Here is a 57,057-nt window from a genome sequence, read left to right on the forward strand (position 1 = left end):
GATGTACTGCCACACGTCCAGTTCGGTCCAGTTCGAGATCGGGAACACGCGCAGGTGCTCGCCGTTGTGCAAACGCGCGTTATACAGACTCCACAATTCCGGACGCTGCGCCTTGGGGTCCCACTGACCGAATTCGTCGCGGAACGAGAAGATGCGCTCCTTGGCGCGCGCCTTCTCTTCGTCGCGGCGCGCCCCGCCGATCATCGCCGTGAAGCCGTGCTGCTCGATCGTCTCGAGCAGCGTCACCGCTTGCGCGGCGTTGCGCGAATCGGTTTCGCGTGAAGCCGTGCTGCTCGATCGTCTCGAGCAGCGTCACCGCTTGCGCGGCGTTGCGCGAATCGGTTTCGCGGCGCAGCCGCACCGTGCCGCGCTTGATCGAATCCTCCACGTGACCGACGACGAGTTCGGCGCCGATCTCGGCCGCGCGGCGATCGCGGAAATCGATCACTTCCGGATAGTTGTGCCCCGTGTCGATGTGCACGAGCGGGAACGGCAGCGTCGTCTTGCGTTGAGCGCCCAGGCCGAACGCCTTGAGCGCCAGATGCAGCACGACGACCGAATCCTTGCCGCCCGAAAACAGCAGCGCCGGCTTGCTGCATTCGGCCACGAGCTCGCGCAGGATGTGAATCGATTCCGCCTCGAGCCAGTCGAGATGGTCCATGCGGGTTGCGCTGACCTTGAGCGGGGTCGTCGCGGAAGGTTCGAGAATCGTGCTCATGTTTGACGGTTTCCTATCGTTTGCCCGTGTGCCGCCTGGCGCCGCTTAGCGCCGGGCCGCCGTCACATCGTTGGGATACTTCACGTAACGCCGGTGTCGCCGGGGCGTCAAGCCGAAGCCTGCTTCGATGCCCCGCCCGGCGCGAATTGGATGGCCGAGGTGGTGACGTGCAGACCGCATTCTTTCGAATCGCGCGACTCCCACCACCAGCGGCCGGCGCGGCTGTCCTCGCCGGGCCGCACGGCGCGCGTACAAGGCTCGCAGCCGATACTCGGATAGCCGCGCGCATGCAGCGGGTTGACGGGCACGTCGAATCGCTTCAGATAAGCCCATACCTCGCCTTCGGTCCAATCCGCCAGCGGGTTGTATTTTGCGATGTCGCGGGCCGCATCGTGCTCTTGCTCGTGCAGCTCGGTGCGCGTCACGGATTGCTCACGGCGCTGGCCCGTGACCCAGGCGTCCACGCCCGCGAGCGCGCGATTCAACGGCTCGACCTTGCGGATCTCGCAGCACCGCTTGCGCAGCTCGACGCTTTCATAGAATGCGTTGAGACCATGCGTCTTCGCGTAGTCCTCGGCGGCCTCGGCTTGCGGGTGAAACTGCTCGATCTCGTAGTCGTACCGTTCGCGAACGCGATCGATCATGCCGACCGTTTCCGCATGCAGGCGCCCCGTGTTGAGCGAAAAAATGCCGATCGGCGCTTTGCGCGACAAAATGGCATGCGTCAGCACCATGTCTTCCGCCGCCAAGCTGCTGGCCAGCTTGATGCGCGCGTGGCGCTGCGCGATTTCGTCGATGAAGGCGTGCAAACGCTCGAACTTCGCTTCGAGCGCCGCATCGACGACGGCGGCGGCAGGCGTACGGTCTTGGCTCATGCGCGCTCCGCCTCGGCCTCGCCGCGCCGACGGAACAAGGGCTGCGGCGTGTCGAACGCACCCTGGTACTTGACCGTGAATTCCTCGAACGCGCGCAGCGCATCGTGGATGTCCTTGTCGGCTCGCACGGCGAACGCGTCGAAACCGCAGCGCGCCATGAAATTCAGGTGATCGCGCAGCACGTCGCCGATCGCGCGCAACTCGCCCGTCCAACCGTAGCGCTCGCGCAGCAGGCGCGCCGTGCTGTAGCCGCGGCCGTCGCGGAACACAGGAAAATCGACGCCGATCAGCGAAATCTTGTCGAAATCGGCGGCCAAATCGGCTGGTTCGTCGTCGGGCGCGAGCCACACGCCGAGCGCATCGCGCTGGCGGGCGGCGACGAGCGCCTCGCGCGCCTGCTTCCACAGCGCGAACGGAATGAGAATGCGGCCCGCGGGCAACGCATCGACGGCCGGCAGCGTGCCGTCTTCGAGCGCGCGCACCACCGTCCAGTCGTCTTGTACCACCGAGCGATTCTTGATAATCGAAGTCATCTGCAAATATCCCTGAGTCGCCCGAAATTATGCGTGAGCCGGCTGGCGCGACGCGTAGACGCGTTCCTTGAACGGCGCGACGCCGATTCGATTGTAGGTGTCGATGAAGCGTTCGCCGTCGATACGATGCTCGATGAACGTGTCGATCACCTTCGTCATGACATCTGGCATTTCCTCCGCCGCGAACGACGGCCCGATCACACGGCCCAGACGCGCACCGGTCGCACCCGTGCCCTGCTCGCCGCCGAGCGTTACCTGGTACCACTCCGAGCCGTCCTTATCCACGCCGAGAATGCCGATGTTGCCGACGTGATGGTGACCGCACGAGTTGATGCAGCCCGAGATATTCAACGACAGGTCGCCCAGGTCGTAGACGTAGTCGAGATCGTCGAAACGGTCCTGGATCGACTGCGCGATCGGCAGCGACTTGGCATTGGCCAGCGAGCAGAAATCGCCGCCCGGGCAAGCAATGATATCGGTCAGCAAACCGATGTTGGGCGTGGCGAAACCTTGGCTCTTCGCCAGCTCCCATAATGCGAACAAGTCGCGCTTGCGCACGTCCGCGAGAATGAGATTTTGCTCGTGCGACACGCGAATCTCGCCGAACGAATATTGATCGGCCCAGTCGGCCACCGCTTCCATCTGCTCGGCCGTCGCGTCGCCGGGCGCGCCCTTGGGCGGTTTCAGCGAGAGCGTGACCGCCGCGTAACCGGGGACCCGGTGCGGGCGCAAATTGCGCTCGATCCAGCGTGCGAACGCGCGGTTCTCGAGCAGGTGCTTTTCGAACGTTGCATCCGTATCGGAGAGCTTTTCGTAGGCGGGAGGCGTGAAATGACGGGCGACGCGCTCGTATTCGGCTTGCGTGAGCGTCGAGGGGCCGTCCTTCAAATGCTGCCACTCCTCCTCGACTTGCTGCGCGAACTTCTCGGGGCCGAGCGCCTTCACCAGAATCTTGATACGCGCCTTGTACATGTTGTCGCGGCGGCCGAAGCGGTTGTACACGCGCAACACGGCCTCGCAGTACGTCAACAGATGCTGCCAGGGAAGATTCTCGCGAATCACGGAGCCGATGATCGGCGTGCGGCCGAGCCCGCCGCCGGCCAGAATCGCGCAAACGACTTCGCCCGCTTCGTTCTTCGAGAGATACACCCCGAGATCGTGGATCTGTACCGCGACGCGGTCTTCCTTCGATCCCGATACGGCGATCTTGAACTTACGCGGCAGCCAGCTAAATTCGGGATGGAACGTCGACCATTGGCGCAGGATTTCGGCCCAAGGACGCGGATCGACGATCTCGTCGGGCGCCACGCCCGCGAACTGATCGGCCGTGATGTTACGAATGTCGTTGCCCGACGTTTGGATGCCGTGCATCTGCACCGACGCCAGATCGGCCAGCAGGTCGGGCGTGTCCTCGAGCTTGATCCAGTTGTACTGGATGTTCGTGCGCGTCGAGAAGTGACCGTAGCCGCGATCGTACTTGCGCGCGATATGGGCCAGCATGCGCAATTGATCGCTGCGCAAGTTGCCGTAAGGGATCGCGATGCGGTGCATGTAGGCGTGACGCTGCATGTACAGGCCGTTCTGCAGCCGCAACGGACGGAACTCGTCCTCGCTCAATTCGCCCGACAAGCGGCGGCGGACTTGGTCGCGGTACTGCGCGACACGCTCGTCGACGATGGTCTGGTCGTACTGATCGTATTGGTACATGCGGGACCTCTGGTTAGTGTCGCGCGGCATCGCGCGGCGTCCAAATCGCTATCGATGCATACGGCGAGCCTTGGTTCAGACCGGCTCGTCATGCGCTAATGACGAAAACAGCTATGCATATTGAAAAACGTGGGTCGATCGTAATAAACTGCCCTTATATTTCAAACGACTAAAAAATTCTTTCCTTATGTCGATAGGGTTATAAATGAACCTGCACCAATTTAGGTTCGTCCGCGAGGCCGTCCGCCAGAAGTTCAATCTGACCGAAGCCGCGAAGGCGCTGTATACGTCCCAGCCGGGTGTCTCGAAAGCGATCATCGAGCTCGAGGACGAATTGGGGGTCGAGATCTTCACTCGGCACGGCAAGCGCGTGCGCTCGCTGACCGAGCCCGGGCGGATCATCCTCGCCTCCGTCGAGCGGATCTTGCAGGAGGTGGAGAGCCTAAAGCGCGTCGGCAAGGACTTCGCGGCGCAGGATCAGGGCAACCTCGTTATCGCCGCCACGCATACGCAGGCGCGCTACTCGCTGCCCGGCGCGATCGCCGAGTTCAAGAAGCGGTTCCCCAAGGTGCACCTCTCGATCCTGCAAGGCAGCCCCACCCAGGTGGCGGAAATGGTCATGCACGATCAGGCCGACCTTGCCGTCGCGACCGAGGCAATTTCGTCATACAAGGAATTGGTCTCGTTGCCGTGCTTTCAGTGGCACCACGTGGCGATCATGCCGCCCGAGCATCCGCTGCTGCAGCGCAAGCAACTGTCGCTCGAAGATCTCGCGCAGTACCCGCTGATCACGTACGACAATGCGTTCGCCGGGCGCTCCAAGATCGACCAGGCGTTTTCCCTGCGCGCGCTCGCGCCCGATATCGTGCTCGAGGCGATCGACGCCGACGTCATCAAGACGTATGTCGAACTGGGGCTCGGGGTGGGCATCATGGCCGACATCGCGTTCAATGCCGAGCGCGACCGGAATTTACGCGCGATGCCCGTGGGTCATTTGTTCGGTAGCAACTTGACGCGCGTCGCGCTCAAGCAAGGCGCCTATCTGCGCAGCTACGTCTATACGCTCGTGGAGCTGCTCTCGCCGACGCTGAACAGAAAGCTGATCGAGCAGGCGCTCAAGGGCGAGCACGACAGCTACGAGCTATAAACGGGCCGGGCCGACGGCAATCGAGCCATCGCCTCCTTCATACTTTTCTTTACGCAGCCCAGACCTTCAGGAGACCTTTGCATGGCGTTGTCCGCACACTTGCGCCGCGCGTTCGCGCTGGCCGCTTTCGCGCTCGTTAGCGCGGCACAGACCGCCCCGGCGCGGGCCGACATCAAAGTCGGCATCGATTTGTCCTCAACCGGGCCGGCCGCCGTCATCGGCATCACGAGCAAGAACGCGATGACGATGTGGCCGAAGACGATCGCCGGGCAACCGGCTCAATACATCTTCCTCGACGACGGCTCCGACCCGGGCGCGGCCGTGCGCAACATCAACAAGCTGATCCACGAAGATCATGTGGACGTCATCGTCGGTCCGAACATCACGCCGGCCGCACTGGCCGCGCTCGATCCCGTGGCCGAGTCGCATACGCCGATGATCACGTTGATCGGCTCGGGCAGCGTCGTCGAACCGCAAACGGGTCCGCGCGTGTGGGCGTTCAAGATGGCGCAGACCGATAGCGCGATGGCCGATGTCATGACGCGCTATATGTCGAACCACGGCGTGAAGACGGTCGGCTTCATCGGTTTTGCCGACAGCTACGGCGACAGTTGGCTCAAAGAGTTCTCGACGTTCGCCAAGCTGCGTCGCATCTCGATCGTCGCAACCGAGCGGTATAACCGCACCGATTCGAGCGTGACGGGACAGGTTCTCAAGTTGATTGAAGCCAGACCCGACGCCATGCTCGTCGCGGGCGCCGGCACGCCGGCCGTGCTGCCGCAGCGCGAACTCGTGCAGCGAGGGTTCAAAGGCCCGATCTACCAGACTCACGGCATCGCCACGCCGGCCTTCATCAAGCTCGGCGGCAAGGACGTGGAGGGCACGCTGTTCCCGACGCAGCCCGTCGTGGTCGCACGCACGCTGCCGGGCGATCACCCTTCGAAGAAGGCGGCGCTCGCCTTCGTGGATGCCTACGAGGCGACGTTCGGCGCGGGCAGCGTCACGCAGTTCGCCGGCGACGCGGCGGGCGTCTATCCGCGTTTGAACGACGCGGTCGCACGCGCGCTGAAGACGGCGCAGCCGGGCACCGAAGCGTTCCGCTCGGCGTTGCGCACCGCACTCGAGCAAACGCACGAACTCGTCGTCCCGAACGGCGTCGTCAACACGAGCGCGGGCGATCACGTCGGGCTCGACCAGCGCGCTAGCGTGATGGGGGCGATCAAAGGTGGGAAGTTCGTCTACGTGAGTCAGTAAGCGAGCGGCGGGTTCAGCAATCGGTTTGCGAACCGCTTGTCAGGCGAGACGAATTCCGCCATAATCGCTCTCTTCTGTCCGGTGCGCGCTCGTGCCGGCGAAAGCCCAGGTGGTGAAACAGGTAGACGCAGGGGACTCAAAATCCCCCGCCGCAAGGCGTGCCGGTTCGAGTCCGGCCCTGGGCACCAAGGATTCAGGAAACCCCGCTAGATTCCAGTCTAGCGGGGCTTTTTTTGGTCCAATGCTTGTGCTATCGCTTGTGCATCTTTCGGGGAGGCGTTCCGCGAGATTCGATCAGTCGGCGCGTGTTCTCCAGTTCCTTTTGCAGCAGATCCGCATCCGGCAAGACCATCCGGTAATTTGCCGCCATCCTTGATGGCATCGCCGGGTGCGGCAACGTCGATCGATTTCGGCACGGCGCCCTTGACTAGCATCGTCGCCTTGTTCTTCGACAGCGCCGTACGCTCGTAAAACTGACTGTTGATCTGCCGGTCAAGCTGGCGCACGCTCCATCCTCCGCGCAAGGCTTCGGCCTCGTAGAACCGGAGAGCGTGGTCGTCCTTGACCGACAGTAGCCGCGCATAGGTCGACCACGGTAGAGCGAACACCTGTGCCAACTCATCAAGCCTCCAGGGGCGCACCTGCTCCTCGAGGGCGCTGCCCTCCAATGAGGCTGAGGCCAATTCGCCAGACACCGTCTGGCGAATTGGCCAGGTCAGGAAAAACGACCGCATCTGCTGCAAGTTCTGGCGACTGAACCCTCGACCGAATCGCTGGGTCAGGTCGCTCGCCAGCCGCTCTATCAGTTGCTCTTCAAACCCGCGTACGCGGCAGCCGCCATCAGCGTCTATCCCGGCTACAGCAACCCGAGCGCGCCCACCGGAAACGGCTGCCCGGCGGCGCAGGCCTTTTTCCCGCTGCCGTTCGTGACCAGCAACGACGCATCGTGGGACATCGCCGTGCTTCGATTGCAACAACCGTTGACCAACGCCCCCACGATGAAACTCAAGGGCATCGCACAGGAGTCCGATCTGCCGACGGAATCGACGGTGGCGGGATACCCAGGGGGTTATGTCATGTGCAGCGACACCTACCCCCACGCCGGCGTCAACATCCGCGATCACGTCCTTGCGTATGTGCACGACACGGCGCCCGGCGTAAGCGGCGCACCGGTATTCAATCCGAAAACGGGAGAGGTCTATGCCATCCATCGCGGTAGATCGCTGAACGAGGCGCAAACCGAAGTCACCGAAGTCAAGGTCGCGCCGTTGATCACGAGAGCCACCGCGACATTCATTCAGGCCGCGGGCACGTATGGCGGCCCATCGAGGGACTTCCTCGTCCCGTTGAACGGGCAGAACTGACGGTTCATACGCGCGCAAGGAAGCGCGACAGACGATCGACTCCATCGAGCAACTTGCTATCGACGCTGACGGCGTGACACCACCGCAGCCAGCCGTCGCCTTCGGGGCCGAAGGCCGAGCCGGGCGCGAGGCCGAGCCCGGCCTCGCTCACGAGCCTCTTGGCGAGGCCAAGCGAATCGTCCAAGCCGGCGATGCGAAAAAAGACGTACATCGCACCGCCCGCTTCGGGAACTTGTACACCGGGCAAGGATTGCAACGCCTGCGAGAGCAGTGCCCGGGTGTGCGACAAGCGTGACCTGAGACGTGCCACTTCCGGCTCGCCGTGCTCCAACGCGATCGCAGCCGCGCGTTGCACGGGCTCGAACACGCACGAGAAGTTGTACTCGACGAGCTTGCCCAAATCCGCCGTGAGTTCGTCGGGCACGACCATCCATCCGGCGCGCCAGCCCGTCATCGACCAGGCCTTCGAAAAGCTGTTGACCGAAATAATCCGGTCCCCTTGCTCGTAGTGCGCGAGAAACGATGGGGCCGAGCGCTGCCGCTCGTCGTACACCAATCGCTCGTAGACATCGTCGCAGATGATCCAAATGCCATGCTTGCGGCAATGAGCCACGATCGCTTGCACGCTGTGCTCGTCGATCGTCCACCCCGTCGGGTTGTTCGGCGAATTGACGATCAACGCACGCGTGCCCGGCGTCAGCGCGCTCAATAGCCGCTCGAGATCGAGCGTCCATCGGCCATCGCTCACGCGCAACGAAACGCGCTCGACCCGCGCGCTCAAAATCTTGGGGATTTCACAAATGTTGGGCCATAGCGGCGTGACGGCGACGACGCGATCTTGCGGCGATAACAAGAGTTCCGACGCAATCAGGAGACCGGTCACGCCCGAACTCACTACGGCAATGCGCTCCGAACCGACCGCCCGCCCGTGCAAACCGGAGAGATAGGCCGCGATCCGCTCCCGCAGGTACGGCCGCCCGAGGTTCTGCGAGTAGAACGTCTCGCCCTGCGCCAGCGAGCGCGCTGCCTCATCGCGGATGAATTCGGCCGTCGCCGTATCGGATTCGCCGAACCAGAACGGCAAAACGTCCGGCCGGCCCATGCCGCTATTGGCCACTTCTCGAATGAAAGACCCGGCAAGATGTTGAATCGCGGCTCGGGCTTGAACAGGGTAAGGGGTGCTGTCGGTCATGGGCGTCTTGGTCTGTCTCGATCGAGCGATTGCGCAAGTGCTCGATCCCGGGTTTGGATGGCATATATTCGCATGCCATTCCGAATCGGAGGCGAAAGCCGCGGGAGACGCTGCGCGGCAGTTCGCCGGCCACTTACACGACCAACGACGACATGATGAACAAGCTCCTCACGATTTCGATGCTGCTGGCCTGCATCTCGGCGCATGCTAAAGATAGCGGCGCCGAGCCTCGACCCTATTCCCCTCAGTATTACGCGTGCCTCGACAAGGCCGGACCCACGACGTTCTACGACCAAACGGCCGATTCGAACTGCGACGCTGAGGAAGTCAAGGTTCAGAAGAAGCGGATCAACGCGGCATACGGCAAGCTCGTGAAACTATGGAAGAGCAATCCTCAGGAGATCGCAAAGCTAAACGCCGCACAAAAAGCTTGGGTGCAGTGGCGGGATAGCACCTACGAGCTACTGCAAGAGGCAGGCGGAACAAACGGCCAGGTCGTCTATCTCGTCAGCTCGAACTTCCTGCTCAGGTCGCTCGTCGATCAAGCCAATCTTCTGGAAACGATCGTCGCCTCGAACGGAGGATGATGAGCGTCCATGAGGAGCCGGCTCGCGGCAAGTCAGTGCGCGCTCATGCAGCGATTCCGGCCCAAACGCCGCTTGCGCTGCCGCGAGTTGCGCGCAAATGCGTGACGCGCGCACCATACGAGAACAGCACCGCCGCGCCCAATGCGACGGCATCGATCCCTAGCAGTGCCCAATCATGCTGCTTGATCGAGATCATCATGCCATCGGCGTCCATCACGACATCCGCCAATACAATGCCCACGCATGCAACGGCTGCGAAGCCCAGCAAATCGCGCGCGGCGAGAATCGGCGCGCGCCACGCGCAATGAACGAGACTAAGCGCGAACGCCACGCCGAAGACGCAATCCGCTTTGAGGCTCGACACGAGCCGCGCTCCGACGAACGCGACGGCAATCCCGACGCAGGTCCCCACGCAAACGCCCACCGTCGCGCGCGCCATGTTGCGCATGGCAAGCGGCTGCATTGCCGCCTGACGCCTGCGCCGTGCCTCGAGCCACATCAGGTTGCCCGTGAACACCATCGCCGCGCCGCCAAGACCCACCGCAAAGTAGATCCATCGCAACGCAAGCCCACCATAAGTGCCGAAGTGAAGCCCATACATCGCACTGCCGATCGCATGGTTCGCATCCCGCATACCCGCGTACTGACGCCCTGTTACGACGCCGCTCGTCAACCGCAACTCGACGGCGCCGCGCGTACCGAGGGCTTTCGGGACGTTGCCCCACACCTCGGCCGTACCCGTCGGCTTCCCATAATCGACGAACGTGACCCACTCCGGTTCGAGACCGGGTACTTCGTGCCGCGCGGCCGCGAGAAGGCCGGCCGCATCTACCGGCGCCAGGTTGGCTCGCGCCTGCGAAGCAGGGGCGAAGACGGCGCTGGGAGACCACATGTCAGGCAACGCCGCCGCGAGTTGATGCCCGAACGCCACGTTAAAGATGAAAGCGATCACCGTGGTTAAACACATGAACGCGCCGGTGACGGCAATCATCGCGTAGAACGGCAACGCAAAAAGGCCGAGCGCATTGTGCGCGTCCTGCCAAAATCGCTTGCGATTCGGGCCGGGCCGCAGCGCGAAAATATCCTTCGCCAATCGCGGCCAGTGCAAGAACAAGCCGCTCAGCATTGCAAAGCCGAAGGCAATCGACACCGCACCCATCAGGTACATGCCGAAAGGCGGCACCGCAAGCGCGTAGTGAAGTCTGTTGAGGAATACGGAGAGTCTTGGCGTGTCGAGCAACACCAGCCCGGAAGCAGAGGCGCGAGCCGGCCCCGACCGCCGGTCCAGCGCCGCGAAACGCCAGCGGCCCTGTTCGAACCAAAACGCCGTCGGATCGGGCATGGCGGCGCTCGGCCACATCACGCCGAGCCGGGCGGCAGCGGATGGATGCGCGGCCAGCACCGACGCAACCAAGCGGTCGACATCCTTATCCGATGGTTGCAGATGGCGCGCCTCGGGACGCTCCCAACAAGCGATATTGTCTTGAAACATCGTCAGCGCGCCGGCGAGAAACGCGACGAAGAGTGCAAGACCGGCGACGATGCCCGTCCACGTATGCACCCATTGATAGGCCCGCAGCGTTTGCGCTTTCATCGTCAAATCGCCGAGCCGATCAATTTCGCGCAACATAGAAGCGCGAACGCGGCGAGGTTGCCGCCGGCCAGATAGATGGCGAGGCGGCGTCGCGCAGCAACGGCGAGCCACCACGACGCCATGCCGATCCACACCGGTATCGACAGCGCCATCGCGCCGATCGCCCAGTGCCGCCAGCCGCCCGGCAGCAGCAGGGCGAATGCGGCGCATAGCGCGACCGAGAACGGCAGCGCCGCCATCGATACGATCAAGAAGCGCAGCGGCACGCGCGCCCTCCTCGCACTCGCGCACGCATGCGCCGAGCGGCCTCGACGGCGAACGGCATTACGCTGCAACTCGCACCGATCGAGACGCATGCCACGCACAAACCCGGGACCCAACCATACGTCCCGACCCACTGCTCGGCCGCGGCGAAGGCGAACCCAACAGCGGCGCCGGCGCTCCGACGGCGGTGTAGGGTCCCATTGGACGGACCCGACGGCGACGCGCGCCACGCGAGCGCGGCCGCGCCGACGCTAGCGGCGAACGCAATGCAATCGCTCATGTTCGATGCTTCCCGGTATAGCTCGCCATAAACGTTCGAAGTCCCGACGCAACGCTCAGAAATCGGTCGAGAGCGAGAACATCGCCGTGCGCGGCGCCCCTTGCGTCAGATAGCCGCCGAGCGTCGAACTCCAATAAGCGTGATTGCCGACGTTGAGCACCATCGCGCGAAGCTCCGTCTCATGACCGAACACCTTGCGGCGATAACGCGCGCCCACGTCGAAACGCGTCCACGGCGCGATCGACAGCCGGTTGGCCACGTCGAGGTATTGCGTGCTGGTATAGGTGGCGCGGCCCATCAGCGTGAAGCCTGTCAGCCCCGGAACATCCCACTCGCCGTTGAACGTGAACATATAGCGCGGCACGCCGATCGGCCGATTGCCATCATTGATTCCACCCGCCGTGCCGCGCAACGTCGCGTCGATCAGCGTTCCCCCGGCAATGAGCCGTACGCCCTTGACCGGCTCGCCGAACATCGACACTTCGATGCCGCGATGGCGTTGATCGCCGTTCGTCCCGTAAATTTGCGTCGCCGGATCGACATAGGCCGAAGGCTGGTTGATCTGATAGACGGCGAAGGACGCGCCGTAGCGCTCGGCGTCGTACTTCACGCCCGCCTCGACTTGGCGCGCATGGTACGGCGCGAGCATTTGATTCGCATTAAGCGCCGTCGAAGGCGCCTGCCCGCCTTGCGACAACGCTTCCGTACGATTCAAGTAGAACGAGAGATGCCGCCACGGTTTGACCACGAGTCCGAACACGGGCGTCGTGGCGGAGCGATCGTAGACGGAGGTCGACGCCCCCGTGTAGTCGTAATCGGTCACGTGCAGCTTTTGATAGCGGGCGCCTAGCGTGAACAACACGCGATCGTTCAACAGCCCGAGCGTGTCCGCGACGGCAGCGCTGCGCATCAACGTCGTGCTGACCAATCCCGGATCGGCCAAATTGCCGCCCGAGAATATGCCGGCCGGCTGCGGTACTTGCACGGTGTCGTACAGGCTCGTCGGGAAGGTCCCCGACATGTCGTAGGCGCTATACGTATCCAAATGCGACACCGAAACGCCCGCGCTGAGCCTGTGCGTCACCGCGCCGGTGGCAAACGCGCCGCGCACGCCCGCCTCGCCGGCTAGGCCGTCCGCTTTGTAAGGCACGCCGAGCCGATAGCCCGAGGTTGAGGTGGGCGAAACGAAGGTGGGCGATTCGTATTGTCCGCTTTCGTTGTCGTGATGCAACCCGGCGCTCAGGTACGCCGTCCAGCCCGGCAGGAAGTCGTATTCGGCTCGGGCCATCGCAAGCGTGTCCTCGAGCGTGCTGTTGTTCCATGCCTGCGTGTAGTTGTAGCTCGCGGAAGGCACGGCGGGAATCGTGTCGCCCCGCACGTAGACGACCGAGCGTCCGTCCGTGATGCGCTCGCGCTGATAGACGAAATCGCCGTACAGCCGCAGCTTCTCGCCGCGGTAATCGAGCGACACCGATGTCATCGCATCCCGCCGATGTTCGCCGTCGATCGAGGTCTCGCCGCCGTGGGCGGCCGAATTGACTCGAATGCCGAATTGATCGCGATCGCCGAAGCGCCGGCCGACATCGACGTGCGCGCCCACTTCGCCGGAGGCGGTCCCTTCCAGCGTCAGCCTCGTAAGCGGTTTGTCGTCGGCCCGCTTCAGTTGAAGATCGATGCCGCCTCCCACGCCGGAACTCGCGGGCGGCACCCCGCCGACGAACGAATTCGCTCCTCGGAAGACATCCACCCGTTCGAGGGCTTCGGTCATCACGAGCTGACGCGGCACGATGCCGTACAAGCCGTTCATCGAAATATCGTCGCCTTGCAGCGGAAACCCGCGCACGACGAACGTTTGCGAGAAATTGCCGAAGCCGAACGCGCTGCGCACGGCCGGATCGTTCGCGATCACATCGGCGAGCGTGCGCGCCTGTTGCTGCTCGATCAGCCGCGACGTATAGCTCGTAACGGTGAACGGCATATCGAGGTTCGCCTGCCGGCCGAGTACGCCGTACTCGGCACCTCGCGCGACCTGTCCGCCGGCAAAGGCCGGTGCGTAGTCGCCAGGCAATGCCTGTGCTTTGTCTTTGATCGTAATGGTCGGCAACGCGGCCGAGGCATCGGCTTGCGCCGCGACCTGGCCGGTCACTGTCGCGAGCACGGCTCCGGCGACAGAGATAGGAAGAAGCCGGCGCCTGCGCACGACACCGCGAACCACACCCCGAGAACGAATCGACATAGTTATTTAACGGACAACGAAACTTGTTGAGGCCACCGCCCGCGTTGGGACGTCGCGAATTTTGAGATAGAGCGAATGATAAATACAAATGCGAACCATTGCTATTCTCATTTGTGAAACGACACAATCCGTTCACGCCGGCGCGCCGGTGCCGCGATTTTGCCTCTCCGGCGCACGCATGATTGACAATATCCATGTTGTATAACAACAATTGCACGAAATTGAATCGAGGCGATCGATGCAGCGCGCGCTAATATCGCCTCGCACGCAACGGACTAGCCATGACCGACGACACGAGCCCGGCGCAACCCTATCGCCTGGAGCAACGGCACCCGCGGCGTTGCGCCGTCGGGGAAAGTCCCGTTTGGCGGGCCTCGGAACGCGCGCTGTACTGGGTGGACATACCGGCGCAAACGATCATCCGCTACGAGCTCGCCCGCGCTCGCCGCACGCAGTGGACATTGCCCGAGCGCGTGGGCTGCATCGCGTTCGACCGCGCCGGCACCGTACTGGCCGCGCTCGAGACGGGGTTATTCGCCGTTGAACTGCACGAGTGCGAAGCCCCTGCGCACGATGAAGAAAGCTCGGACGGACACGTCGGCGCTGCGACGCTGCGGCGCCTCGCATCCGTTACGCACGAGGCCGAGCGCATGCGCTTCAACGACGGGCGTTGCGATCGTCAGGGCCGGTTCTGGGCCGGCACGATGGTGCAAGACACCGCCGAGCCTCATCCCGCCGGCAAGCTCTATCGGTACAGTCAGTCATCGGGGCTTTCCGCGCCGGTCGTCACGGGTCTTTGCACGCAAAACGGCCTGGCTTGGTCGCCCGACGGGCGCACGATGTACTTATCCGATTCACATGCCTCGAGCCGGCTCATTTGGGCGTTTGACTACGACGTCGATGACGGCTTGCCGACGAACCGGCGCGTGTTCGCCGATTTGCACGACTACGCGGGCCGCCCGGACGGCGCGGCCATCGACGCGGACGGCTGCTATTGGACCTGCGCGAACGACGCCGGCCTGCTTCTTCGCTTCACGCCCGGTGGACGGCTCGACCGCGAAATCGCTTTGCCGGCCGCGAAGCCGGCAATGTGCGCTTTCGGCGGCGACCGTCTCGATACGCTATTCGTGACGACCATTTGCCCGCCTTCCGTAGGCGAACACGACGGTTACGTCTTGGCGCTGCATCCCGGCGTGCGCGGCTTGCCGGAGCCCGAATTCGCGGGGACGCTATAACGAACGGCTCCCACGCCAGCGGCTGCGATGCGGCTCGGAACGCACATTCATTCGCGCACGAATACGGCCCCATCGAGCGGCACGCTATGATTTACGACTTGCCGTGACTTACAATCGGCCATACACATGACAACTCATCCCACCACGCCCCACATGGCCGAGCAAAAAGCGCCGCGTATGCCGGCGCGCATTTACAGCGACATCCTCAACCGAATCATCGACGGCGAATACAAGGAAGGGGAGCGGTTGCCGACCGAGCACGCGCTGGCCGAACGTTTCGCGACCTCGCGTCCGACCGTGCGCGAGGCGCTCGCGCAACTGCGCGCGGATGGGATCATCGAGACGCGCCATGGCTCGGGCACGACCGTCGTGCGCCGCCCCGATCCGGACGTGCGCCGGTTCGCACCGCTCGAAACGCTGTCGGACATTCGGCGCTGCTATGAGTATCGCGTCGTCATCGAATCGGGCGCCGCCGCGCTCGCCGCCGAAAAAGCCGACGAAGACGATATTGCCGCGATCCGCCGCGAATGGGACAACTTGCAGACGATCGTTGAAACGTCGGGCATCGGCGCCAAAGACGACTTCGCGTTTCACCTTGCCGTCGCCCGAGCCTCCAAAAACCAATTTTTCGTGGCCGGGTTGTCGGCGATTCAAGAGCAGATGGTCTTCAGCATGAACCTATCGCGCAATCTCTCGCTCGTGAAATCGATCGAACGGCAGCGCGTCGTGCAGCAAGAGCATCTCGAGGTACTGCAAGCCATCGAGGAACGCGATCCCCAACGCGCGACGCGCGCCATGCGCGATCACCTGGAACACGCGTTGAGCCGCATGTTCGGCTCGTAAGCCGAACCTCCGCGCGCAGCGGACCCCGCCGTGCGAAAAAAAGTAGGGGCGCCCCTGGCGGTTCGGCGAGCCGCCTCTGTCTTCCTCGCCTCACCCCCCCCTGACCCCTGCGGCCACCTAGGGAAATTACCGAGCTCACCGTGATTTGCTTGACAACTTGCGGCAACATGCCGCACGATGTCTTACATGATCGGGAGGTCGGCCCGCTCCGCTCAAGATCGATGCGCGCTTTTGATACGCCGCACTCCACGCTTTGCGCCGCAAGCGACCGGAATCTCCCGCCCGCCCCACGAGACACACGATGACGAAACTCTGCGCGAACCTCACGATGCTGTTCGGCGAGGTGGATTTTATGGACCGCTTCGCCCTCGCGGCCAATGCCGGTTTCAAAGGCGTCGAATTTTTGTTTCCTTACGCCTACGATAAACATCGGCTCGCCGAGGCGCTCCATGCGCACGGTCTCACCCAAGTGCTGCACAACTTGCCGGCAGGCGATTGGGCCGGCGGCGAACGCGGCATCGCCTGCCTACCCGATCGTATCGGAGAGTTTCAAGACGGCGTGGGTACGGCGATCGAATACGCGCACGCGTTGGGCTGCAAGCAGTTGAACGTATTGGCCGGCATCGCGCCTGCCGGCGCGGCGCCCGAGACGATTCGCGAAACGTTTGTCGCCAACGTGAAGTTCGCCGCCCAAGCATTGGCCGATGCCGGCATCCGCCTTTTGATCGAACCGATCAATACCTACGATATCCCGGGCTTTTACGTCAGTCGTTCGCAACAAGCGCTCGAGTTGATCGAAGCAAGCGGGAGCGAAAACCTGTTTCTGCAATACGACGTCTATCACATGCAGCGGATGGAGGGCGAGCTTGCCGCCACCATCGAACGGCACTTGCCGAAGATCGCGCACATGCAGCTCGCGGACAACCCCGGCCGCCATGAACCGGGCACCGGCGAGATCAACTACCCGTTCCTGTTCGCCCATATCGAGAAGCTCGGCTACGAGGGATGGATCGGCTGCGAATACAAGCCCGCCACGACGACGGCCGCGGGCCTGCACTGGGCCGCGGATTATCTCTGACCGAGCGCACGAGCGCTCACGCGAGGACACACAGATGAGCAAGGTCGGCTTTATCGGCTTGGGCATCATGGGCGCACCCATGGCCCGCAACCTCTTGAAAGGCGGGCACGAACTCTTCGCGCATACGCGCAGCCAAGTGCCGATCGAATTGACCGCGGATGGCGCACGCGCGTGCGAGCACGCGCAAGCCGTGGCCGAAGCAGCCGACATCGTCATCATGATGCTCCCCGATACGCCCGACGTGGAGAAGGTGCTCTTCGGCGAACGCGGTGTGGCCGCCGGGCTTGCACCGGGCAAGCTCGTTATCGATATGAGTTCGATCTCGCCGCTTGCCACGCGCGAATTCGCGCGCCGCATCGAGGCGCTCGGCTGCGATTACCTCGATGCGCCCGTCTCGGGCGGCGAGGTCGGCGCGAAAGCGGCGACGCTGACGATCATGGTGGGCGGTACGCAACAGGCGTTCGCGCGCGCTAAGCCGCTGTTCGATCTCATGGGGCGCAACGTAACGCTCGTCGGCGGCAACGGCGACGGTCAAACCGCGAAGGTGGCCAATCAAATCATCGTCGCGCTGACGATCGAAGCCGTCGCTGAAGCGTTGACGTTCGCGGCGAAAGCGGGCGCCGATCCGGCCAAAGTGCGCGAGGCGCTGATGGGCGGCTTCGCCTCCTCCCGCGTGCTCGAAGTGCACGGCGAGCGAATGATCAAGCGCACGTTCGAGCCAGGCTTTCGGATCGAGTTGCATCAGAAGGATTTGAATCTCGCGCTCGACAGCGCGCGTAGCCTTGCCTTGGCGCTGCCCAACACCGCCGGCACGCAGCAGTTGTTCAGCGCATGCGCCGCCCAGGGCGGCGGCGGTTGGGACCACAGCGCGATCGTACGTGCGCTCGAACAGTTGGCGCACTTCTCGCCCGAGCAGCCGGCGCGAACGAGCGACGCGACGGCGTAGCCGCCACCGAGCCCAAACGCGGAGCAGCGCCGATCGCCCGCGCACGGCAAGACGCATAAGGCGCAATCAGGAGACAAACATGCAACATCGTCCGATCAAAGGATTGCGGTGGTGGATCGTCGCGCTGCTCGTGCTCGGCACGATCTTCAACTATCTTGCCCGCAGCTCGCTCGCCGTCGCCGCGCCGACGCTCATTGAAAAGCTCCATCTGTCCACGCAGCAGTATTCGTATATCGTCACAGCGTTCCAAGCCGCCTATGCGCTCGCTCAGCCCGTCGCCGGGTTCGTCATCGATCTCGTCGGTCTGAAAATCGGTTTTGCGATTTTCGCGTTCGCCTGGGCGATCTCGAACATGCTGCACGGACTCGCGATGAGTTGGCCCGCGCTCGCAACGTTTCGCGCGATGCTCGGTGTGAGCGAGGCGGCAATCTTCCCGGCGGGTATGAAGACGATCAGTCAATGGTTCCCGGCCAACGAACGCTCCATCGCCGCCGGCTGGCTCAACACGGGCACCTCGATGGGCGCCATGCTCGCGCCGCCGCTCGTCGTCTATTGCATCGTCAAATACGACTGGCGGATGGCTTTCGTCGTCACGGGCGGCACGGCGTTGATCTGGGTCGCATTGTGGCTCGTCTTCTTCCGTTCGCCGCAGGATCACCCGAAGCTTGGCGCCGCCGAATTGGACTACATTCGCCAAGGTCAAATGCAAAATCGGCGAACCGATGCGAGCGGACGTCCGTCGTGGCGCGCCATCGTCGGCACGCGGCGCTTCTGGGGCATCGGCCTCGCCCGCATGCTGGCGGAACCGGCCTGGCAAACATTCGGCGCTTGGATCCCGCTGTACATGGTCACCGTGCGCCACATGGACCTGAAAGAGATCGCCCTATTCGCATGGATGCCGTTTCTCGCGGCCGATCTCGGCAGTCTCGCCGGCGGCTATTTGGCGCCTTTTTTCATGCGCCGTTTCAGGGTATCGCTCGTCACCTCGCGCAAGCTCGTGATCGTGACGGGCGCCGTGCTCATGGCAGGTCCCGCTTGCGTCGGTCTTGCCGCGAGCCCGTACGCCGCCATCGCCCTGTTCTGTGTCGGCACCCTCGCCCATCAGGCACTCTCGGGCGCGCTTTTCACGCTGGCCTCGGATGTCTTCGGTCAGCACGAAGTGGCGAGCGCAACGGGACTGTCCGGCATGCTCGGCTATTTCGGCGCGACGGTGTTCTCGCTCGTGGTCGGCGCGCTTGCCGGCACGGTCGGCTACAACCCGCTGTTCGTCTGTCTGATGCTGTTCGACGTGATTGGCGCCGTGCTTGCGTGGAAGCTGATCGTGCCGAGCGAGCCGCCGGGACCGCGTCCCGAGCCTCTCGATGTCCGCGGCGCGCTAAGCGCGTGAGCCGCGAGCGAACCCCTCATTGAAGCCCCTTCGACAAGGACTTGTATCGTGAAGAAAGTTGCATTGACCGGCGCCGCTGGGCAATTGGGCCGCGTGTTGCGCAAAGCGCTGTTGGAACGCGGCGTGAATCTGAGATCGGCGGCGGGCTCCAAGCCGCTTGAACCGATCGTAGAGGGCGAGGACGTCATGCACGGCGACTTGCGCGATGCCGCCGTGGTCGACCGTTTGCTCGAAGGCGTCGACGTGCTGATTCACATGGCGGGCACGAGCGTGGAGCGTCCGCTGCCCGAGATCATCGAGAACAACCTGCGCGCGCTCGTCGAAGTCTATGAAGGCGCGCGCCGGCATGGGACGAAACGCATCGTCTTCGCCAGTTCGAATCATGCCATCGGCATGCATCCCGTCGAATCGAAGCTTGAACTCGATTGCGATTTCCGCCCCGACGGCTTTTACGGCCTCAGCAAGATGTGGGGAGAAGGTCTCGCTCGCCTATACTGGGACAAGCACGGCATCGAAAGCGTCTGCATCCGCATCGGCAGTTGCGTCGAAAAGCCCATGGAGTTTCGGCATCTGAGCACGTGGCTCGGTTTCGACGATCTCTTGCAGTTGATCGAGCGTTCGATCGAGGTCCCCGATCTCGGCTTCGAGGTGGTATGGGGCGTATCGGCCAATACGCGCAGCTACTGGGACAATTCGGGCGCCGAGCGGCTCGGTTATCGCCCCGTGCAAAACGCCGAAGACTACGCGGCCGAAATCCTCGCGAAGCCCAATAAGATGGACGCGGTCGGTCAGCGCTACCAAGGCGGCAGCTTCGCGAGCTTCGACTTCTCGCGGCCCGCGTCCGCCGCCGAGCCGCGCTGAACGCATCCCACTCGACGTCACCGGAAACCAGCGATGAAACTGCCTGAGAATCGTTTCAAACGCGCGCTCGCCGCGGGTGAACAGCAAATCGGCTTATGGTCGAGCCTGGCGAGTCACATGTCGGTCGAGTTGCTGGCTGGTGCAGGCTTCGATTGGCTCGTGCTCGACATGGAGCACGCACCCAATGAGTTGCCGATGGTGTTGAGCCAGTTGCAGGCGATGGCCGCTTACGCAACGCATCCGGTCGTTCGCCCGCCGTGGAACGACATGGTGACGATCAAACGTCTGCTCGATATCGGCGTGCAAACGCTCCTGATTCCTTACGTCGAAACCGAAGCGCAGGCACGCGATGCCGTCGCGTACACGCGTTACCCGCCCGATGGCGTGCGGGGCTATGCCTCCGGGGCACGCGGCTCCGGCTTTGGCCGTATCGCCGACTACGCCAAGCACTGCGCGCGCGAGTTGTGCGTGCTCGTGCAGGTGGAAAGCCGGCTTGGCCTCGAGAACCTCGAACGGATCGCGGCCGTCGAGGGCATCGACGGCGTCTTCGTCGGCCCTGGCGACCTTGCGGCGGCGCTCGGCCATCCGGGCGAGATCGCGCATCCCGAGGTTCAGGCGACGATCGAGGATACGATCGGGCGCATCGTCGCGGCCGGCAAGCCGGCGGGGATCCTGACGCCGAACGAGACATTCGCGCGACGCTACATCGAACTAGGCTGCCGATTCACCGCCGTGGGCTCGGACATCGGCATTCTCGGGCGCGGCGCCGAGCAGCTCGCCGCACGCTTCAAGCCCGATCGCTAAGCAGTCACGAGGGCGAGCCCCTCCTCGGTCGCCGCCCATGACGTCTAACGCGCCCCCTCGCGCGATCAGAACACGGGATGCGCGTTGATAAGGCTCGGCAGCCAAGTCGAGAAGTACGGGAAGTACGTCACGATATTGATCGCGCTGAAGATGGCGAGGTAATACGGCCACGCGATCTTCGTCGTCTCGCCGATCGATACGTCACCGATCGCGCAGCCGATGAATTGCACGGAGCCGATCGGCGGATGCACGAGCCCAAGCGAGCAGTTGAGCAAGATCATGATCCCGAATTGCACGGGGCCGACGCCGTAGTGCATCGCCATCGGCAAGAACAGCGGCGTCGTGATCAGAATGTGCGCGGCCATATCGACGAACGTGCCGAGGAACACCTGAATGATGTTGATATAGAGCAGCATGAGCCAGGGCACCGTCGTGGCGTGCTCGAGCAGATGCTCGATCGCATCGGGAATCTCCAAGTACGCCATTTGGAAGCGCAGCATGTTCGAGACGCCGATCAGGAGCAGCACGACGCCGGTCGTGCGCGTGGCACGGGCGAGCGAGAAGGCAAGCTTCTTGAGCGTCATCGTCCGGTAGACGATAAAGGTCAACAGGAGCGAATAGGCCACCGCGATCGCCGCGGCCTCGGTCGCAGTCGCGATGCCTTTGGCGACGCACAGCAAGATGATGACGATGACGAGCAGCCCCGGCACCGCGCCGACGAACGACTTGCCCACCGCGAACCAGCCGGGAAAAATCGGCAGATCGGAGCCGCCGTCGGCGCGGCGCGGGAAGCGATAGCGCACGGCCTGCCAATAGGCGGCGAGCAGCACGAAGCCCATGACCCATAGCACCGGAAGCAAGCCCGAAAACAGCAAGTCGCCGATCGAGACGCCGTTGACCGAATGACCTTCGACGATACCGGTGATCCCTTGGGCGGCAAGCGCGTAGATGATCATGTTGGTCGAGGTGGGCATCAGCGCGCCCGCGAGCGAGGCGTGCGTCGTGACGTTGACCGCATAGGCCGCGCTATAGCCCTCGCGCTTCATGAGCGGAATCACGACGCCGCCCATCGCCGACGTATCCGCGGTGGGCGAGCCCGAGACGCCGCCGAACAGCGTGCAGGCGACGACGTTGGCCATCCCCAAGCCGCCGCGGAAGTGGCCCACCGTCGCTTGCGCGAAGCGCAGGATGCGATCGGCGATGCCGCCGTGCAGCATCAATTCGCCGGACAGGATGAAAAACGGCACGGCGAGAAACGAAAATGCGTTGATACCGGACACCATCGCCTGCATCGCGGTGGCGAGCGGCAATCCCTCGTGCAGATAGGTCAATACGCACGACAGGCCCAATGCGAACGAAACCGGTACGCCCAATACGAGAAAAACGAGAAAACTGCCGACCAGAATCAAGAGTTCCATTTGAGTCACGTCCGCTTTGGCGCAAAGAGCGCCAGCAAGCGCTCGATTGAGAAAAGAATGGTGCAGGCGCTGGCGACGAACGGAATCGCGTAGCGAACGGCTTCGGGCAAGCCGAGAATCGGGATTTGGTCGCCGAAGGTCGTTATCGCCATTTCCTTCGTGCCGAAGCAAACCGCCAGCGAAAACGCAACAAGGCAAAGCTGCTGCAGCGCCTCGAGTGCGACGCGTGCGCGCGGCGGCAAGGCCTTGGCGAGCGAATCGAGGCCGATATGGCCGCCGTCGCGCACTTTGAGCGCCGCGCCCATGAACGCCACCATGAGCACCATGAGCAAGCCGATCGGTTCGACGTAGTCGGGGGCGCTATCGAAGACGTAGCGCATGACGACGCTGTACATGACGAGCGCGCACAGCACAGCCAGACAAATCGAGGCGAGCACCGTGATTAGAAGAGCGACGATGCCGCTCGGTCGCTTGATGAAGTTCATCGGTCGATCTCTCATACAAGAGAAGGCGGCCCCTTAGGTTCGTCTCGCGAGCAAGCCTGTTGGGGCGGCGATGCGCCTGCCGGCGCTGAAGCATTTGAGCGTGCGCGGGCGGCGCTTACTTCGTCGAGACGATCTCGTCGACGATCTGCTTCATCGCCGGCGTCTTCTCGTACTTGGCCCACACGGGCTGCATCGCTTTGACGAACGCAGCGCGATCGATTTGCGCAGCCGGCACGATCGTCACGCCGGCCTTTTTGACCGTTTGCACGCCGTCGGCCTCTTTCGCCACCCAAAGCTTCTCGTAATAGGGCACCGAATCGGCCGCGGCCTTGCGGATCGCCTGCTGCTCTTGGGGCGTCAACGTGTCCCAAATCTTCTTGGAAAACACCACGACTTCGGGCGTCATCGAATGCTGCGTCTCCGAGAAGACTGGCGCGACTTCGTAATGCTTCGTTTCGACGTACGAAGGAATGTTGTTCTCGGCCGCATCGACGAGACCCGTCTTCAGCCCCGTGTAGACCTCGGAGAACGGCATCGGCGTGGGCGTACCGCCCATCGCCTTGATCTCGTCGACCATCAGATCGGACGGCTGCACGCGCACCTTCACGCCCTTCATGTCGGCCGGCGAATGGATCGCCTTCTTGCCGTAGACCGATCGCGCGCCGCTCTCGTAGAACGTGAGCGCCACCATGCCCTTGGCTGCGAACGCGTCGAGAATCTTCTGGCCTACCGGGCCGTACATGACCTTGCGGAAATGATCGACGTCGCGGAACAGGAACGGCAACGACGGGATCATCGATTCGGGCACGATCTCGTTGAACGCCGCGGCGTTCGCGCGAACCATATCGATGGCGCCGATACGAACCTGATCGATCGTGTCGTTTTCGGAACCGAGCGCGCTGTTGCTGAATACCTTGACGCTGTCCTTACCGCCCGTGTCCTTCGAAATCTCCTCGCCCATGAACTTGAGCGCCATCGTGGTCGGGAACGTATCGCTATGCACGTCCGCAGTGCGGAACACGCGAGCCTGCGCCGTCCCGGCCACGAGTGCGAGACACGAGGCGGCTATCGCCGTCGCAACCGTGGAAAGGGCGAATTTGCGTTTCATCTTGTCATCTCCTCGAATATATGGATCGTCGCGCAGGTGCCCGCACCGTCCGCCTTCTTTACCGGGGCGAGGGCGGGGCCGCGACTGACATCTTTATTTCAATAGCCTATGTTGTCTTACAATGTACTAATTGTATTTACATGTTATGCGCTTGCGGCCTAGGACATACCCGGGGGGCGGATTCGCTTCGCCCACCGGGTCACCGGCCGGATCAGAACTGGTGGCTGATGCCGAGCGTCGCGCCGAACTGGCTACGCGTGGCCGCCGCCGATTGCTCGCCGATGCTCGCCGTCGCCGTTACCGCCTTGCCGCTCGTGCTCAGCGTCTGGCCGTTGGCGCGTTGATATGCCTCGAGCAGATAGATGCGCGTGCGCTTGGACAAGCTGTAGAGCTGCGTCAGGTTGACCTGTTGGTAGCTCGCCGCGTTTTGGATGCCGTTGGCCGTCGTGGCTCGCGTGTAGCTGTATCCGGCCGCGAGATCCCAGGCCGAGGCGGGACGGTAATGCAGCACGAGGCCGCCCGTGTTGAAGATCGCTTTGTCGGTAAAGCCGGAGCTGATGCCGGGCAGGTATTGGACGTTCGAATACGACGCAGACACATCCCATTGCGGGCTGAACTTGTAGCCGCCCGTGACCGCGAAGCGCTGCTGCGCCGCCGCGTTTTGATAGCCGTTCGTGACGCTGGAGGCGCCCTGCTCGCCCGTGCCGGAGTAGGCGGTCGAGCTCGCGTTCCACGCGCCGCCGTTGTTCGTCGCATTATTGAAGCGCACGAAGCCCACCGCGATACCGGCGGGTCCCATCAAATATTGCGCCGCCACGCTCCAGGTCGAGCCCGCATTGAAGCTTCCGGCGATGCCGCCGAGCGCGTACATACCGCTCACCTTGAGCCCGCCGAACGACGGCGACGTGTATACGAGTGCGTTGTTTACGCGATAGTCGGTGTCGAGCGCATCGAGGTCGCCCGGATGCGTGCCGAAGGCACCCGTCAGCCACGTCGTGGGGCTGTACGGAGAGAGCATCGTGTAATACGAAGTGTACTGACGGCCGGCCGTCAGCGTACCGAACTTCGCGTTATCGAGCCCCACCCACGAAGCTCGATTGAACGCAAGGCCGTTTTTGGCCATGGTGCCGTTGGTCGCGTTGAAGCCCTCTTCGAGCTTGAAGATCGCCTTCGTGCCGCCGCCCAAGTCCTCGCTGCCGGTCAGGCCGAAGCGCTCGCCGCCCCACACCCCTTCCAGCATTTTCACGACGGACTTGCCCCCCGAGGTCGCGCCGGTCGAGGGCGCTTGATTGCTCAGGTAGCCGATGCCCGTGTCGACGATACCGTACAGGGTGACGCTCGATTGCGCGAATGCGCCGCCGCTCGCGAGCACCGCCGCCGCGCCGGCGAGCGTGATCGTGACTTGTTTATAGTGCTTCATTATGTCTCCTGGTCTACGTAGGATTTATCGCGGCGCGCTTGCAATGCCGCTCGATTTCTCCTGGTCGCCGCACGGCGCCAGTCGCTGCTTTACCCGCCACGCATCGCTTGAAGCGGCCGGTACCATCTTGTCATTTAGGAATCCTAACGACATCATCCGGTACATCGCGTCGCCGGAACGCGCACGCCTGCCTCCCGCAGACGCACCCGCCCGTACCGCTTCGATGCGACGGACCCGTTCGACGCGTGCGCCGAACGGGCACATCTTCTAGTTAGTGAATCTCCGGCTCGCCGCCGCTGCCGCCGCCCGCACTTGCACCTTGCGCGCCTTCGCGTTGCAGGAAGTCGAAGTCGCAGCCTTTATCGGCTTGCATGACGTGGATCTGATGCATGGCGCCATAGCCGCGCGTGAACCGCGGCGCGGGCGGCACCCACGCCGCCTTGCGCCGCGCGAGCTCTTCGTCGCTAATGAGCACGTTCAGCTTGCGCGCCGGCACGTCGAGTTCGATCAGGTCGCCGTCGCGCACGAGCGCGAGCGGACCGCCGATGAACGACTCGGGCGCCACGTGCAGCACACATGCCCCGTAGCTCGTGCCGCTCATGCGCGCATCGGAAATGCGGACCATGTCGCGCACGCCCTTTTGCAACAGCTTCTTCGGAATCGGCAGTTGCCCCCATTCGGGCATGCCGGGCGCACCGACGGGCCCCGCATGCTGCAGCACGATGACCGACTGCTCGTCGATATCGAGGGCGTCGTCGTCGATCCGCGCCGCCATGTCGTTGTAGTCCTTGAAGACGACCGCGCGTCCCGTATGTACGTGCAGCTTCGGATCGGCGGCGCCCGGCTTGATCACGGCGCCGTCCGGCGCCAAGTTGCCGCGCAGCACAGCAAGCCCCGTATCGGGCATCACGGGCGCGTTCAAGCGGCGGATAACCTCGTCGTTGAAAATTTCGGCGTCGGCGATGTTCTCGCCGAGCGTCTTGCCGTTGACCGTGCGCTGCGTACCGTCGATGAGATCGCCCAGCTCCTTGAGCATCGCCCGCAAGCCGCCCGCGTAGTAGAAATCTTCCATCAGGTACTGACCGGTCGGACGGATGTTCGCGAGCACGGGCGTGCGGCGCGACAGATCGTCGTAGTGGCCGAGCGTCAGGGGAATCCCCGCGCGCCGAGCGAGCGCGATCATGTGCACGATGGCATTCGTCGAACCCGAGAGCGCGAGACAGGTCGTCACGGCGTTGTCTACCGACTTCCCGGTGATGATGTCCGAGGGCTTGAGGTCCTCCCACACCATGTCGACGATACGCATACCCGTTTTCGCGGCCATTTGGGCGTGGCGCGAATCGGCCGCGGGAATCGATGCGAAGCCGGGCAACGTGAAGCCGAGCGTTTCAGCCGCGCTAGTCATCGTCGAAGCCGTGCCCATCGTCATGCAGTGCCCCGGCGAGCGTGCGATGCCGCCCTCCACGCCCTTCCAATCGTCTTCGGTGATGTTCCCCGCGCGTAGGTCGGCCCAATACTTCCACGTATCGGAGCCCGAACCGAGCGTGCGGCCATTCCAATTGCCGTTGAGCATGGGACCCGCGGGCAGGAAGATCGCGGGTAAATCCATCGAGATCGCGCCCATCAAAAGCGCGGGCGTGGTCTTGTCGCATCCGCCCATCAGCACGACGCCGTCAGCCGGATACGAACGCAACGTCTCCTCGACTTCCATCGCGAGGAAGTTGCGATACAGCATCGTGGTCGGCTTTTGGAACGGCTCCGAAAGGGTCTGCACCGGCAACTCGATCGGAAATCCGCCCGCCTGCCAAATGCCGCGCTTGACTTCCTCCACGCGCACCTTGAAGTGCGTATGGCACGGGTTGATCTCGCTCCACGTGTTTAGGATCGCGATGACGGGTTTGCCGGCGTATTCCTCGCGGCTATAGCCCATTTGCGCGCTGCGCGAGCGGTGACCGAACGAACGCAGGTCGTTCACGCCGTACCAGCGATGGCTGCGCAGTTCCTCGGGTTTCTTTCTGTTCGTGCTCACTTCGTGCGACTCCGCAATACTCAATCAGTGAAAACGCCGGCCACCGCGCGCCGCCTCAACGGCGCGCAAGCTCGCCGTCGCGCAAGCGCCAAAGACCCAGCGGGTTCTCGTCGCGCAACGCCGCCGGCATCAGGGCCTGCGGCAGATCTTGATAGCAAACCGGGCGCAGGAAACGCTCGATCGCCATCGCGCCGACCGACGTCGTGCGCGCATCGGACGTCGCCGGAAACGGGCCGCCGTGCACCATCGCATGCGTTACCTCGACGCCGGTCGGAAAACCGTTCGCGAGAATGCGCCCCGCCTTGCGCTCGAGCGTCGGCAAGAGCCGCGCCGCGAGCGCATAGTCGGCCTCGTCGATGTGCAGCGTGGCCGTCAATTGACCTTCCAGATGCTCGGCCACGCGCAGCAGTTCCTCGGTGTCGCGGCATTGGACCACGAGCGACGCCGGCCCGAAAATTTCGTCTTGTAGCTGCGCATTGGCCAGAAACTCGGCCGCGGTGGTTCTGAAGAGCGCGCCGCGCCCGGCGCACTGCGCGTCGCTCGCGGCGCCCTCGGCCACGCGCGTCACGCCGGCCGTGTTCGCGCGGGCGTCGATGCCGCTGCGATAAGCCGTTGCTATCCCGGCCGTCAGCATCGTCTGCGCGCTCTTTTCCTGCAGCGCGCGGGCGGCCGTCGCGACGAATTCCTCCAACGCCGCGCCTTCGATCGCGACGACGAGGCCCGGATTCGTGCAGAACTGACCGACGCCGAGCGTGAGGGAGTCGGCGAAGCCGCGAGCCAGCGCATCGGTGCGCGCGGCGAGCGCCGCGGGTAGCACGAACATCGGGTTCACGCTGCTCATCTCGGCATAGACCGGAATGGGCTCGCGCCGCGACGCGGCCACGCGCATCAACGCAAGACCGCCCTGCCGCGAGCCCGTGAAGCCCACCGCCTTGATCGCCGGGTGTGCGACGAGCGCTTCACCAATCGCATTGCCAGCGCCGATCACGAGCGAGAACACGCCTTCGGGCAAGCCGAGATCCGCCACTGCCTTTTGAATGGCGCGGCCGACCAGTTCGGAGGTGCCCAAATGGGCGGGGTGTGCCTTCACGACCACGGGAGAACCGGCCGCCAAGGCCGACGCCGTGTCGCCGCCCGCGACCGAAAACGCGAGCGGAAAGTTACTGGCGCCGAATACAGCCACGGGGCCTAGCGCGATGCGTTGCGCGCGCAGATCGGGCCGCGGCGCCGGGACACGCTCGGGCATCGCCGAATCGAGCACCGCGCCGCACCAGCGCCCGTCGCGCACGAGCTGCGCGAACAACTTTAGCTGCCCCATCGTACGCGCACGCTCGCCTTCGAGCCGCGCCTTGGGCAGCGCCGATTCGGCATGCGCGCGCTCGATCAGCATCTCGCCGAGCGCGGCGATGTTCTCGGCGATGGCCTCGAGCAAGCGGGCGCGCGTCTCGATGGGCGCCGCCCGATAGGCGTCGGCCGCCGCAGCCGCCAAATCGCAGGCGCGCGCCACGTCGGCCACGCCGCCCATCCCGAAGGACGGCTCGATCTCGGCGTTGCGCGCCGGATCGAAGGCGCGCATCGAGCCTTGCATCCCTCTTACCGAGGACGCACCCAATAACATTTCGCCGGCAATACGCATCGTCGTTCGTCCTCAGGCTCCGTGTTCGGCACGCAAGGCCTGCTCGAATCGAAGCAACGCCTGCGCCGCCGCACGCACCGCATCGTGGTGCTGCTTCGGCGTCTCACTGAGCAGCGGCAGGATCGCGCCCATATCGGCCACGCCCGAGAACGTCACCGCGTCATGCAGCACGCGGATCAGCGAGATGTCGTCGCGCAACGTTTCGAGCGGCATGAACGCATCGTAGAGCCGCTGCGTATCAGCGGCGCGCGATTCGCGCACGGCACGCATGAGTTCGCATACGGCACGCGATGCGATACATCCCGAACCGGTGGTCCACGCGGCCAAACCGAAGTCGCGCAAATGAATGACCGCCGGACGTTCGCCCATGCCCGAGACGACGCGCGCGGGATTCACGCTCTGCAGCAATCGGCGCAGATACGGATCGTTCGAAGGATCGTCGCGTTCGATCGCGTACTTCACGGCGGCCAGCGTGCCGCGATCGACGAGCCGCGCGAGCGTGTCGACATCGACATACTGCTCGCTCTTCACATACAGCGTGAGCGGAATACCTGCCGTATCGGCGATTCGCGTCAAGCCCGCCTCCACGCCCTCAGGCGTCGCGAAATTCGCGAACGGCAGCACCATCGCCGTCCGGTAAGAGGTCTGCGCAAGGATGCGAGCTTGATCGAGCATCTTGCCGTAGTCCGCTCCGATGGACGGAATGACGCGCGTGCCGGGCGCCGCGCTCTCGGCGAGCATGTCGAGCAGCTCGCGATATTCGCTCACGGCGACGTGATAGAAGTTCGCGTTGCCGCCGTAGAGCAGCGTCGTAATACCGCCGGCTTCGATGTGACGAATCAGCTTTTGATTTTCGGCGACATCGATCGACAAATCGGCGCGGCGCGCTAGCGGCGGCACCGCCATCACGGACGAGGCGAATTCGCTCTCGACAAGTGGGGACACGTTCATGGGGCCTCGAAACGGGTGTTTTGATGACTGATAGGCCGGACGGTATCACCAGCAAAACCATCTTGTCAAACAACATAGAGACATCAGTGACGACTTCGATTGCCCTGGTCGTCGCGCGGTTTGCGTTGTCATGCCCGTCTACAGGACCTCCCAGGCCGCGCCGGCCGACACAATCGACCAACCTATCGTTTACGAGGTTTGACAACTTAAAATTTGCATAACGAAAATGCCATCCCTGGCTTATCGCCAGGCCGGTTCGGGCGCGCCGAGCGGCGCCCGAGTCGAGTTCAACTCATGGAGACTGAGATGGCAGAACAGAAACTGAGCTTGCGTGCATTCGCCGCCGCGGCCTGGGAGGTCCGCTCCCCCGGGCGTCGCGCCTTCCTGGCCCTTGCCGGCGCGACGGCGGGCGCCACGGTCCTAGCCGGCTTGCCCGGCTGCGGCGGCGGCTCGAACAGCGGCGGCGCCGCGTCAGGCTCGACGACGAGTTCCACGCCATCCGATCCGATCTGGGGACCGAGCGGCGCAGCCACGCAAATCGTCAATTCGTTGCAAGGCGTCGCGCAGTCGATGTTTCCCGCCGTCGATTTCAATGTCACGAGCTTCGGGGCGCAGCCAATTACGTCGCAGGTCACGACGGCCTCCGCATGGAGTACGGCCATCCCATGGCTCAATCAAAGCACGTCGCCGCAAAGTCCCGGCTCGGAATTGATGGTGTCGTCGAGCTTGACCGGGACGGCCTTCGACTCGTGCACGGCATTCAATAACGCGATCGTCGCAGCCAATGCGGCCGGCGGCGGCCGCGTGGTCGTGCCGGCCGGCAATTGGTATTGCGGCGGCCCGATCGTCTTGCTCAGCAACGTCAACTTCCATCTGAGCGAGGCGTGCACGATCTACTTCAGTCCCAACCCGGCCGATTACGCCAAGAACGGCCCCTATGCGACGGCCAACGGCAACCTGTATTGGACCCGCTGGCAAGGTAACGACTGCCTGAACTTCGGCTCGCCGGTCTACGCGTACAAGCAGAGCAATATCGCCCTGACCGGCGAAGGCAGCAGTTCGATCCTGAACGGGCAAGCGATGACGCCGATCGAGCCGAACGGGACGACGCCCGCATCGTGCTGGTGGACGTTCAAGGGCACGGCGGGGGCGTACGGCTGCGCGGGATCGTCCACCCCCTCGCAGAGCTATGCCAATCCGAACAACACGGCCCTGACGAGTCTGACGACGATCACCGCGTCCAACGCTGCGACGATCCTCCCGCTGCTCACGGCCTCGTCATGGTCGCAGGACCAAAACTACCTGCCCGCGCTTTCGGAATTGGGTGTTCCGGTGACCGCTCGCATCTTTGGCAACGGCCATTACCTTCGGCCATGCATGGTCGAATTCATCGGCTGCACGAACGTGTTGATGCAGGGCTATCACACGCAAAACACGCCGTTTTGGCAGCATCATCCGACCGATTGCACGAACGTCGTCATCCAAAACGTCTTCGCCGACAGCATCGGCCCGAACAACGACGGCTTCGATCCCGATGCGTGCAACAACGTACTCGCCGACTCCGTCACCTTCAATACGGGCGACGATTGCATCGCGATCAAATCGGGCAAAGCGCTCGATACCGAGTACGGTCCCGCGCAGAACCACGTGATTCAAAACTGCACGATGAACAGCGGTCACGGCGGCCTCACGCTCGGCAGCGAGATGAGCGCCGGGATCGAGAACATCTACGCGCGCAACCTCACCATGCTCAATCAGAACTGGGCGACCAATCCGCTGCAAATGGCGATCCGGATCAAGAGCAACATGAATCGCGGCGGCGTCGTGCGGAACGTCTACATCGACGGAGTCACGTTGCCGAACGGCATCGCCTTGACGGGCAAGGGCTACGGCTCGAGCAATATGATTCCCGGCAGCCCGATCAATACCTCGGTACCGGTGGGCGTGGCGACCGCGAGCGCGGGTAACCCGTCGGCGTCGCAAGGCGGACTCATTGCGTTCGATTGCGATTATTCGCCGAACGGCGATGCCGTTCGCTTGAGCCCGCCGGTGATACGCAACGTCAACATCAGCAACGTTACGGCGGGCAATGTCACGCTAGCGGGCAAGACCGGATCGTGCTTCCAGGCGATCGTCGCACAAGGCCCCGTCGCGGCGGACTACAACGGCCCTTCCCCCGCGCCCGCCGTCTCGCCGATCACCGGCATCACGATTTCGAACTGCAATCTCGGTACGCCGGTGTCGAACGGCACCGCGAGCGCGACGAACCCGGGGCCGATCTATATCTGGAACGTCAATGCGATCACATTGAGTAACGTCGTGATCGGTACGACGACCTATAACACGTCGCTCACGGGCTGAACGGACGCTCGCGGAGCGCGGGCGTCACTTCACGGTGAACGTGTAATGTCCTTGCGTTCGGTGGCCGTCGGCCGCCACGGCCACCCAAGAGACCGTGTAAAGACCGGGCGTCAGCGCGCGAAGCGCCACGCTCATGTGCTTCTTGTCGTTCGCATCGACGCTGGATGCGCCGTTCGTCGCATCCTTGCCGGCCGCATCGGTCACTTTCAACGAACTGAACGCGGGCTCCAGCGCGTCGTCGAATTCGATCGACACTTGGGCCGTGCCGGCCCCGACCGTGGCGCCGGCACCCGGCGTTTGCTGCTTCGGATGTGCGTGAGCGTAAGCCCACTGTGCGAATGCGACGAGCAGTGTGCAGACGCCGATGCGCGCGAACGGGAAAATCGAAGATGGCTTCATGAGAATGGGTCCCGAATTAGAACAGCGGTTTGCCCAGCGAACCGGGGAATATATCGTCGAAATAGAGATGCGCCTGTACGAGCACACCTGTGTGCGAACCGCTCGCGCGATTCACGGGTATCTGCGCTTCGATAGCGAACTGCCCATACCGATTCATCCAGATCAAGCCCGGGTTGATCGTACCGGTCGTCTGACCGGCGCAAACACCGGCCGTGCAGGTATTCATCGGAAACTCGACGATCGGTATCAAGTTCGAAATCGGTTCGGGCAAGTGCAAGTCTCTGACCTGCGACTGCAAGTACGGGATGCTGTACTGCAAGGAGACGCCCCAGCCCAATGAATTCGGCCCCGTGTCGGAGTTGGCCGTCGTAAGGTGCGGCCCCAGTTGCCCCGTGATCGCGAACGGACGCAGATAACCGAGCGATGCGGGCAAATCGCCAAACCCCTTCCCGAAATAGAGGTTGGGCGTGAACGTCGAATACCCGCTCGCAATCGATTTGGCGCCCGTGCCGCCCAGCTCCGCGACAAGGCCGACCGATGCCATGAACTCGTGTTTCGGGTTGACGTAGGCGAGGTACTTCAGACCGACCGCGGTGTTGTCGAACCCGCGCGCGGAACTGCCGTCGGGAGCGTTTTGATTGACGTACTGCCCGCCCACGCTGAAGGCCAGGTTCGATGTGATCAATTTGTCCCACTCGTAGGAGGCGGTATTGATATTGATCGGATCGCCGTCGTCGGTCGTGTTCTTGATATGGCCGAACTGAAAGTCGAATTCATCGCCGACGCCCGGGTCGTCGATCGTTAGGGTGACGGGAAAAGTGCGATCGCCCGCGACGGCGTGCGCCATCGCGGTCGAACTGCACGCGGCGAAGCCGGCGGCCGCGCATAGCGCGGCGTGCCGCTTCGCGAAACTGCAAAAGCGTTTCATGTCGGAGTCCCAATGGTGGCTCGATGCCGCGCGTCCATCACGCGCGCGCAGTCACACCGCGGTATTCGCGCACCGCGGGTTGGTCTTTGCTCGGAGGGGGCTCAAGAAACGAACGGAGGCGCGCGCGGCTGCGCGGCAAGGAAACGCTCGCAAACCTCAGGCTCGGCGAGGGCGACGGCAAGCGGCGCGGCGGCGGCGAGCGGTACGGGCAGAAACACCGGCATGAGGGCCGGCACCATCGGAAGATGGGAGAAGAACGCGCAATACCCGCAGGCCTGCCCATGACCCGATGCATCGTGCCCATGACTAGGCCGGTCCGAATCGCCGCCCACCGGCATCTGGGCGGCCGCGTGGTCCGGACACTGCGAGCCGGCAATGGTCTCGTGCTGAGCATGCTCGGCATGCTCGGCATGCTCGCGCGCCGCGAGCGTCTGCGAAATCGCGGGGGCGAGCACGGTCATCCAGATTGCAAGCAATCCGAGCAGGGCACCGAACCGGCGGAGGCGGCGATTGAGCATCAGAGGGCGCGAGGCGCGCGACGGGAAAGTTGGACCAAGGGCATCTCGACCGCCCGATTATCGGCGAGGCCCGCCGGCATGCGCAAGGCCGCCGCGGCAATCCGCTCGCGGCGAGTCAGCCGTAAGACAAGCCGCGACAGGGCGTACAATCGCGCCACTCCGATTCGACGCAACCATGGACCTCGAAAGCATCCTCTTCAAGCAAGGCTTCGGCTCGCGCCGCCAATGCCGCGCGTTGATCGCCGAAGGACGCGTCGCGCTCGGCGGCACTGTGTGCACCGACGCCGATGCCGACTTTTCCGTGGACGATCTCGCGTTCGAGGTGGACGGTACGTCGTGGCGCTACCGCGAGCGTGCCTATTTAATGCTGAACAAGCCGGCCGGTTATGAATGCTCGCGCGAACCGCAGCATCATTTGAGCGTGTTCAGCTTGCTGCCGGCGCAGTTGCCGACGCGCGGGGTGCAATGCGTCGGCCGGCTCGACGAAGACACGACAGGACTATTGCTGCTGTCCGACGACGGTCAATTCGTGCACGCCTATACATCGCCTAAGCGCAAAGTGCCGAAGACCTACCTGGCCACGACGCGGCACGAGCTAGACGATCGCCAGTTGCAAGCGCTGCGCGACGGCGTTCTGCTGCATGGAGAAAATGCGCCGATCGCTGCGGCGGCGGTAAGCATGCGCGGCGAGCGCCTGCTCGAAATCACCGTCAACGAGGGGAAGTACCACCAGGTCAAACGCATGATCGCAGCGGCGGGCAATCGCTGCGAAGCGCTGCATCGAGAACGGATCGGCTCGCTCGCGCTGCCGCCGGCGCTGGCGCCCGGCGCATGGCAATGGCTCGACGAAGCGGCGTTGCAAGCGCTGCGCGCCTGAGCTCGATGCTTGATTTCAGGGCGCGCGACGGCCGCGCAAAAAATCGTCGACGGTCGGATAGCGCAGCGCCACGCCCAACTCGCGCTTGAGCCGCGCATTCGATAAGCGCCGCGATTCGCGCATGAAGGAAAGCGTGGCCGGATCGAGCATCATTTGCGCCGCCTCGCGTGTCACGCGCGGCACGCGCGGTAAACCGAATGCGTCGGCCACGCGATCGAAATATTCACCCATCTTCATGACCGTATCGTCCGATGCGTGCACGACGCGCCCCGCGCGTCCGCGCATCGCCACGCGCAGCACGATCGCGGCGAGATCGTCGGCATGGATGTGATTCGTGTAGACGTCATCAGCGTCGACGAGTGCGGGCTTGCCTTGCACGATCCGTGCGAGCGGCAAGCGCTCGCGTGCGTAAATGCCGGGAATGCGCACGATGCTCGCCGCCATCACCCCGCGCGCGCTGGCTTGCCGAAAGCGCCGCTCTGCCGCCACACGCCGCTTCGCGCGCGCGTTCGCGGGCCGCACGGGACGCGTTTCGTCGATCAACGCGCCGGCGCAGTCGCCATACACTCCGGTGGTGCTGGCATAGACGACGCGTAAGCGCGCGCGGGGCCAAGCGGCCGAAAATGCCTCGGGTACAATACCGCCGTTAGTAAGCGTGCCGCCGCCGCGAGGTGCGAATTGGCCCGGGCCGGACGCCGGACACACCGCTCGGCGGTGCGTCCGTAAGCGCCCCACCGCCGCGCCGGCAGGCTGCTGAGCCGGACGGTGGCGCGTGCGCGAGCCGAGCGCCGCGATGAGGGCCCGCGTCCGCGGGTCGTCGTCGCCGTGCGCAGGCGGCGGTGCGAGGTGCAGTACGGTAGGTGCAAGCCCTACGAGTCGTCGCAGCGTTCGCGGCGCATCGAGGTTGCCGACGATGGGCGTCACGCCTTCGGCGCGCAATTGGTCGGCGCGCGCGGCACGCGTCGTGAGCGCGATGACGCGCGGGGGCGCCGGGCGAGCGAGCAGGCGGCGCGCGCAGCGCAGCCCGACATCGCCGCATCCGACGATGAGCACGCGGGGCCGGCGCAAGATTCGTGTAGCGTTCATGTGCGCGCATTGTAGCGGTCGGCCGTCGTGCGTGCTTCGAGCCCATTTTTTCGCCCTTTTTGTTTCCATCGAGCTATGGCATACAACGTGACCCTCCGGCAAAGCGGCCGGCAGTTTCAAGTAGAACCCGACGAACCCGTGCTGGTCGCCGCGCTGCGCCAAGGCGTGGGCGTCCCCTACGGCTGTAAGAACGGCGCATGCGGCTCGTGCAAGGGCGAGGTCGTCTCCGGCCAGATCGAACAGCGCTCGCATTCCTCCTCGGCATTGTCGAACGACGAGAAAACGCGCGGCTTGGCCCTCTTTTGCTGCGCGACGGCGCAATCGGACCTCGTCATCGACGTGCGCGAGATCGCGGGTGTCGGCGACGTCCAAGTCAAGAAGCTGCCGTGCCGCGTGAACGCGCTCGAACGGCGTGCCGACGACGTCATCGTGCTCAAGCTCCAATTGCCCGCGAACGAGCGGCTGCAATATCTTGCCGGCCAGTACATCGAGTTCATTCTGAAAGACGGCAAACGCCGTAGCTACTCGATGGCGAGCGCGCCGAACAACGAAGGCCCGATCGAGCTGCACATCCGCCACATGCCCGGCGGCATGTTCACCGATCACGTCTTCAATACGATGAAAGAGCGCGAAATCCTGCGCTTCGAGGGCCCGCTCGGCACGTTCTTCCTGCGCGAGGATTCCGACAAACCCATCGTTTTGTTGGCCTCGGGCACCGGCTTCGCGCCGATCAAGGCCATCGCCGAGCATGCGTTCTTCAAGAACATCGACCGCCCCATCACGCTTTATTGGGGCGCTCGCCGCAAGAAAGATCTGTACATGCTCGAACTCGCCGAAGGCTGGGCGAAAGATCACCCCAACTTCAAGTTCGTGCCGGTGCTCTCCGAGCCCGACGCGACCGACGGTTGGACGGGCCGTACCGGCTTCGTGCATCGGGCCGTGGTCGAAGACTTGCCCGACCTGTCGGGCTACCAGGTGTATGCCTGCGGCGCGCCCGTCATGGTGGAATCGGCCTTGCGCGACTTCACGGCGCATCATGGTCTGCCGGCCGAGGAGTTTTACGCCGATTCGTTCACGAGCGAAGCCGACCTCGTCAACGCGGTCTGACGAGACGAAAATGCGACAGCGGATGCGGCGCCGTCATTGCATCGTCACGCACGCTGTCGTATTCTTGCGCCCATGAACCGCAATCTGTCCGCCCTCCGACGTCGCCGCTCGCTCCCCGCCAGGGAAGCCGTCGGCTCGTAGCGGACGCGCGCCTCGCAAGCAATCGGCAGGCGCGCAATCGGTCAAAACCGCAAAGCCACGGACTACCGTGGCTTTTTTCATTTCCCGATCACTTTCCTTCACTTATCGCGGAGCCGTGCCATGCAATCGACGCAGAACCCGACGCAGTCGCTGATGTACATCACCAACCGGCCGGACATCGTCTATACGCGCGGCGCGGGCTCATGGCTCTTCGACAGCGAAGGCAAGCGCTACCTCGACTTCATTCAAGGTTGGGCCGTCAACTGTTTGGGGCACTGCCATCCCGCGATGATCGAAGCGTTGGAGACGCAGGCGCGCCAGCTCATCAACCCTTCGCCGGCCTTCTACAACGAGCCGATGGTCAATCTCGCCGCGCTGCTGACCGAGCACAGCGTCTTCGACAAGGTCTTCTTCGCCAACAGCGGCGCCGAAGCGAACGAAGGCGCGATCAAGCTCGCCCGCAAATGGGGCAAGAAGTTCAAGAACGGCGCCTACGAAATCATCACTTTCGATCACAGCTTCCACGGTCGCACGCTGGCGACGATGTCCGCGAGCGGCAAACCGGGCTGGGATACCCTCTACGCCCCGCAAGTGCCGGGCTTTCCCAAGGCGGATCTGAACGACATCGCGTCGGTCGAAAAGCTCATCGGCGACAAGACGGTAGCCGTCATGCTCGAGCCGATTCAAGGGGAAGGCGGCGTGATTCCGGCCACGCCTCAGTTCATGCGCGAGTTGCGCGAGCTGACGAAGCGCCATGGCTTGCTGCTGATCGTCGATGAAGTGCAAAGCGGCTGTGGCCGAGCGGGCACCCTGTTCGCCTACGAACTCTCCGGCATCGAGCCCGACATCATGACGCTCGGCAAAGGCATCGGCGGCGGCGTGCCGCTCGCGGCGCTGCTCTCCAAAGCAGACGTGGCCGTATTCGAGGCCGGCGATCAGGGCGGCACCTACAACGGCAATCCGTTGATGACGGCAGTCGGTTATGCGGTCATCAAAACGCTCACGGCACCGGGTTTTCTGGAAGGCGTGCGCGCGCGCGGCGAATACCTGCGCGCGAAGCTGCTCGAACTCTCGGCCGAGCGCGGCTTCGAGGGCGAGCGCGGCGAGGGGCTGCTGCGCGCATTGTTGCTCGGCAAGGACATCGGCCCGCAGATCGTCGAGAAGGCTCGCGACATGCAGCCCGTGGGCCTGCTGCTGAACGCCGCGCGGCCGAACTTGCTGCGCTTCATGCCGGCACTGAACGTGACCAACGAAGAAATCGATCAGATGATGGCGATGCTGCGCACCGTGCTCGATTCGCTTTGATCGGCGTCGCACATGGGCGCGGTGAGTCCAAACTCGCCGCGCTTGCGAAACCCCGATAAAAAAGCCGCATGCGTGCACCACGCATGCGGCTTTTTGCTACGACTTAACCCGGATTACATCGAGACCTTGTTGATGAAGGTCCGCTTGCCGTCCTTGTAGCCGTAGATCGAAATGACGCCGTGCTTCAGGTCGCCCTTCGCATCGAACGTCGTCTCGCCGATCACGCCCTTGTAATCGGTCGCGGGCAACGCGGCGAGGATCTTCGCCGGATCGACCGAGTTCGCGCGCTTCATCGCGTCCACGATGATGTAGACGGCATCGTACGTATACGGCGAGTACAGCACGACGTCTTGATCGTAGCGCTTCTTGTACTTCGCCGCGAACGCGGCACCGCCGGCCATTTGGTCGAGACCGACACCGGCTTGCGAGCAGACGATGTTGTCCGCCGCGTTGCCGGCCAGATCGGCGATGTTGGCCGTGCACACGCCGTCGCCCGCGAGGATCTTCGCGCGCAGACCCAGTTGCTTCGCTTGCTTCGCGAACGGACCGCCCGTCGCGTCCATTGCACCGACCATGATCGCGTCGGGGTTTTCGCCCTTGATCTTCGTCAGAATGGCGCGGAAGTCGACCGCCTTGTCGTTCGTGGCGTCATGCGACACGACGTTCATCCCAGCGGCCTTCGCAGCCGTTTCGAATTGCTGCGCCAAGCCCTGACCGTAAGCGGTCGAGTCGTCGACGATCGCAATCTTCTTCACGTGCATTTCCTTGGCCGCGTAGTTCGCGAGCGCCGGACCTTGCTGAGCGTCGGTCGCGACGACCCGGTAGGTCGTCTTGAAGCCTTGCTCCGTGTACTTCGGATTCGTCGCGGACGGCGAGATCTGCACGACGCCGGCGTCGCTATAGATCTTGGAGGCGGGAATCGACGTGCCCGACGTTTCGTGTCCGACGACGGCGACGACCTTATCGTCGACGAGCTTTTGCGCGACCTGCGTCGCTTGGCGCGGATCGCCCGCGTCGTCTTGCGGATCGAGTTGGAGCGTCACCTTTTGGCCGCCGATCACGAGGCCCTTCGCGTTGATCTCTTCGATCGCGAGACGCGCGCCGTTTTCGTTGTCCTTACCTTGGTGAGCCGAGCCGCCCGTGAGCGGTGCGACGTGGCCGATCTTCACGACCGTGTCGGCATAAGCGGCGTTTGAAAGTGCAAAAGAAAGCGCGGCGGCTGCCGCGCAGCCGGTGAGAAGCGACTTAATCACTGTAGTTATCCCCTTGTTGGATCGGGTTTGAGTGAGACTACTGCATGCGGGCCGTGGGCCCATTGACGGCGCCCGTGCTTCTCGCACGGGCGCGCGAGAGATAGCGTTACTCGCCGAGATAGGCTGCCCGCACCTTCGGATCGTCGAGCATCTGCTTGGCGTCGCCCGACATCGTGACCATACCAGAATCCATCACGTAGCCGCGGTTAGCCGCCTGCAGCGCGAGGCGCGCGTTCTGCTCCACGAGCAGCACAGTCAGGCCTTCCTTGGAGATGTCGCGCACGACTTCGAAGATCTTTTCGACCATGATCGGCGACAGACCCATCGACGGCTCGTCCAGCAGCAACAGCTTGGGACGGCTGATGATCGCGCGCGCCATCGCCAGCATCTGCTGCTCGCCGCCCGAGAGCGTACCGGCCAACTGCTTGGCGCGTTCCTTCAAGCGCGGAAAGTAGCCGAACATACGCTCGACGTCGCTTTGAATGCCGTCGTTGTCGCTACGCAGATACGCGCCCATCTGCATGTTTTCGAGAATCGACATGCGCGCGAAAATGCCGCGGCCTTCCGGCACCATCGCCAGACCGCGCTTGAGCAGCTCGTGCGCCGGCACGCCCTTGATCGACTGGCCGAGGTATTCGATGTCGCCGGCCGAGTACGGCTTCAGGCCCGTAATGGCCTTCATCGTCGTCGTCTTGCCCGCGCCGTTCGCGCCGATCAGCGTGACCAGCTCGCCCTGCGCGACTTCCATGTCGACGCCCTTGACTGCCTGGATGCCGCCGTAATTGACCTGCAGGCCCTTGATTTTCAACATTGCCGTAGCCATCAGTGGACCCCCGCGCCCAGATATGCCTCAATCACCTTCGGGTTCTTCTGCACGTCTTGCGGCAGACCTTCAGCGATCACCTTGCCGTAATCGAGCACCGTCATGCGATTGCACAGGTGCATCACGAGCTTCACGTCGTGTTCGATCAACAGAATCGTCTTGCCGTCGTCGCGAATCTTCTCCAGAAGACGCGTGAGTTCGACCTTCTCCGTGGCGTTCATCCCCGCCGCCGGCTCATCGAGCGCGAGCAGCTTCGGATCGGTGGCCAATGCGCGCGCGATCTCGAGACGGCGCTGGTGGCCGTACGAGAGGTTACGCGCCGTGTAGTCGGCGTATTGCAGCACGCCCACGTAGTCGAGCAGTTCGAGCGCGCGCTCTTTGATTTCGCGCTCTTCCTGACGCTCGGCCGGCGTTTGGAACACCGCGCCGAGCAAGCCGTGCTTGGTGCGCACATGGCGGCCCACCATCACGTTCTCGAGCGCCGTCATGCCGCCGAACAAACGAATGTTCTGGAACGTACGCGCGATACCGGCCTGGGCCACTTGGTGCACGGCCGTCGGCGTGTAGTCTTTCCCGTCGAGCTTGAAGTCGCCCGAATCGGGCGTGTACAACCCCGTGATCACGTTGAAGAACGTGGTCTTGCCTGCGCCGTTCGGGCCGATCAAACCGTAGATCGTCCCTTCCTCGATTTGCAGGCCCACGTCCGACAGCGCTTGCAGGCCGCCGAACCGCTTGTTCACGCCCTTGACGGACAAACGAATGCTTTTATTGCTCATGTCTTGTTTCCTCCGCTCTCAAGCGCGCACGGGCTTCTTGGCGTTGCGCTTGGCCAGTTTCGCGATCTTGTCCTCATGCTTCGGCGCGGGCCACAGGCCTTCCGAGCGGTAGAGCATGATCAGAACCATCGCCAGACCGTACAGCAACTGACGGATCACTTCCGTATCCAGGATCTGATGGCCGAACAGCCAGTGCTGCAGCGGGCCCATCGTCGAGCGCAGGAATTCCGGGAAGATGGCGAGCAGCACCGCGCCCAGGATCACGCCGGGGATATGCCCCATGCCGCCGAGCACCACGCAGGCGAGCACCACGACCGATTCCCAGAACGTGAACGACTCGGGCGAAACGAACCCTTGGAAGCCGCCGAACATGGCGCCCGACAGGCCGCCGAACGACGCGCCCATCGCGAATGCGAGCAGCTTGACGTTACGCGTGTTGATGCCCATTGCCTTGGCGGCGATTTCGTCTTCGCGAATCGCGGCCCAAGCGCGGCCGATACGCGAGTGCTGCAGACGCGTACACACCCAGATCACGAACAGCGAGCACAGCACGAACAGGTAGTAGTACAGGTACACCGACGGCAGTTGCACGCCGAAAATCGTATGCGTTTGCGAGAGGCTGAAGCCGGCCACGTGCACCGGATCGACGCCGGTAATACCCTGCGGCCCGTTCGTGATGTTCAGCGGGCGGTCAAGGTTGTTCATGAAGATCCGCACGATTTCACCGAAACCGAGCGTCACGATCGCCAGGTAGTCGCCGCGCAGACGCAGCGTCGGCGCACCGAGCAGCACCCCGAACAGCGCCGCCAAGCCCGCGGCGATCGGCACGATCAGGAAATACGACAGATGCAGACCGTTCGGCCAAATGCGGCCGATCCATTCGAACTGGTTGGCCAGATGCGGCGAGGTCAGCAGCGCGGCGGTGTACGCGCCCACCGCGTAGAACGCGATATAGCCCAAATCCAGCAGGCCGGCGAAGCCCACCACGACGTTCAGGCCCAGCGCCAGCATCACGTAGAGCATCGCGAAGTCGAGCACGCGAACCCAGTAGTTGCCGCCGGCCGCGCCGATGATCATCGGCGCGGCAATAACGAAGATAGCCGTGAGAACACCCACGACGAGCGTCTTCGTGGCATTTTTCTCGGGGATGAGCGTAGTGGACGGCTCGATCGGTTGAATTGAAGTCATTTTGCTTTGCTCCTTGCCCTTACGCGCGGTCCGCGACACGTTCGCCGAGCAGACCCGACGGACGGAAGACCAAGACGATGATCAGCACGACGAATGCGAACACGTCTTGATAGTTACTGCCGAATACGCCGCCCGTGAGGTTGCCGATGTAGCCGGCGCCGAGCTGTTCGATCAGGCCCAGCACCACGCCGCCGACCATGGCGCCGCCGAGGTTGCCGATGCCGCCGAGCACCGCGGCGGTGAACGCCTTCATGCCCGGGATGAAACCCATATAGAAGTGCACGTTGCCGTATTCAGACGCGATCATCACGCCGGCCAAGGCCGCAAGAGCCGAGCCGATCATGAACGTTGCCGAAATCACGAAGTTCGGGTTCACGCCCATCAGGCTGGCGACGTTCGGGTTCTCGGCGATAGCGCGCATCGCACGGCCGAGCTTCGTCTTGTGCACGAGCAGCAGCAAGCCCGCCATCACGAGGAAGGCGACGACGATGATCGTGATTTCGGTCATCGAGATCACCGCGCCGACCGACGTGTCGGTCGGCTTCAGGACGTTGATCGGATCGGTCGAGATGAGCTGCGGGAACGGCAGCGGGTTGCGCGACCAGATCATCATGGCGAGCGTTTCGAGCAGGATCGACACGCCGATGGCGGTGATCAGCGGCGCCAGGCGCGGCGCGCGGCGCAGCGGCCGGTACGCGGTGCGCTCGATCAGGTAACCGACGACGGCGCAAACCGCGGCGGCGACGAGGAGCCCGATGATGAGCGTCGGGATGTTGCCGAGCCCGGGGAAGTGGTTATGCAGCACGTTGATGGTGGACAGCGCGACCATCGCACCGACCATCAGCACGTCGCCGTGAGCGAAGTTGATGATGCCCAAGATGCCGTACACCATCGTATAGCCCAGTGCAATGATGGCGTAGACGCTACCAAGCACCAGACCGTTGAGGATCTGCTGGATGAAGATATCCATTTAAAGCTCCTTAGCCCGTGCGACTGGATCTTCGCTTCGCGCCGGTTGTAACGCGGACGGTCGGCGAAAACCGCAACGGCACTGCGGGTACTGATAAAAAAACCGGTAAGGGTCGGCCGCCTCACGGATACCGCTCGAAGCCGTGATTCGGCGGCAGACCCGGTGAGGCGGATGCAAAAACGGCACCGTCGGGTATCCGGTGCCGTCGCGTTGCCATGCTCCGTCACTACACCTTCACGACGTCGAGAACCGCGCATGCGCTGTCCTTGAAGTCGTGAAGCGTAATGGCGCCGTCTCGCGAACCGCCGTGCCCGCCGAGGGTGATGAGGGCCATCCACGCACGTTCATGCGCGGGGGTCATCGCCTTCAGCGTCTTGGGCGTCTCGATCGAGGCGGCACACTTCTTTGCGCCGGACGCCGCACAAGCGGCATGCAGCGCCAGCGTGCGGATGCCGTCTTCGCCGTACCGCGCAAAGCCTGCATCCTGATGTCGGCACGCGGGCATTGAGCCTGCCTGCAAACCGACGCGATACCGCCGCGCATCGAGCGCGGACGGCATCCCCTTGCCGGCACGCACGCCGCCCGCAAGGATTGTTGCTCCGATTTCGAGTGCGGCCTGCGCTGCAGGCAACACACTCAGCGAAAATGTTCCGCCATACCCACGCGTGCTCGGTCGAGCGCGCCCGGTGCGGTTGGGGATAATCGCCGGCGCCGGCATAAGCCGATGCGAGCGAGCTGGCCGCGCGTGGTCGCTCAACCGCGACGCCGCCTGCTTTTTATTTTGTTTGTCCTGATCCAAACGCACGGAGCGTACCGCCGGCCACCCGGCCTGCCCCACGGAGACGTTAGCCGCCGTCTCGTTCACCGGCGCCCCGGCCCTCGCCGCGATACCGATGCTCGCCTCGCCGCCTCTCGTGATGCCCGATGCGGCGTAAGCAAACTTGACTTGCATTAACTAGGTCTCCTGCGCCTTGCTCAATACCGATGCCAGAAGGCCCGGGGACCTTGAGGACGCGCGCATTGTAACTCTAATTGCCGAATGGCCAATATGCTGAATCGCCAGGGTTTTCCTGCATTGCAACCTTTTTTTGGGACCCTTATTTGGTGCATATCGCAACCAAGTTGCAACTTTTCAGCATTTATTGGGAGCAACCTCCCCGCACGGCGTCTCGCGGCAAATAAAAAAGCGCGCCGGAAAAGGCGCGCTTTTTTAGGCCGACTGGAATCCAAGGGAAAACCCCGAGGCGGTATATCGATCGAATCGAGGCGCGCGGCGGGCACCTCGTCCATCCTTACGCGGGCAGGGTCAGGCCGCGCGGCAACGGGAACGCGATGTTCTCCTCGATGCCGTCCAGTGCGCGGACATTGCGCACGCCGAGCTCGCGCAGCCGGGCGATCACGGCTTGCGCGAGCACCTCAGGGGCGGAGGCGCCGGCCGTCACGCCGATGCGCCGCTTACCCTCGACCCACGCGGGATCGATCTGGTCGGGAGAGTCCACCATATAGGCGGGCACGCCCCGCTTTTCCGCCACTTCGCGCAAGCGGTTCGAATTCGAACTGTTCGGGCTGCCGACGACGATCACGACGTCGCACTGCGGCGCCATGAACTTCACGGCGTCCTGGCGATTTTGCGTCGCATAACAAATGTCTTGTTTCTTCGGCTCGCGAATCAGTGGGAACCGCGCCTTGAGCGCGGCGATGATATCGGCCGCATCGTCCACCGACAGCGTCGTTTGGGTGACGAATGCGATTTGCGCGGGATCGTCCACCTCGAGCGCGTTGACGTCCTCGATGCTTTCGACGAGATACATGCCCGCGCCGCATTGCCCCATCGTGCCTTCCACCTCGGGGTGGCCTTTGTGTCCGATCATGACGATGTCGAGGCCTTCCTGCCGCATCTTCGCCACTTCGATATGCACCTTCGTGACGAGCGGACACGTCGCGTCGTAAATGCGCAGCCCGCGCGTCTCGGCTTCCTCGCGCACCGCCTTGGAGACGCCGTGCGCGCTGAAAATCACCGTGCTGCCGGAAGGCACTTCATCGAGCAGTTCGACAAAGATCGCGCCCTTCTTGCGCAGATCCTCGACGACGTAGGCGTTATGGACGATCTCGTGGCGCACGTAGATCGGCGCGCCGAACAGCTTGATCGCGCGCTCGACGATCTCGATGGCGCGATCGACGCCGGCACAAAAGCCGCGCGGCTGGGCGAGCAGGATTTCCGCCTCGGCAGCGGCGAGAGAGGTGTCCGTGAGGCTCATGTCTACAAAATTCCGATGATGTGCACTTCGAACGTCAGCGCTTGGCCCGCGAGCGGGTGATTGAAATCGAATAGGGCCGACGTTTCGCCGATCTCCTTGAGCACGCCCGCGTACCGGCCGCCGCTCGGCGCATTGAATTCGATCAGATCGCCCGGAGCAAAGTCCTCGCCCACCATGCCGTTTTCGCGCAAGGTGGTGAGCGAAACGCGCTGAATCAATTCAGGATTGCGTGGACCGAACGCTTGCCCTTCATCTAGCCGGAAGGTCGAATGGTCGCCCGTCTTCATCCCCACGAGAATATCTTCCAACGGTTCGGCCAACTGCCCGGCGCCGAGCAACAGCGTCGCCGGCTTGTCGCCGAACGTGTTGACGATGTCGGCCCCATCGGCAAGCGCAAGCCGGTAGTGAAGCGTGACATGCGAACCGGCCTTCACTTCTGAAATATCGATGATGCTCATGCTTAGCTCGTTGGACAAACGTCAGGTCGCGCGGCGCGCGAGGGGCGCGAGGGACGGATGGCCGCCCCACACAAAGCTTCTATTGTAAGCCACCTCGTCGCGGGGAGTTCGCGCCCTATGAACGCGCCCCCGACAGGCGTGGGGTACCGCCTGCAAAACCGCTAATCGGAGATGCGAAGATGAAAGATAGTTCCACCGTCGTACCGTTTCGCGCGCCGCCCGGCCGCGTACGCGCCGCCAAATACCGTCCGCGGGCAGGCGCGGCGCGCGATATGCCGCGCGAGCGGCTCATCGGCGCGGGTCCCGCCGCCCTCTCCAACACCGAGCTGATCGCCATCTTTCTGTGTTCGGGCTTGCCGGGCCACGACGTCTTCGACGTCGCGCGCTCCCTGCTCGAGCGTTTCGGCTCGCTGCGCGCGATGCTCGACGCGACGCCGGCCGATTTTCACGGCTTGCGCGGCATCGGCCCCGCCAAGACGGCCGTGCTGTTGGCCGTCATCGAAATGGCGCGCCGCGCGTTGGCGGAGCAAGCTCGCGAGCGCCCGCTCGTCGATTCGACCGCCGCCGTGCAAGATTACGTCCGGCTCCTGATCGGCGCCCGCCCGCACGAAGTTTTCGTCTGTCTCTATTTAGACGCGCGCCACCGGCTGATCGACACCGAGGAAACCTCGCGCGGCTCCCTGACCCGCCTCGCCGTCTATCCGCGCGAAATCGTGCGCCGCGCGCTGGAGGCGAACGCAGCGAGCTTGATCGTGGCGCACAATCACCCGTCGGGGGCCGTCAAACCGAGTGCGAGCGACCGCCAACTCACGCAGGTTCTGCGCGACGCCCTCGCGCTGATCGACGTGCGGCTCGTCGATCACCTCGTGGTCGGTCGGCACGACATCTTTTCGTTCGCGCACGCCGGCTGGCTTTGAAGCGCGCGGCCTTCGGCATGCCCGCCACAGGTCGATGCAAATTCGGTTTGATTTTTCGGCGCTTTTTCTGCTAGAATCGCCGTCTGCCTGTTTCCAACCCCGTTCAGAAGCTTGGGGGGAGGTCGCCGCGACCGGTTGCTGATCGGCTTCCCGTGCCCGAATGGGCCGCCCGGACCGCCCGCCTTTCCTGTTAGGCCCGACCCAGGCTTGAACCCCGAATTTAAGCGTTTTAGGAGTGCTCTCATATGGCACGCGTATGCCAAGTAACTGGGAAAGCGCCGATGAGCGGCAACAACGTTTCCCACGCGAACAACAAGACGAAGCGGCGCTTCCTGCCGAATCTGCAATACCGCCGTTTCTGGGTGGAAAGCGAAAACCGTTTCGTGCGCCTGCGCGTCTCGAACGCCGGTCTGCGCCTCATCGATAAGAACGGCATCGATACCGTGCTCGCCGATCTGCGCGCACGCGGCGAAATCTAAGGAGTAAGTCATGGCCAAAGGCGCACGCGACAAGATCAAGCTGGAATCGACCGCAGGCACGGGTCATTTCTACACGACCACGAAGAACAAGCGCAACATGCCGGAAAAGATGGAGATCATGAAGTTCGATCCCGTCGCCCGCAAGCATGTGGCGTACAAGGAAACGAAGATCAAGTAATCGGTTTCCTGCGAGCCCGAAGACACGAAAAGCCCCGCCTTGTGCGGGGCTTTTTGCTGCATGCGCTACCCGTTCCGCCTCGCGGCGCGGTATGCTCCCTCGTTTCCCCGTGCGAAATCGATAGGCGGCGGGTGCAAGCCGGACCGGGGACAAAGGATTTGCAGATATGAACTTCGACGTCGTAATCGTTGGCAGCGGGCTCGCGGGGCTGACCGTCGCATTGAACCTGGCTGAAAAGCGGCGCGTCGCCGTGATCGCCAAGCGGTCGATGATGGAAGGCGCGAGCGATTGGGCGCAAGGCGGCATCGCTGCCGTGCTCGACTCGGCGGACAGCGTCGAAAATCACGTCAACGACACGCTGATCGCCGGTGGCGGCCTATGCGACGAGGGCGCCACGCGCTTCATCGTCGAACATGGCCGAGCCGCCATCGAATGGCTGATCGCCCAAGGCGTACCGTTCACGCGCGACGACGCGGCGGAACTCGGTTTCCATCTGACGCGAGAAGGCGGCCATAGCCATCGCCGGATCATTCACGCAGCCGACGCGACAGGCCACGCCGTCGTCGCGACGCTTTCCGAGCGTGTCCGCGCCCATCCGAACATCACGCTGCTCGAAGACCATTACGCGATCGACCTCATCACGTCCGACCGCCTCGGTTTGCCGGGCCGGCGCTGCCACGGTCTTTATGCACTCGACCTGGCGAGCGGCCGCACCGTCACGCTGCAAGCGCCGCATACGATTCTCGCGACGGGCGGCGCCGGTAAGGTCTATCTCTATACGACGAATCCCGACACGGCGACCGGCGACGGTATCGCGATGGCCTGGCGCGCGGGCTGCCGGGTGTCGAACATGGAGTTCATCCAGTTCCATCCGACTTGCCTGTTCCACCCCTACGCGAAATCCTTCCTGATCACCGAAGCCGTACGCGGCGAAGGCGGCAAGCTCGTGCTGCCCGACGGCACGCGCTTCATGCCGGCCCATGACGAGCGGGCCGAACTCGCGCCGCGCGACATCGTGGCACGCGCGATCGACTTCGAGATCAAGAAGCGCGGCATCGATTGCGTCTACCTCGATATCAGCCATCAGCCGGCCGAGTTCCTGCGCGAGCACTTCCCCACGATCCTCGCGCGTTGCCTTGAATTCGGCATCGACATCACCAAAGACCCGATTCCCGTGGTACCGGCCGCGCATTACACGTGCGGCGGGGTCGTGACGGATCTGGCGGGCCGCACCGACCTGGCCGGGCTCTATGCCGTCGGCGAAACGTCTTGCACGGGGCTGCACGGCGCCAATCGCCTCGCCAGCAACTCGCTCCTCGAATGCCTCGTCGTGGGGCGTTCAGCGGCCGAGGCGATCGAGGCGGAAGGCTTCGATGCCGGCGCGCATGCGCCGCTGCCCGACTGGGACGAAAGCCGCGTGTCCGATCCCGATGAGGAAGTCGTCGTTGCGCACAACTGGGACGAACTGCGCCGGCTCATGTGGAATTACGTCGGCATCGTGCGAACCGATAAGCGCCTCACGCGCGCCAAGCATCGGATCGCGATGCTGCGCGACGAGATTCAGGAGTACTACGCGAATTTCAAGGTGAGCCGCGATTTGCTCGAGCTGCGCAATCTCGTCGACGTCGCTTCGTTGATCGTCGACAGCGCCCGCTCGCGCCGCGAGAGCCGCGGCTTGCACTACTCGCGCGATTGGCCGTCGGCGTTGCCCAAGGCGCTACCGACCGTCCTCTCCCCCGAGCGCGTGCGAAACCGGAAGGTGTGAGCGCGGATCGAGCCGGCCGGCGCGGCCGGCTCTTGCCCGCGTTAAATCAAGCGCATGGAGTAGTCGGTGGCGCGCACGTCCTTCGTCAGCGCGCCGATGGAGATGCGGTCCACGCCCGTTTCGGCGATCGTGCGCACCGTGTCGAAACTCACGCCACCCGAGACCTCGAGCAGCGCGCGTCCGCCCGTCAGTTTCACGGCATCGCGCATCGCGTCGAACGAGAAATTGTCGAGCAGGATCGACTCGGCCCGGTGCGCGAGCGCCGTCTCCAATTGTTCGAGCGTTTCGACTTCGATCTGGATCGATACGCCCGCGTCGAGCGCGTAGGCCGCATCCAGAGCCGCCCCCACCCCGCCGGCCGCGGCGATGTGGTTTTCCTTGATCAGAATGCCGTCATACAACGCAAGGCGTTGGTTCATGCCGCCCCCCACGCGCACCGCGTACTTTTGCGCGAGCCGCAGACCCGGCAGCGTCTTGCGCGTATCGAGGATGCGCGCGCGGGTGCCGGCGACGGCATCGACATAGCGCCGCGTGGCCGTGGCAACGCCGGAGAGTAGTTGCAGGAAGTTTAGGCCGTTGCGTTCGGCCGTCAGCAGCGAACGGGCCGGACCGCGCAAGAAGCAGACGGCTGAATCGGCCGCCATCACGTCGCCTTCGCGGTAGCGCCAGTCGATCTCGATCGATTCGTCCACCTGCCGCATCACGGCAACGAACCACGGCACACCGCAGAGCACCGCATCCTCACGCACGAGAATGCGTGCTTCGCGAATGGAATCGGCGGGTACGAGCCCTCCGGTACGATCGCCGTCGCCGACATCCTCCGCGAGCGCATCGGCCACATTGCGCGCCAGCGCCGCATCCAACGCCGCGCCGTATTGTCCACGGAGTTCGGCGTAAAGCGGCGAGACTGCGTCGGCGATGCGCGTTCCTTGTTGCTCGGTCATATGCTCTGGTCGTCCTTTGCGCCCCGCGCGGCCACGGAAGCGGCCGCGGGGCATCAATAGATAGTCACGCTGCGCGGGAGGGGCCGCCTCAAGCCGCGCCGATGCCCGCGAACAGCGCCGTGTCGCGAGCCAGGTCGCCGCTCGCGCGCACGCGCTTCTTGTGCTCCGCCGCGAATGCAAGCATCCGGTCGATCGGCACACGTGCACGCTCGCCGATGGCCGCGTCCACGAAGATTTCGTTATGGCCGCGTTCGAGTACGTCGACCAAGTTCGCGAGCCCGTTCATCGCCATCCACGGACAGTGCGCGCAACTCTTGCAAGTCGCGCTATTGCCCGCGGTCGGCGCGGCGATAAACGTCTTGCCGGGCGCGGCGAGCCGCATCTTGTGCAAGATACCGAGATCGGTCGCGACGATGAAGTGGGTGGCGGGAAGACGTGTGGCCGCATCGATCAGTTGGGTCGTCGAGCCGACGACGTCGGCCTGCGCCACCACGCTCGCGGGCGACTCCGGGTGCACGAGCACCTTGGCGCCCGGATGCTCGGCGCGAAGCAGATCGAGTTCGATACCCTTGAACTCGTCGTGAACGAGACATGAGCCCTGCCAGAGCAGCATGTCGGCACCCGTCTGCGCCTGGATATAGCCGCCAAGGTGGCGATCCGGCGCCCAAAGGATCTTTTCGCCGCGCGCATACAGATGCTTGACGATCTCCAGGCCGATCGAGGACGTGACCATCCAATCGGCGCGCGCCTTCACGGCGGCGCTCGTATTGGCGTAGACCACGACGGTGCGGTCCGGGTGCGCGTCGCAGAACGCAGAGAATTCGTCGGCGGGACAACCCAGATCCAGCGAGCACGTGGCGTCGAGGTCTGGCATCAAGATGCGCTTGCCGGGACTCAAAATCTTGGCCGTCTCGCCCATGAACCGCACGCCCGCGACCACCAGCGTTTGAGCGTCGTGGTCGCGGCCGAAGCGAGCCATCTCGAGCGAATCGGCCACGCAGCCGCCCGTTTCGTCAGCCAACTCCTGCAGTTCGCCATCGACGTAGTAATGCGCGACGAGCACGGCTTTTTCTCGCACGAGCAGTTCACGCACACGCGCCTTGAGCCGAGCACGCTCCTCCGGCGACGGCGCCGGCGGCACCTTGGCCCAAGCGTGGCCGACGCCGCAAACGGCGCCGCCTTGCGGCTTATCGAATTCGACGGTTTTAATGGCCGGATCCATCGTGTTCTCCACTAGTCCGCCTGGCGGCGTGGGCCCCTCGACGGGCGATCGCGGTAAGACGAGCGCAACGCGGGGGCCCAAAAAAGCAACACCCCGCCAAACGCGGGGTGTGTGACGTAACGAAATTTTAATGGATTTCGCGGATCGGCGCGCTCAGCGCTTAGGCGTAACGGCGCAAACGCATGGCGAATTCCTGCAGCGCCTTGATGCCGCTTTGCTCCGCGCGATGGCACCAGTCTTGGAGTTGCGCCAGCAATTGTTCACGCGAGGCGTTCGAGCGCTCCCAGATCGCGCTCAGATCGTTGCGCAGCTCGATGAACGTGCGCAGCGTTTGGCTGTCCGCGAAGATTTCCGGAAGCTGGCGCTTTTGCGGCTCGTCGAGTCCCGCCTCGTCTTTGTGGAACCAGTTACGAGCATTGCGCATCAGTTGATACTTCTCGCGCGCACCGATTTCCTTCAAGCGCGCGAGCTCCTGGCGATAGGCGCGTTTGACCGTCTTGCCGTAGCGCGCCATCACTTCATAGCGGTTGCTCAGCACGGCTTGCAGCGTGTCTTGATCGAGCACGAGCTTGCGGGCGGCGAGCCGCGGCGTGGGCGCGATCTTCTTGACCTTGGCAAGCCCCACGGCCGACATCAAGCGGATATAGAGCCAGCCGATATCGAACTCGTACCACTTGTTCGACAGCTTCGCCGACGTCGCGTACGTATGGTGATTGTTGTGCAGCTCTTCGCCGCCGATGATGATGCCCCACGGGAAGATGTTCGTGCTCGCGTCGGCCGAGTTGAAATTGCGGTAGCCCCAGAAATGCGCGAGCCCGTTGACGACGCCGGCCGCCCAGAACGGAATCCAAACCATCTGCACGGCCCAGACCGACAGCCCGACCACGCCGAACAATGCGACGTCGATCACCATCATGATGCTCACGCCGAGGATCGGATAGCGCGTGTACACATTGCGTTCGATCCAATCGTTGGGCGTGCCGTGGCCGAAACGGCGCAGCGTTTCCTCGTTCTTCGCCTCGGCGCGATAGAGTTCGGCGCCTTCGAGCAGCACCTTCCAGATACCGCGCGTCTGCGGGCTGTGCGGATCTTCCTCGGTCTCGCACTTCGCGTGATGCTTGCGGTGGATCGAGGCCCATTGCCCCGTCAGCATGCCCGTGGTCATCCACAACCAGAAGCGGAAAAAATGACTCGCGACGGGGTGCAGATCGAGCGCCCGGTGAGCTTGGCAGCGATGGAGATAAACCGTGACGCCGATGATCGTCACGTGTGTGACGGCAAGCGTGAACAAAACGACTTGCCACCACGAGAAACGAAGGAAACCGTGTGCAAGAAAATCAAGAAGGGAGTTCAGCAAGGCGTTGTACCTGTATTACGACGACGCCATTCCCGGAGGCGGGCGTCAAAAAGTTGAAAGCTGGCTTTCAGAACTGATCGGCATTCTACTGCAACCGCCGCAAGTATTTGTAACAAATGAGGTTTTCCCCTAGGCGCGGCCGCAACGGGCGCCAGGTTTATCCCGATTTACGGCGCGCGCCGGGCGGTGCGGCGGATCGACGCAGATGACGATCGCGCACCCCTCGATGCATCGCCAGCGAACCGCGTGCCTGCCGCGCAGGCTTATGCGGCGGGCTCGTCCGCCGGCAGCGTCCCGTTCGCGCCTTCGCGCCCTATTTCTACCGCGCCGCCGAGCCCTAACGGCAGGGCCCCGCCGACGAGATGGACATCGCGCCGCGTATACGGAATCGAGATGCCGTGCTCGTTGAATAGCCGCCAAATGTTGCGGTTGATCGTCGAACGGGTTCCGGCCGTGCCCTTCGCGGCTTCTTCGATCCAAAACCCGAGTTCGAGATTGATGCCGTCCGCTCCGAAGCCGACGAGGTAGGCGGCCGGCGCCGGATCGGCGACCACGCGTTCGACGTCTCGCGCCGCCTCCACGAGCAGCGCCAACGCGCGATCGAGATCGGCCGTATAGGCGATCTGCACGGCCGCCTTCGCATAGCCGCGCGTCAGGTAAGACGAATGGTTTTGCACGACGTCGGTCACGAGCTTTTCGTTTGGAATCAGCGTCTCGATGCCGTCCAGCCCGCGCACCGTCGTGTAGCGCGTACGGATCTCGGTGACTTGGCCTTGCAGCCCCGCGACGTTGATCGTGTCGCCGATCCGCAGCGACCGGTCGATCAGGATGATGAAGCCCGAGACGTAGTTGCTCGCGATCTTTTGCAAGCTGAAGCCGAGCCCCACGCCAAGCGCCCCGCCGAACACGCCGAGGACCGTGATGTCGATGCCGACGAGCGAGAAGCTGACCAGAAGCGCCGCCAGCACGAACAGCGCGCGTCCTAGCCGCGAAAGGACGACTCTGAGGTTCGCGTCGATGGAATGCGCGCGCATCACGCGGTCCTCGTACACCGACCCGAGCCAGAGCGCGAGGATCACGGTGGCGCAAACCCACATGAGGCCCGTCGTCAGCGAGAGCAGCGTCATATGCGCCGTGCCGACGCGAAAATGGACCGACTCCATCCAGCGCAGCACGTCGTCCTGAATACCGAGCACGGTCGCCACCATGCCGATCCAGACGAGGAACGAGACCAGCTTCTCGGTGATCGAGAGCCAAGCATGAGCTTGCCCCGATCGGGCAAACACGCGGCGCGCGATGAAAAAGACGATATAGATCAACGCGATGCCGATCAGCGGCACGAGCGCGAGCTCGAGCAGCGAGGTGGACATGTACTCGTCGAGCACCGTCTGCGCCACCCAAACCAGCGCGCCGCCGAGCAATGGGAACAGCGCCTTGTGCAGGCTTTCGGCGCCGAAGCGCGCGGCTTCGTGCCGGGCTCGCCGATGCGAATCGAGCTTGCGGCGCACGAGCCGAGCGAGCAGCCACGCGACGAGCAGCGTGCCGAGCAACGTGCTCGCCTGCCAAATCATGACGGGCTCGCCGTAATCGCGAACGATTCCGGCGAGCATATGGGAGAGGATACGGTTCTGAGTCATCGATCAGGGCAAAGGGCCGCCCGCGCGGCCCTTCATATCAAGCACGGCGTTCGAGGACCGCGGCGAAAAACCCGTCGGTCGCGTGCCGATGCGGCCACAGCGACAGGTAATCGCCCATCTCGAGTTCGATTCGCTGCTCGGCGAGCACTTGCCCCGCCGGGATCAGCGCGAAGCCCGGATGATCGGCCAGGAACCGCGTGACGATCGCTTCGTTCTCGGCCTCCAGCATGCTGCAGGTCGCATAGACGAGACGGCCGCCCGTTTTCACGAGACGGGCCGCGCTCGCGAGAATCGCGCCTTGCTTGGGCACCAACTCCTCGACCGACGCGGGGCTTTGGCGCCACTTCAGATCGGGATTGCGGCGCAACGTGCCGAGACCGCTGCACGGCGCATCGACGAGCACCCGGTCGATCTTGCCGGCCAACCGTTTGATCTTCGCATCCTGTTCGCTGTCGATGAGCACCGGGTGCACGTTCGACAAACCGCTGCGCGCGAGCCGGGGCTTGAGCTTGGCCAAGCGCCGATCCGAGACGTCGAACGCATACAGGCGCCCCGTCGAGCGCATCGCGGCGCCCAGCGCCAGCGTTTTACCGCCCGCGCCGGCGCAAAAATCGACGACCATCTCGCCGCGGCGCGGAGCCACGAGCGCACACAGCAACTGGCTGCCTTCGTCCTGCACTTCGATCCAACCGTCTTCGAACGGCTTCAATTTGGTCAACGCCGGCTTGCCCGCGACACGCACGCCGAGCGGCGCGAACGGCGTTGCCCCGGCGTCGATCCCCGACGCTCGCAATGCGTCGAGCACCTCTTCTCGATTGGCCTTGATCGGGTTCACGCGCAGATCGAGCGGCGCCGGGTAGTTCAGCGCGGCGGCCAGTTGCGAGAGCTCTTGCTCGTCGAACCGCTTCGCGAGCGCTTCGACGATCCACTCGGGCAGGTTCGTGCGCACGCGCAGAGGCAAGCTGGCCGGATCGATTTTCGACACGTGCTCGAGCCAGGCGCCTTCGGCCTCTGATACGAACGGCGCCACCGCCGCGCGGCCCGCCGTCTGCATTAGGCCGAGCAGCGCCAGGCGCCGCGTGGGGTTGCCGCTGCCGCTCTCCGCCAAATGCGCGAATTCCATGCGCCGGCGCAAAACGGCGAACACGGCCTCGGCGATGATCCCGCGCTCGGCATGGCCGAGCTTCGGATGCGCACGGAAAAACCGGCTCGTCGTCGCGTCGGCCGGGCCGGTGAACTTCAGAATCTCCGCCAGCAGCGTTTCCGTTTGGCCGATCAAAAAGCCATGCAGCGCGGAGTCGCGCCGGGCGCTGCCGGTACGACCCGCAACGCGGCCGGCGTTATCCTTGGGCGAGCCTTTTGCCGCACCTTTGTCTTTCTTCTTCATGCTTTTCATGCGCTCGTCCCTTCGGTATCCGAGAAAAACCATTGCGGTTCGGGCGGCGTGACCGTGACGCGCAGCCCCGCGAGCGTCAAACGCCCTTCAACGAACCAGCGCACGGCGCGCGGATAGATCGCGTGCTCGACGGCCAGCAGGCGCCGCGCGAGCGAGCGCGCGTCGTCCGCGGCCGTCACGGGAATCGCCCCTTGTACGACGATCGGGCCGTGGTCGAGTTCGGGCGTAACGAAATGGACGGTCGCGCCGTGCAGCGTGACGCCGGCTTGCAGCGCGCGCTCATGCGTGCGCAGGCCGGGAAAGCTCGGCAGCAGCGACGGGTGGATATTGAGCATGCGGCCCGCGTAGCGCTCGACGAACGTCAGCGTCAGCACGCGCATGAAACCGGCAAGCACGACGAGGTCGGGCGAAAAGCCGTCGACGACGCCGGCGAGGGCCGCATCGAAGGCCTCGCGATCGGCAAAGCCCCCGTGTTCGACGACGGCCGTCGCGATGCCGTGGGCTGCCGCGAACGCGAGCCCGGGCGCATCGGGCCGGTTCGACACGACCGCCGCGATGCGCGCCGGCCAGCGCTCGGCGGCGCAGGCGCGTACGATGGCTTCCATGTTGCTGCCGCGCCCGGAAATCAAAATCACGATATTTTTCATCCCGCGATTTTATCACCCGGGGGACCCGCGAAAGCCGCGCGCAGCCGCGCCGGTCCCCGAGCGTTTATAATCTTCTGCTTTGCGGCATTTGCCGCGCGCCCATCGATGTATGGCT

Annotated in this window: 51 protein-coding genes, 1 tRNA gene and 2 pseudogenes; 20 read left to right on the forward strand and 34 right to left on the reverse strand. The window is 63.7% G+C overall.

What is annotated here, in order from left to right:
- From cysD to DXT59_RS01630, 4 genes and pseudogenes are all read right to left on the reverse strand, one after another.
- A pseudogene (gene cysD, locus DXT59_RS01615) lies at positions 1–718 on the reverse strand (sulfate adenylyltransferase subunit CysD); the annotation flags it as partial.
- Between the two features lie 107 nt (positions 719–825).
- Entirely contained in the window at positions 826–1,593 is a 768-nt protein-coding gene (locus DXT59_RS01620; protein WP_116135201.1) for a phosphoadenylyl-sulfate reductase, read from the reverse strand.
- Complete coding sequence (locus DXT59_RS01625) at positions 1,590–2,126, reverse strand: DUF934 domain-containing protein (protein ID WP_116135202.1); 537 nt, start codon at positions 2,124–2,126, stop codon at positions 1,590–1,592. Before DXT59_RS01625 ends, DXT59_RS01620 begins: the two co-directional genes overlap by 4 nt.
- Before the next feature lie 27 nt (positions 2,127–2,153).
- Positions 2,154–3,833, reverse strand: coding sequence for a nitrite/sulfite reductase (locus DXT59_RS01630; protein WP_116135203.1), 1,680 nt, complete (start codon positions 3,831–3,833; stop codon positions 2,154–2,156).
- A 205-nt stretch (positions 3,834–4,038) separates the two neighbouring features.
- On the opposite strand from DXT59_RS01630, the gene DXT59_RS01635 reads away from it, so the two are divergent.
- The 3 genes from DXT59_RS01635 to DXT59_RS01645 all read left to right on the forward strand — a co-directional run bounded on the left by DXT59_RS01635 (position 4,039) and on the right by DXT59_RS01645 (position 6,422).
- A complete protein-coding gene (locus DXT59_RS01635) occupies positions 4,039–4,980 on the forward strand; it encodes a CysB family HTH-type transcriptional regulator (RefSeq protein WP_116135204.1) in 942 nt (313 codons plus the stop codon).
- Between the two features lie 81 nt (positions 4,981–5,061).
- The gene (locus tag DXT59_RS01640; RefSeq protein ID WP_116135205.1) at positions 5,062–6,234 is read left to right on the forward strand and encodes an ABC transporter substrate-binding protein; all 1,173 of its coding nucleotides are present in this window, start codon (positions 5,062–5,064) and stop codon (positions 6,232–6,234) included.
- Between the two features lie 103 nt (positions 6,235–6,337).
- Positions 6,338–6,422: transfer RNA gene (locus tag DXT59_RS01645), tRNA-Leu, on the forward strand.
- 180 nt (positions 6,423–6,602) lie between these two features.
- On the opposite strand, the pseudogene DXT59_RS01650 reads toward DXT59_RS01645, so the two are convergent.
- Positions 6,603–7,070, reverse strand: a pseudogene (locus DXT59_RS01650) (DUF1016 N-terminal domain-containing protein); the annotation flags it as partial.
- Positions 7,071–7,160: 90 nt separating this feature from the next.
- On the opposite strand from DXT59_RS01650, the gene DXT59_RS30405 reads away from it, so the two are divergent.
- Positions 7,161–7,598, forward strand: a complete 438-nt coding sequence (locus DXT59_RS30405; protein ID WP_275895752.1) for a trypsin-like serine peptidase — start codon at positions 7,161–7,163, stop codon at positions 7,596–7,598.
- A gap of 4 nt (positions 7,599–7,602) precedes the next feature.
- On the opposite strand, the gene DXT59_RS01660 is transcribed toward DXT59_RS30405, so the two are convergent.
- Complete coding sequence (locus DXT59_RS01660; protein ID WP_116135207.1) at positions 7,603–8,790, reverse strand: pyridoxal phosphate-dependent aminotransferase; 1,188 nt, start codon at positions 8,788–8,790, stop codon at positions 7,603–7,605.
- Between the two features lie 152 nt (positions 8,791–8,942).
- On the opposite strand from DXT59_RS01660, the gene DXT59_RS01665 reads away from it, so the two are divergent.
- Positions 8,943–9,377, forward strand: coding sequence for a lysozyme inhibitor LprI family protein (locus DXT59_RS01665; RefSeq protein WP_205417358.1), 435 nt, complete (start codon positions 8,943–8,945; stop codon positions 9,375–9,377).
- Between the two features lie 43 nt (positions 9,378–9,420).
- Here DXT59_RS01665 and DXT59_RS01670 read toward each other — a convergent pair whose 3' ends face one another.
- From DXT59_RS01670 to DXT59_RS01680, 3 genes are all read right to left on the reverse strand, one after another.
- Positions 9,421–11,007 carry a PepSY-associated TM helix domain-containing protein gene (locus DXT59_RS01670; RefSeq protein WP_162877901.1) on the reverse strand — a complete coding sequence of 529 codons (1,587 nt, stop codon included), beginning with the start codon at positions 11,005–11,007 and terminating at the stop codon, positions 9,421–9,423.
- Positions 10,974–11,237 carry a hypothetical protein gene (locus DXT59_RS30410; RefSeq protein WP_162877902.1) on the reverse strand — a complete coding sequence of 88 codons (264 nt, stop codon included), beginning with the start codon at positions 11,235–11,237 and terminating at the stop codon, positions 10,974–10,976. Before DXT59_RS30410 ends, DXT59_RS01670 begins: the two co-directional genes overlap by 34 nt.
- Positions 11,238–11,570: 333 nt before the next feature.
- On the reverse strand, positions 11,571–13,751 hold the full coding sequence (locus DXT59_RS01680; RefSeq protein WP_116135211.1) for a TonB-dependent receptor: 2,181 nt from the start codon (positions 13,749–13,751) through the stop codon (positions 11,571–11,573).
- 281 nt (positions 13,752–14,032) lie between these two features.
- On the opposite strand from DXT59_RS01680, the gene DXT59_RS01685 reads away from it, so the two are divergent.
- The 7 genes from DXT59_RS01685 to DXT59_RS01715 all read left to right on the forward strand — a co-directional run bounded on the left by DXT59_RS01685 (position 14,033) and on the right by DXT59_RS01715 (position 20,905).
- Positions 14,033–14,986 carry an SMP-30/gluconolactonase/LRE family protein gene (locus DXT59_RS01685; RefSeq protein WP_116135212.1) on the forward strand — a complete coding sequence of 318 codons (954 nt, stop codon included), beginning with the start codon at positions 14,033–14,035 and terminating at the stop codon, positions 14,984–14,986.
- 153 nt (positions 14,987–15,139) lie between these two features.
- Complete coding sequence (locus DXT59_RS01690; RefSeq protein WP_116135213.1) at positions 15,140–15,829, forward strand: FadR/GntR family transcriptional regulator; 690 nt, start codon at positions 15,140–15,142, stop codon at positions 15,827–15,829.
- Between the two features lie 301 nt (positions 15,830–16,130).
- Positions 16,131–16,907, forward strand: a complete 777-nt coding sequence (gene hyi, locus DXT59_RS01695) for a hydroxypyruvate isomerase (protein WP_116135214.1) — start codon at positions 16,131–16,133, stop codon at positions 16,905–16,907.
- Complete coding sequence (locus tag DXT59_RS01700; RefSeq protein ID WP_275895754.1) at positions 16,900–17,853, forward strand: 2-hydroxy-3-oxopropionate reductase; 954 nt, start codon at positions 16,900–16,902, stop codon at positions 17,851–17,853. Before hyi ends, DXT59_RS01700 begins: the two co-directional genes overlap by 8 nt.
- A gap of 79 nt (positions 17,854–17,932) precedes the next feature.
- Positions 17,933–19,240: an MFS transporter gene (locus DXT59_RS01705; RefSeq protein WP_116135216.1), complete on the forward strand. Its 1,308-nt coding sequence runs from the start codon at positions 17,933–17,935 to the stop codon at positions 19,238–19,240.
- Between the two features lie 48 nt (positions 19,241–19,288).
- A complete protein-coding gene (locus DXT59_RS01710; RefSeq protein ID WP_116135217.1) occupies positions 19,289–20,101 on the forward strand; it encodes an NAD-dependent epimerase/dehydratase family protein in 813 nt (270 codons plus the stop codon).
- A 33-nt stretch (positions 20,102–20,134) separates the two neighbouring features.
- On the forward strand, positions 20,135–20,905 hold the full coding sequence (locus DXT59_RS01715; protein WP_116135218.1) for an HpcH/HpaI aldolase family protein: 771 nt from the start codon (positions 20,135–20,137) through the stop codon (positions 20,903–20,905).
- A gap of 65 nt (positions 20,906–20,970) precedes the next feature.
- On the opposite strand, the gene DXT59_RS01720 is transcribed toward DXT59_RS01715, so the two are convergent.
- From DXT59_RS01720 to DXT59_RS01750, 7 genes are all read right to left on the reverse strand, one after another.
- Positions 20,971–22,323, reverse strand: coding sequence for a TRAP transporter large permease (locus DXT59_RS01720; RefSeq protein WP_116135219.1), 1,353 nt, complete (start codon positions 22,321–22,323; stop codon positions 20,971–20,973).
- Positions 22,324–22,328: 5 nt separating this feature from the next.
- Positions 22,329–22,808, reverse strand: a complete 480-nt coding sequence (locus tag DXT59_RS01725; RefSeq protein ID WP_116135220.1) for a TRAP transporter small permease — start codon at positions 22,806–22,808, stop codon at positions 22,329–22,331.
- 115 nt (positions 22,809–22,923) lie between these two features.
- A complete protein-coding gene (locus DXT59_RS01730) occupies positions 22,924–23,916 on the reverse strand; it encodes a TRAP transporter substrate-binding protein (protein WP_116135221.1) in 993 nt (330 codons plus the stop codon).
- Between the two features lie 211 nt (positions 23,917–24,127).
- Positions 24,128–25,336, reverse strand: coding sequence for a porin (locus DXT59_RS01735; RefSeq protein WP_116135222.1), 1,209 nt, complete (start codon positions 25,334–25,336; stop codon positions 24,128–24,130).
- A gap of 271 nt (positions 25,337–25,607) precedes the next feature.
- Positions 25,608–27,365, reverse strand: coding sequence for an L-arabinonate dehydratase (gene araD, locus DXT59_RS01740; protein WP_116135265.1), 1,758 nt, complete (start codon positions 27,363–27,365; stop codon positions 25,608–25,610).
- Positions 27,366–27,420: 55 nt separating this feature from the next.
- Positions 27,421–29,001 (reverse strand): aldehyde dehydrogenase (NADP(+)), encoded by a 1,581-nt coding sequence (locus DXT59_RS01745; protein ID WP_116135223.1) that lies wholly within the window; start codon positions 28,999–29,001, stop codon positions 27,421–27,423.
- Between the two features lie 12 nt (positions 29,002–29,013).
- Complete coding sequence (locus DXT59_RS01750; protein ID WP_116135224.1) at positions 29,014–29,952, reverse strand: dihydrodipicolinate synthase family protein; 939 nt, start codon at positions 29,950–29,952, stop codon at positions 29,014–29,016.
- Positions 29,953–30,258: 306 nt separating this feature from the next.
- Here DXT59_RS01750 and DXT59_RS01755 point away from each other — a divergent pair, with 306 nt between their 5' ends.
- Complete coding sequence (locus tag DXT59_RS01755; protein WP_116135225.1) at positions 30,259–32,313, forward strand: glycoside hydrolase family 28 protein; 2,055 nt, start codon at positions 30,259–30,261, stop codon at positions 32,311–32,313.
- A 24-nt stretch (positions 32,314–32,337) separates the two neighbouring features.
- Here the strand turns inward: DXT59_RS01755 and DXT59_RS01760 are convergent, their stop codons facing one another.
- The 3 genes from DXT59_RS01760 to DXT59_RS01770 all read right to left on the reverse strand — a co-directional run bounded on the left by DXT59_RS01760 (position 32,338) and on the right by DXT59_RS01770 (position 34,158).
- Positions 32,338–32,712 (reverse strand): copper resistance CopC family protein, encoded by a 375-nt coding sequence (locus DXT59_RS01760; protein WP_116135226.1) that lies wholly within the window; start codon positions 32,710–32,712, stop codon positions 32,338–32,340.
- 16 nt (positions 32,713–32,728) lie between these two features.
- Positions 32,729–33,640, reverse strand: coding sequence for a hypothetical protein (locus DXT59_RS01765; protein WP_116135227.1), 912 nt, complete (start codon positions 33,638–33,640; stop codon positions 32,729–32,731).
- A gap of 101 nt (positions 33,641–33,741) precedes the next feature.
- Positions 33,742–34,158, reverse strand: a complete 417-nt coding sequence (locus tag DXT59_RS01770; protein WP_116135228.1) for a DUF2946 domain-containing protein — start codon at positions 34,156–34,158, stop codon at positions 33,742–33,744.
- A 175-nt stretch (positions 34,159–34,333) separates the two neighbouring features.
- Between DXT59_RS01770 and DXT59_RS01775 the strand changes: the two genes are divergently transcribed.
- Positions 34,334–35,035 (forward strand): pseudouridine synthase, encoded by a 702-nt coding sequence (locus DXT59_RS01775; protein WP_116135229.1) that lies wholly within the window; start codon positions 34,334–34,336, stop codon positions 35,033–35,035.
- Positions 35,036–35,050: 15 nt separating this feature from the next.
- Here the strand turns inward: DXT59_RS01775 and DXT59_RS01780 are convergent, their stop codons facing one another.
- Entirely contained in the window at positions 35,051–36,121 is a 1,071-nt protein-coding gene (locus tag DXT59_RS01780; protein ID WP_116135230.1) for an NAD-dependent epimerase/dehydratase family protein, read from the reverse strand.
- 75 nt (positions 36,122–36,196) lie between these two features.
- On the opposite strand from DXT59_RS01780, the gene DXT59_RS01785 reads away from it, so the two are divergent.
- A complete protein-coding gene (locus tag DXT59_RS01785; protein WP_116135231.1) occupies positions 36,197–37,228 on the forward strand; it encodes a CDP-6-deoxy-delta-3,4-glucoseen reductase in 1,032 nt (343 codons plus the stop codon).
- A 261-nt stretch (positions 37,229–37,489) separates the two neighbouring features.
- Entirely contained in the window at positions 37,490–38,674 is a 1,185-nt protein-coding gene (locus DXT59_RS01790) for an acetylornithine transaminase (RefSeq protein WP_116135232.1), read from the forward strand.
- A gap of 113 nt (positions 38,675–38,787) precedes the next feature.
- On the opposite strand, the gene DXT59_RS01795 is transcribed toward DXT59_RS01790, so the two are convergent.
- From DXT59_RS01795 to DXT59_RS01830, 8 genes are all read right to left on the reverse strand, one after another.
- A complete protein-coding gene (locus tag DXT59_RS01795) occupies positions 38,788–39,927 on the reverse strand; it encodes a branched-chain amino acid ABC transporter substrate-binding protein (protein ID WP_420823352.1) in 1,140 nt (379 codons plus the stop codon).
- Positions 39,928–40,033: 106 nt separating this feature from the next.
- A complete protein-coding gene (locus tag DXT59_RS01800; RefSeq protein WP_116135233.1) occupies positions 40,034–40,750 on the reverse strand; it encodes an ABC transporter ATP-binding protein in 717 nt (238 codons plus the stop codon).
- Positions 40,750–41,526 (reverse strand): ABC transporter ATP-binding protein, encoded by a 777-nt coding sequence (locus DXT59_RS01805; protein ID WP_116135234.1) that lies wholly within the window; start codon positions 41,524–41,526, stop codon positions 40,750–40,752. The genes DXT59_RS01800 and DXT59_RS01805 overlap by 1 nt, the downstream gene beginning before the upstream one ends.
- 18 nt (positions 41,527–41,544) lie before the next feature.
- On the reverse strand, positions 41,545–42,714 hold the full coding sequence (locus tag DXT59_RS01810) for an ABC transporter permease subunit (protein WP_116135267.1): 1,170 nt from the start codon (positions 42,712–42,714) through the stop codon (positions 41,545–41,547).
- A gap of 19 nt (positions 42,715–42,733) precedes the next feature.
- Complete coding sequence (locus DXT59_RS01815) at positions 42,734–43,684, reverse strand: branched-chain amino acid ABC transporter permease (RefSeq protein ID WP_116135235.1); 951 nt, start codon at positions 43,682–43,684, stop codon at positions 42,734–42,736.
- Positions 43,685–43,910: 226 nt separating this feature from the next.
- On the reverse strand, positions 43,911–44,549 hold the full coding sequence (locus DXT59_RS01820) for a hypothetical protein (protein ID WP_162877903.1): 639 nt from the start codon (positions 44,547–44,549) through the stop codon (positions 43,911–43,913).
- A gap of 427 nt (positions 44,550–44,976) precedes the next feature.
- Positions 44,977–45,942 carry a 4-hydroxy-3-methylbut-2-enyl diphosphate reductase gene (gene ispH / locus DXT59_RS01825; protein WP_116135237.1) on the reverse strand — a complete coding sequence of 322 codons (966 nt, stop codon included), beginning with the start codon at positions 45,940–45,942 and terminating at the stop codon, positions 44,977–44,979.
- A gap of 2 nt (positions 45,943–45,944) precedes the next feature.
- Complete coding sequence (locus DXT59_RS01830; protein ID WP_116135238.1) at positions 45,945–46,400, reverse strand: FKBP-type peptidyl-prolyl cis-trans isomerase; 456 nt, start codon at positions 46,398–46,400, stop codon at positions 45,945–45,947.
- Positions 46,401–46,579: 179 nt separating this feature from the next.
- Between DXT59_RS01830 and radC the strand changes: the two genes are divergently transcribed.
- The 4 genes from radC (at position 46,580) to nadB (ending at position 49,739) form a co-directional block, all read left to right on the forward strand.
- A complete protein-coding gene (radC, locus tag DXT59_RS01835; protein ID WP_116135239.1) occupies positions 46,580–47,317 on the forward strand; it encodes a RadC family protein in 738 nt (245 codons plus the stop codon).
- 245 nt (positions 47,318–47,562) lie between these two features.
- On the forward strand, positions 47,563–47,796 hold the full coding sequence (rpmB, locus tag DXT59_RS01840) for a 50S ribosomal protein L28 (protein WP_102648738.1): 234 nt from the start codon (positions 47,563–47,565) through the stop codon (positions 47,794–47,796).
- Positions 47,797–47,806: 10 nt separating this feature from the next.
- Complete coding sequence (gene rpmG, locus DXT59_RS01845; RefSeq protein WP_004185395.1) at positions 47,807–47,974, forward strand: 50S ribosomal protein L33; 168 nt, start codon at positions 47,807–47,809, stop codon at positions 47,972–47,974.
- Between the two features lie 166 nt (positions 47,975–48,140).
- On the forward strand, positions 48,141–49,739 hold the full coding sequence (nadB, locus tag DXT59_RS01850; protein ID WP_116135240.1) for an L-aspartate oxidase: 1,599 nt from the start codon (positions 48,141–48,143) through the stop codon (positions 49,737–49,739).
- Between the two features lie 41 nt (positions 49,740–49,780).
- Here the strand turns inward: nadB and nadC are convergent, their stop codons facing one another.
- From nadC to purN, 6 genes are all read right to left on the reverse strand, one after another.
- On the reverse strand, positions 49,781–50,683 hold the full coding sequence (gene nadC / locus DXT59_RS01855) for a carboxylating nicotinate-nucleotide diphosphorylase (protein WP_116135241.1): 903 nt from the start codon (positions 50,681–50,683) through the stop codon (positions 49,781–49,783).
- 88 nt (positions 50,684–50,771) lie between these two features.
- Complete coding sequence (nadA, locus tag DXT59_RS01860; protein WP_116135268.1) at positions 50,772–51,905, reverse strand: quinolinate synthase NadA; 1,134 nt, start codon at positions 51,903–51,905, stop codon at positions 50,772–50,774.
- A 160-nt stretch (positions 51,906–52,065) separates the two neighbouring features.
- Complete coding sequence (locus DXT59_RS01865) at positions 52,066–53,262, reverse strand: DesA family fatty acid desaturase (RefSeq protein WP_116135242.1); 1,197 nt, start codon at positions 53,260–53,262, stop codon at positions 52,066–52,068.
- Positions 53,263–53,525: 263 nt separating this feature from the next.
- A complete protein-coding gene (locus DXT59_RS01870; RefSeq protein WP_116135243.1) occupies positions 53,526–54,899 on the reverse strand; it encodes a mechanosensitive ion channel family protein in 1,374 nt (457 codons plus the stop codon).
- Between the two features lie 37 nt (positions 54,900–54,936).
- On the reverse strand, positions 54,937–56,286 hold the full coding sequence (locus DXT59_RS01875; RefSeq protein ID WP_116135269.1) for an RsmB/NOP family class I SAM-dependent RNA methyltransferase: 1,350 nt from the start codon (positions 56,284–56,286) through the stop codon (positions 54,937–54,939).
- A 5-nt stretch (positions 56,287–56,291) separates the two neighbouring features.
- The gene (gene purN, locus DXT59_RS01880; protein ID WP_116135270.1) at positions 56,292–56,942 is read right to left on the reverse strand and encodes a phosphoribosylglycinamide formyltransferase; all 651 of its coding nucleotides are present in this window, start codon (positions 56,940–56,942) and stop codon (positions 56,292–56,294) included.
- Positions 56,943–57,057: the final 115 nt, after the last annotated feature.

Source organism: Trinickia diaoshuihuensis (assembly GCF_003390925.1).
Classification (GTDB): Bacteria; Pseudomonadota; Gammaproteobacteria; order Burkholderiales; family Burkholderiaceae; genus Trinickia; species Trinickia diaoshuihuensis.

Bases quoted from the DNA above. Each gene is read 5' to 3' on its own strand.
- DXT59_RS01620 (WP_116135201.1), bottom strand. From the start codon at position 1,593: ATGAGCCAAGACCGTACGCCTGCCGCCGCCGTCGTCGATGCGGCGCTC.
- DXT59_RS01625 (WP_116135202.1), bottom strand. From the start codon at position 2,126: ATGACTTCGATTATCAAGAATCGCTCGGTGGTACAAGACGACTGGACG.
- DXT59_RS01630 (WP_116135203.1), bottom strand. From the start codon at position 3,833: ATGTACCAATACGATCAGTACGACCAGACCATCGTCGACGAGCGTGTC.
- DXT59_RS01635 (WP_116135204.1), top strand. From the start codon at position 4,039: ATGAACCTGCACCAATTTAGGTTCGTCCGCGAGGCCGTCCGCCAGAAG.
- DXT59_RS01640 (WP_116135205.1), top strand. From the start codon at position 5,062: ATGGCGTTGTCCGCACACTTGCGCCGCGCGTTCGCGCTGGCCGCTTTC.
- DXT59_RS01660 (WP_116135207.1), bottom strand. From the start codon at position 8,790: ATGACCGACAGCACCCCTTACCCTGTTCAAGCCCGAGCCGCGATTCAA.
- DXT59_RS01665 (WP_205417358.1), top strand. From the start codon at position 8,943: ATGATGAACAAGCTCCTCACGATTTCGATGCTGCTGGCCTGCATCTCG.
- DXT59_RS01670 (WP_162877901.1), bottom strand. From the start codon at position 11,007: ATGTTGCGCGAAATTGATCGGCTCGGCGATTTGACGATGAAAGCGCAA.
- DXT59_RS01680 (WP_116135211.1), bottom strand. From the start codon at position 13,751: ATGTCGATTCGTTCTCGGGGTGTGGTTCGCGGTGTCGTGCGCAGGCGC.
- DXT59_RS01685 (WP_116135212.1), top strand. From the start codon at position 14,033: ATGACCGACGACACGAGCCCGGCGCAACCCTATCGCCTGGAGCAACGG.
- DXT59_RS01690 (WP_116135213.1), top strand. From the start codon at position 15,140: ATGGCCGAGCAAAAAGCGCCGCGTATGCCGGCGCGCATTTACAGCGAC.
- hyi (WP_116135214.1), top strand. From the start codon at position 16,131: ATGACGAAACTCTGCGCGAACCTCACGATGCTGTTCGGCGAGGTGGAT.
- DXT59_RS01705 (WP_116135216.1), top strand. From the start codon at position 17,933: ATGCAACATCGTCCGATCAAAGGATTGCGGTGGTGGATCGTCGCGCTG.
- DXT59_RS01715 (WP_116135218.1), top strand. From the start codon at position 20,135: ATGAAACTGCCTGAGAATCGTTTCAAACGCGCGCTCGCCGCGGGTGAA.
- DXT59_RS01720 (WP_116135219.1), bottom strand. From the start codon at position 22,323: ATGGAACTCTTGATTCTGGTCGGCAGTTTTCTCGTTTTTCTCGTATTG.
- DXT59_RS01725 (WP_116135220.1), bottom strand. From the start codon at position 22,808: ATGAACTTCATCAAGCGACCGAGCGGCATCGTCGCTCTTCTAATCACG.
- DXT59_RS01730 (WP_116135221.1), bottom strand. From the start codon at position 23,916: ATGAAACGCAAATTCGCCCTTTCCACGGTTGCGACGGCGATAGCCGCC.
- DXT59_RS01735 (WP_116135222.1), bottom strand. From the start codon at position 25,336: ATGAAGCACTATAAACAAGTCACGATCACGCTCGCCGGCGCGGCGGCG.
- DXT59_RS01745 (WP_116135223.1), bottom strand. From the start codon at position 29,001: ATGCGTATTGCCGGCGAAATGTTATTGGGTGCGTCCTCGGTAAGAGGG.
- DXT59_RS01750 (WP_116135224.1), bottom strand. From the start codon at position 29,952: ATGAACGTGTCCCCACTTGTCGAGAGCGAATTCGCCTCGTCCGTGATG.
- DXT59_RS01755 (WP_116135225.1), top strand. From the start codon at position 30,259: ATGGCAGAACAGAAACTGAGCTTGCGTGCATTCGCCGCCGCGGCCTGG.
- DXT59_RS01760 (WP_116135226.1), bottom strand. From the start codon at position 32,712: ATGAAGCCATCTTCGATTTTCCCGTTCGCGCGCATCGGCGTCTGCACA.
- DXT59_RS01765 (WP_116135227.1), bottom strand. From the start codon at position 33,640: ATGAAACGCTTTTGCAGTTTCGCGAAGCGGCACGCCGCGCTATGCGCG.
- DXT59_RS01770 (WP_116135228.1), bottom strand. From the start codon at position 34,158: ATGCTCAATCGCCGCCTCCGCCGGTTCGGTGCCCTGCTCGGATTGCTT.
- DXT59_RS01775 (WP_116135229.1), top strand. From the start codon at position 34,334: ATGGACCTCGAAAGCATCCTCTTCAAGCAAGGCTTCGGCTCGCGCCGC.
- DXT59_RS01780 (WP_116135230.1), bottom strand. From the start codon at position 36,121: ATGAACGCTACACGAATCTTGCGCCGGCCCCGCGTGCTCATCGTCGGA.
- DXT59_RS01785 (WP_116135231.1), top strand. From the start codon at position 36,197: ATGGCATACAACGTGACCCTCCGGCAAAGCGGCCGGCAGTTTCAAGTA.
- DXT59_RS01790 (WP_116135232.1), top strand. From the start codon at position 37,490: ATGCAATCGACGCAGAACCCGACGCAGTCGCTGATGTACATCACCAAC.
- DXT59_RS01800 (WP_116135233.1), bottom strand. From the start codon at position 40,750: ATGGCTACGGCAATGTTGAAAATCAAGGGCCTGCAGGTCAATTACGGC.
- DXT59_RS01805 (WP_116135234.1), bottom strand. From the start codon at position 41,526: ATGAGCAATAAAAGCATTCGTTTGTCCGTCAAGGGCGTGAACAAGCGG.
- DXT59_RS01810 (WP_116135267.1), bottom strand. From the start codon at position 42,714: ATGACTTCAATTCAACCGATCGAGCCGTCCACTACGCTCATCCCCGAG.
- DXT59_RS01815 (WP_116135235.1), bottom strand. From the start codon at position 43,684: ATGGATATCTTCATCCAGCAGATCCTCAACGGTCTGGTGCTTGGTAGC.
- ispH (WP_116135237.1), bottom strand. From the start codon at position 45,942: ATGAGCCTCACGGACACCTCTCTCGCCGCTGCCGAGGCGGAAATCCTG.
- DXT59_RS01830 (WP_116135238.1), bottom strand. From the start codon at position 46,400: ATGAGCATCATCGATATTTCAGAAGTGAAGGCCGGTTCGCATGTCACG.
- radC (WP_116135239.1), top strand. From the start codon at position 46,580: ATGAAAGATAGTTCCACCGTCGTACCGTTTCGCGCGCCGCCCGGCCGC.
- rpmB (WP_102648738.1), top strand. From the start codon at position 47,563: ATGGCACGCGTATGCCAAGTAACTGGGAAAGCGCCGATGAGCGGCAAC.
- rpmG (WP_004185395.1), top strand. From the start codon at position 47,807: ATGGCCAAAGGCGCACGCGACAAGATCAAGCTGGAATCGACCGCAGGC.
- nadB (WP_116135240.1), top strand. From the start codon at position 48,141: ATGAACTTCGACGTCGTAATCGTTGGCAGCGGGCTCGCGGGGCTGACC.
- nadC (WP_116135241.1), bottom strand. From the start codon at position 50,683: ATGACCGAGCAACAAGGAACGCGCATCGCCGACGCAGTCTCGCCGCTT.
- nadA (WP_116135268.1), bottom strand. From the start codon at position 51,905: ATGGATCCGGCCATTAAAACCGTCGAATTCGATAAGCCGCAAGGCGGC.
- DXT59_RS01870 (WP_116135243.1), bottom strand. From the start codon at position 54,899: ATGACTCAGAACCGTATCCTCTCCCATATGCTCGCCGGAATCGTTCGC.
- DXT59_RS01875 (WP_116135269.1), bottom strand. From the start codon at position 56,286: ATGAAGAAGAAAGACAAAGGTGCGGCAAAAGGCTCGCCCAAGGATAAC.
- purN (WP_116135270.1), bottom strand. From the start codon at position 56,942: ATGAAAAATATCGTGATTTTGATTTCCGGGCGCGGCAGCAACATGGAA.